Below are 57,199 nucleotides of genomic sequence, written 5' to 3' on the forward strand. Positions count from 1 at the left end.
CCGGAGGAGGCTGGCCGCCGCCAGACGGAGGCGGAGCTGGGATTTCTTCCGGAGGAGGCTGGCCGCCGCCAGACGGAGGCGGAGCTGGTGCATTGGGAGCACCGGCAGGGATGGTGAGCGTACCCACGCGGGCAACCGCACGCTGTAAGTCTAGCGGGCCTACCCCGCGTCTTTGGGTCACCGTTATCCCATTGACAGGCACCTGCAGCTCCAAACGGAACGTCTCGCCCCCCGCGAAGTGGAGTACGATGTGCACCGTGGACGACGGCTGCCCGGGATGGGTGTAGTTAAACCCTATAATATGGCCCCGTGGCCCACCCATGATTGAAGCTGCATGCACGACCATCTGTCCCATACCCTGAAAGCGATCCAAGATGTGCACCGCCTGCACCCCGATGACCTCCCTATTCAAGGCGTAAGTCAACGTGAGCGCCATATCAAAAGCCTTGTAGTCAGGTCTCCACCTATGCGTCAGGACGAACTCCCGGTCTCTCTCCACGGTTATAGTCCCAGCAAGCGTCTGCCAATGCCCCGATTGTGTCCAAACAGTCTCCGTCCTAGTGACAGCCGGAATAGTTATTGCGGGAGTAACCACTACATCCTCGTAGCGCCCCTCTGCCGGAACAGCAGGTGAAGTCTCCACCCAGCGCGTCGTCCTGCTCGGGTCAGGCGTAACAAGCTCCCAGAACCCCTGCGCGGGCCTTCCCTCTACCGCAGGCGACACCTCCACCAGCCGCCATTCCGTAACCGGCGGAACCCAGACATTTTCAAACCTCCCCGGCAGAGTTTCAGTTCTCTCCTCATATCTCGCCGGAACACCCGGGGATACCTGCACCGTCTCCGTCCGTGTCACCGGAGGCATCCAAACACTGTCCCACCTACCGGGTGTTATTACCGTCTCCCTAGTCTCGTATCTCGCTGGAACCCCGGGAACCAGCACAATAGTCTCAGTTCTAGTGACCGCCGGGACGACCACCGTCTCCGTCCTAGCCGGAGTTACAACCACCTCGCGCTCCTCGTAAATCGGAGGCCAAGCAGTCTGCACCAGAGTCCGCCGCACCTCATAGCCCCCGGGCACGAGGCGCCATTCGCCCTGCGCAGGTCGACCAGGCGACACCTGCACACGCTCAGTCCTTGTAACCGCCGGAATAGTCCTCGCCGGCGAAATGACTACCGTCTCCCAGTGTCCTTGCGCCGGACGGGCAGGTACGGCAGGCGAAGTCTCGACCCAACGCGTTTCGGTAACAGCGGGGATGGGCTCTGTCCAATAAACCCATCTGCCCGTACCAAGTGAGCCAAGCACGGGACAATCCCACGTCCAAACCCTGTGCGTCACTGTCGTAGCTGGCCTCACCACCACCGTCTCCCACCTGCCTTGTGCGGCACGTCCTGCCACCGCAGGAGACGTCTGCACCCACCTGCGATCGGTCACCGCCGGTATCGTCTGAGCGGGCGTTACCACCACAGTCCGGTACTCGTACACCGGAGGAATCGCCGGAGCATACTCAAACCACCGCCATACTGGAGGCAGGGGGAATCTCCAATCCTCCCAAATCTCCGGACGTCCGGGGTGAATCTGCACACGCTCGATGCGGGTGACCGCCGGAATCGTTATGACTTCCGTCCGCGCAGGCGTCACTATTACCTCCTGCGTCGAAACAACCGGCGGAACAGCGGGGGAGATTTGTACGGTCTCCGTCCGCGTGACAGGCGGTATCCAGACCTGCTCCCACCTGCCGGGCTGCACGGTTACCACTCGCGTCTCGTATGTTGGCGGTATGGCCGGAGCCACCTGCACCAGCCGCGTTTGCGTGGCCGGCGGCATCCAGACACTCTCCCATCTGCCCGGGACAACCTCTACGTTCCTCCACTCAAACAGCGCAGGCCGCGGGAGTATAGCGGGAGCTGTTTCCACCCACCTCCACTGCGCGGGCGGCGGTTCCGATCCTGTGGCTACCACCACATAGCGCCATTCGCCTTGCGCTGGAACCCCGGGAACGGTCTCCACCCAGCGCGTCTCGGTAACCGGCGGGACCCAGACACTCTCCCAGCTGCCGGGAGAAACCTCGACCGTCCGCCAGCCCCATTGGGCAGGCGCTATTTCGACCCACTGCTGTTGTGTAACCGGCGGAACCCAGACGCTGGTCCAATGCCCGGGCGACACGGTTACCGTTACCCACCCATACTGCGCGGGAACGGCAGGAGACGTCTCCACCCATTGTTGCTGCGTGACGGGCGGCACCCACCGAGAGACACGAACTATCCGTAGATACCCCGACCCCGGCGGATCCTCGATAGCCTCATACGTTGTCTCCCAAAAGCCGGGTGAGATTTCTACTGTCTGCCAGTGCCCCTGCGCAGGTATAGCAGGCGATATCTGCACCCACTGCTGTTGCGTAACCGGAGGCACCCAGACGCTCTCCCACCTGCCGGGAGAAATTTCGACTGTCCTCCAACCCCACTGCGAGGGCACTACTTCGACCCACTGCGACTGCGTAACCGGAGGAATCCAAACAGTCTCCCAGCGTCCCGGGGACACCTCAACCGCCCGCCAGCCCCATTGTGCGGGTACCGCAGGCACAGTCTCCACCCAGCGTCTTTCGGTCGTCTCCCAGTGCCCCTGCGCCGGGCGGGCAGGTGAGGTCTCCACCCACCGGCGTTCCGTGACCGCCGGAATAGTGCGTGCCGGTGACACCACTATCTCGCGTGTCACATAGCGCGAAGTATCTACCCAGAATTGCGGCGTTACTTGCCCCGGCCTAGCCCGAACCCACGTGCCTTCCGCAACATTGGGAAAGACGGTGCTCAACAAGAACACCACTGCGACCAACGCCCCAAAGAATCGCATTCTCCTAATAACTCTCACCTCCTAGAACTACTACCGAACCCTGCGCGGCGTAGCTACGCCCATGCCGGGTATTCCGCCGACCGTAGCCCTAACCACGACCTCTTCCCCCACCACATTAACGGTGAAAGAAGCACCCGTTATGCCAGACCGGGCGAAGGCATCTACGGCAATCGCGTGCGCCCTCGGCTCATCCACGACCAACGCACCTGCCTGCAGCGCGCTATCATCCAACCCCGCCCGGGCTACGTTCAGCGCTATTTCGTCGCATACCCGCGCTAGTTGGCTGCGGACAGCGACACCCACGGATATCTCGCCGGTCGCCGCCAGAAACAAAATGCCAACCCAGATAAGGAAGAGGAGAGACAAGAGCATTGCCTCCCCCCTCGTATCCCTGTATAGCCGTCTCATGGCGTGTCCACCAGCCAAATCGCGCTTGATGCCCTCGCCGTCTGCGTGCGGCCACTCAGGAGAGTGAAGGTGTACGATACCTCGACCGTCAGCACTTCCCCCTGAGCATCAACCGCCGCACTGGCCGTAAGCCTATCCCCGAGCCTCCACCCAGCGACACCCGCGCCAAACCGTGTTACCGCCGCCAGAGCGGCCTCCGCAGGGAGCGCCGAGCGCGAACCCACCCGTGCCCCCTGCAAAGCAGCCTCACTCACCCATGTTTGCATCGAGGTGGTGACCGAGACATCGGCCATCGCCCCAAGCAGCAACAAAATTACCGGGATGAGTGCGGCCATCGCGATCATCTGAGAGTTGGCGCGTGTGTCTTTTAGCAGTGCTATTCTACCGCACCGCATGATAAGCCTACGGCCCCCAGGTGCCCTGAAAGATGGTGCTGGCCGCAGCCAGAGCGCTATTGACCATGGACGACACCTGCGTACGCAGCTGCGGACCGACCAGCGCAATAATCCCCACGGTAATCGCGATAAGCCCGACCGCCGACAGCAGTTCGCTGCTTGCTCCCTTCCTGCAACTGAGCAACCGTCTGACCTGAGACAAACCTTGAACTAACATTGTTTTCCTCCTTCTGCGTTTAGAAAATCCGGAACATACCCCGAAGTGAGAAGATAAAGGGCAGCGAAAATAGGATAAGTATCGGTAGAAAGTACCCGAGGAAAATGGGGAAAAAGAGAATGTTGTTTATTCTCCCCGCACTCTCAATCCGTTCGTTACCCTTCACGTCGTTAATCTCCTCCAGCAACTGCTTAAGATAATGCTGCGTATCGCCTCCTCCCATCTCGCGCCCCGCCGCGACCAACGCCACGAACCGTTGGAAATAGACACTTAGACTTCTTTCGGCTGCCTTGGTCAGCGCGTCGTTCACAGACATGCCGTAGTCAATGTCATTTTGCGCCTCACCAAACAGCCTTCCAACCACCCCCTTTAAGTGTTTTGAGATATGCCAAAGCGTAGATTCTACGCTCATACCCGCCTCTAACCCGCCAATGACCATCTCAAGGGCTGCCGGCATCTCCCCATCCCGCAAAAAGCTGTCCTTGTACTCCTCGATAGGCCGTCTCCAACTAATGAAGAAGAGAACCCCAATTCCCCCTAGCAGAAACAAAGCCGCCACCGGATTAAAGCCGCCCGTCACAGCCCCGACTACCATCACAAAAAAGAAGAGCGCTCCTGCGCCCAATGCGACCGTTGCCAGCTCACCCACACTCTCGATACGCAACCCAAACAGGGTAATGCCGCCAACAGCCTTTAACTCTCGTTCCCACGTCCGGACTAACTCACTATTCCCCGCCGCCCTCTCTAGGCGCAACCCCCTAAGCGCGTTCATCGGGACATCTCCTGATCAATCTTCTTCAGAACATAGAGCGTGGTAACGGCAAACGACAGGATACCGCCGGTCGCCGCCACCCTCCCGAGCGGGGAAACATAGAACTCTACAAACTCCGGACTTGAAACTATCGTGGTCGCCATCATGACCAGCGTCACACCTCCCATGGCCAACATCAGGGACTTAGACTGCGCCGCCTGCGCCTCGACCCGTCTAGCCATTCGTATCTTCAGGATCAACCTCTCAGCCGCCCGTTTACACATAGCCGACAGGTCAGCCTTAACCCGCACCCCGAACACAGCCGAATCAACCCAAGCACCGACCAACGCGCTCGGGATCTGTCGCAATCCCTCAAGCGCATCCTCCGTGCTCTCACCAGTCTGCATGCCGATCACAACCCGATCAAGATACTGCTTAAGCGGCTGCTCCGCTTGACCCGCCGCCTTCATAAACGACGACTGAAACGCAGGTACAATCGTTAGGTGCAAACTCAACGCAACCAAGAAGTCCTTAAACTGGACCTCTAGTATTCTCACCCTCCGCGAAGTCAAGGTGTCCAAGAGGTACTTCCCCAGCATAACGGCCCCCGCCGGCGCAAGGACGGCCAGCAAAACGAAACCGTAATAGATGGCGACCGCGGCCAGTACCACCGTGCCCAGAGCGAACCACAAGAGAATATCTTCTGGATCGTTCACCCCGCCCGTATCCGCCATCCTCTCCTTCAGTCCGCTAACAGCCTTCTCGACCCCAAGCATTTTGCCGACCGAAAAGGCCCCCTCCCGTTTGTCTGTCCTCAACCTCCCTAGCCTGAGCCTAAGTCCCTCTTGCCGTTGCTCCAAGTGAGCAGCGACTAAGAAGAGCAGCGCGAATAGCGAGAGTCCACCTAGAACCGCGACTAACACAGGGGCACCTCCCTCAGCACATACTCCCCCTCCTCGACTCCGTTAACCTCCACCACTTCGGTCATCGCCCACCCGATCCTATTGCCTTCGGCGTCCTCCTTCACCTCAAGGAACACCAAGATGTCCACCGCCCGTGCAATCAACCGTCTTACAACGCCTGCATCTAGAGGCTGGTGCTCTTGGATTAGTATCTCCGTCCGCATTAGTGCGTCTAGACAGGTGTTGGCGTGTATCGTGGTCATAGACCCTCTGTGGCCGGAGTTAAGTACATGGATAAACCCATAAGCACTTAATGGAGTACGAATCTCGGTTAGAATAATCCGGTCTGGATCTGCCCTCAGACAGTCCCTGAGGATGGTTGAGTACGTGATCTCCTTGGCCTCCCCCTGCGCCTCTCTAGTCTTAAAGTAATAGACATAAGGCAGACCAAGCCTAATCTCCCGCGTATCTTCAAGTACCGCGACCACATGCTTCGGCTGAATCTCAAAGCCCAACGCATTAACAAACGTCGTCTTACCCGCACCAGTCGCACCTACGACCACTATGTTCTTGCGTTCTCTCACAGCCCGCCTAAAGTACTCGACCCTTAGCCCCAACCCATCCACATTTTCCGCCAGACCTTGTAGCGTATACGTAAGGCGGTTGTGCTTGCGGATGATTAGAATCGGCTGCTCAGACTGCGGGGGAATGACCAAGAGCGCTCTCGACCCCTCGTACAGCTCAGCATCTTGCGACGGTTGGCTGACAGTAAGCGCCTTATTAAGCGGCGCCAGAATACGATCCTGTAGAATCCGCACGGCCTTCGCGTCCGGAAAACATTCCTCCGCATCGATCTTCACCCCTCCCCGCTTAAACATTATCTGCGTGCCGACCACCGCAATGTCCGTGACCTCCGGGTCCTCCAAGTACCTCTCCAGTATCCCTAGGCCATACAGCCTTTGGTACAGCAACTCAACGTACTCATCCAGCTTCCCGAGCTCATGCGGATAGCGCAGCCCCAACAGCTCCTCAAGCTCCGTCCGCAAGGCATCCCTGATCCCCGGTGAACCGTGGTGTTTCACCATCAGGCCTCTCACCGTGCTGACTAAAAACTCTACATCAGGCGTAGGAGTTGGTAATTTTGCTAGATTCGCTCCCATACCCTACCTCCGAATGACCGCAAACGTCCGCCCCTGAAGATGCGGAACCAACTGAAGCAGCGTGCTAACATCCGCCTCAAGCGTCAGCCGCATATCGCGCTGATCTACCACCAAGCCGACAACCGTGAACCCCTCCAAAAGCTTCGGTCCACCAAAGTGGTCAAACACCGCAACCGACACCGTATCTCCAACGCTCGCGCCCGCAGCCCCGCCTAAGGGCACAGTGACCGTCACAAAGCCGTTTCCCTCCCCCGGCAGCTGTCTCGCTTCACCTAAAGCCGTGAGGGGAATGACATCTCCCGCCACCCTCTCCGCGACCACGGTCTTCCCGACTACCTCCGCAACATCACTCGCCAAGCCTCCTGTGACGAACGCAGTCACCGGCACCAGCTCAGTCCTCACCATATCCGCCGTAACGACTGTGCCCCTCGGAATCTCACGTGTAGTCACAACCACTTGCCTCATAACCGTCTGCTGCTGCATAAACACATACACCGTAACTGCAAAAAGGATAGCGGCTATCGCCGCTATCTTGATACTCTTATTCACTTGTCTGTTCGTCCTTTCTATCTGTCGCTCTTAAACATGCGTGTGGCTCCCCCGTCCCAAGCCGAGGGGAGGTGATCGTGTAGTTCCTTGTGTTTCATCACCAAATACACCGGTACGCGACCCTGCCTCTCTCGCATGGGATCTGCGTAGTCGATATAGTGTACACGCCACGCAACCTTTAAGGTAATGGGATCCTTTACTACGATCGGCACTCGGGTTCTGTCTATTGGCACCATTGTGAGGTCTACCCTGTCCCCCACGAAGAGCCTTGCCGCATCTGTAGTCGGCACCTCAAAAGGGAAAGCTATATAGCCCTGAGGGGTGACGTAGCTCTGTAGGCAAGGGATTGGAGGCGGTGGGGTTACGTCCGTGAGAACCCGGGGGGAAATAGGCTGGTCTTTGGTGACGCGCTCGCTTACGTATCGCCCCATAATCCCCTCTAGGCTGAACACCGCGCCCTCTGGTACCTCATCGCGCCTCCACATGCGCATAGCGACCATCCCGTCCCTGATTTGCATGCCGGGGCTAAGGTTGACCGCAGCAACGGCTATTGAGGTGAAGGTCTCGCGAAACATTGGGAGTCCGACCGTGATACCGGCCACAAGGCCCGCCAACAACAGCAACAGGACAACGCCTTTGATTACTCTGTTCACAACTATCACCTTTCTCTCTCCGGCATGTTTTGGTTTTGCAGCGTTGTAGCAGGTTATTGCGTGTTATGCGGCGAATACGTGGTAATTTACGGGGGTTCTCTGGGACATAGCTTCGCCACCCGGACCCTCTAGGCTCTGGCACTATCGCTGTATAACACGGGCACCTACCGACGGGGGAATACTCAACCCCTGGTGAAGCGGACCGATTTGTTAGCAGACACCGTCTTGTTCCGCCCATGTCGTGTTCCATCTAGCGAGGGTGCATGTGGGCGATGCTACGCCATCCAGACCCCATTCGGGCTCTGGCGCCTACAATCCTATGTCACGGTCATCCTGCCCGGGGGACGAATCAACCCCAGCAAGATGCGCCGATTTGTGGAACACCTAGTTGAACTGAGCTGAGAGTGTCAATGTGTGTTCTTTCCCCAGTACGCTGATGCACAGAGCTATCCGCCGCAATCGACGGTCGACAGACACAACCTTATGTTCAAGTCCAGCAAGTGGGCCCTCACGTACTTTCAGGCATGGCTCGGTCTCAATATCCAAAGGCAGAAGGGGCAGGTTATTCGGGGTTATACAGCGAATGAAGGCCAATTCATCCTCGTACAGTGGCACCGGCTGTCCTGGATCTAGCCAGCGAATCACTCCATCCACGCCCTTAATGCTGTGATACAGGTCATCGTGCATAGGGCTGTCGACGAAAACATAGCCCGGCATCAAAACCCTCAGCCTGTCCAGCCACCTACCGCCGCAACGCTCAATCCTTACAGCCGCAGGCACCCGCGCCGTGTAACCTTGAGAAAAGATTTCGCTCTGGACGTCTGCTTCCTTCCCTGAGATACATTGTAGCACGTACATATGTTCTCTTCTACCCCCCTGCTCTATCTCCTGCAATGGCTTTGTCTAATGCTGCCATTAACCTAGGTGTCGCGTCCCGGGCCTTGCGTTGCCCTCTCGCGTTTCTGCCTAGCTACCTCCTGCCGCCGCGAACGCCCTTTCAGCGTGACCTGCACGGGGCACATTTCCAGCACCCTGTCGTACACCCGTTGGTGCATCGTGTCTTTAGCCTCTCGCATGGCCGCCGGGTCTAGGTTGGTCGTCACCAGAACAGGTTTTCGAGTGCGTAGCCTGGCATCTATCACCTGAAACACTTGCTCCGCGGCATACGTCGTCTCGCGCTCTGTGCCGAGGTCGTCAATGACCAACAGATCGTATTCCTGCAACCTCTCCAGTACTCCACGCTTGCTAAAGTCGCGCATGTGGTACAGGATTTGCGGGAGACTGGTTACTCCGACACTCACCCCCTTCTCAAGCAAGGCATTGGCTACGCAACCCGCAAGAAACGACTTGCCTGTGCCCACGGGTCCGACAAAAAGCAGTCCGGTGTTCGTCTCTCGCATGGAGGCGAAGGAGGCAACGTATTCGCGGCAAAGGGTCGAGGCCTCGTGATTCCCCCAGTCATCCAGCGCGAACGCAGCCTGTTGCCACGCCGTATCATGGCCGAAGGTGCAGGCCTCACGGGCCAGAGCTTCTGTCCGCCGGCGCACGGCTTGCTGCTGGTAGTAGGCCTCCTCCGCCTCAACCGCCTCTCTCCGGCAGTCGCACATTATGTACACCGTACGCATTGCCCCAAAGATCTCCACGCGATGTTGCTTGCGCGAATTGCACTTGCCGCACATCATCAGTCCGTCTGTGCCCAAGTAGTCCTCGGTGAAGAGAGACAGCTTCTCGGCGCACTGGGCTTGGCTCATCCGTCATCACACCTTTCGCTTTTCAGCAATGCCCGGGACTACTCGAGGAATCGTGGGTTATCCCACATACGCTGGTCTATCCAGACAAACGGCCTTGCGATACATGCCCCGCCCGCGTATTTCCACCGCGAAGTCTCCTTGTGCTTTGCTAAGATACTCATCATATGGTCGCGCAGCTCCTTGCCTGGTCTCAGCTGCATCCACGCTTTCAGCGCATCTTCACGGTCCACTTTGTTCGGGTACCCTGCCCAGAACGCCTCAAAGCCTTCTAGCAGTGCCTCGGGACACGTTTCTTTGGGCGGCGGCGACCTGTCCCGGATCTCCCACTCGCTCGTGTACTTAGCGTCGATCATCTCCTGCGTTGTCTCCGGCTGCTGCTCCCAACGACGTTGGCTTAGCCAGTTCTCCGGTTTAGGGATATACCGACCATCCTCAGCCAGCCACTGCCGAGAGTCTTTGTCCCTCGCCAGACAGGCCATGATCCGTGTCTGCAATTCTGGGTCTGGGCTGATGCGACCCCACTCTGCTTGTGCGTACTGCTTCGCCACCTTCTTCGGATACGCAGTCCAAAACTCGTCGAACCCGGTGGGGGCTTTGGCGGGATGCTCGCGGACTTCGGCCTTCGCCGTTCTCCTCGGCTCCCTTGAAACCGTACTTACCACGTCCGGCTCCCCCTTGGATGGAATGGCGTGGGGTTGGTCGCCGTGGGGGGTCTCCCCGTGGTTATTAAATGGGTCTTGTTCAATGGGTATTGTTATGGGTGACTGTGAGTCACCACCCTGGTGACTGTGAGTCACCACCCTAGTGACTGTCTGACACCACCCTGGTGACTGTGAGTCACCACCCTGGTGACTATTAGGCACTAGTGACTGTCTGTCACCAACCCGGGCAGACAACGGATCGTGGAGGAGATAGAGATTTGAGGCGTTGAGAACCATCCCGTCCCTAGTGGTTGCGCGTCGCTCCACGCTCAAAAGACCAATCTCCTGTAGTTCTTCAATGGCCCTTATCGCCGTTCGCCGTGAAAAAGAACACCGCTTGCCAATAGTGCTGTAACTCGGGAAGGCCTGTCCTTCGCCATCGGCGCACCTGCACAAGAATAGGTAGGTGAACTTGGCGAACCAACTGATGTCAAGGTCGAAAATCGAGTTTTGACCGATAAAGAAGTCTCGCTTCGTAGAGCGCTTGATTTGATCAACGGGGGCCGTGCTTACACCGACGTCCCGTGGCGTGCTCATCGTTCGACGTCCCTTCGGGCCAGCGGCTGCGGATTGACGCTTTCGATGTGCATGAGTCGCGTGCTACCTATCGGACTAACTTTGATCTCACCCTCGTCAACTTTGTCCCAGAAGGCACGACCTGCACGGTGCCATACGATTCGCCGTTTCTGTGCGTAAGCCTCAATGCAGTCTATTGCGGGACAGCCAATGTACGCCTGTGCAAACGCAACTATCTCCGCATAGTCTCGTTTGATGTCTTGCTTGGGCATCTGGGCACCTCCTCTTACAGAAACAACGCGTCGCGGTCTATGCGGATGGTGCGGCCTATGCGCTTAGCCGGAAGCTCCTTGCGAGACACCATTTCATACACGGTGCTAACGTGCACACGAAGCAGCGCCGCCGCCTCGTCCACCGTGAGCCACAACGGCCAATCTGAGCGCTGGACGCTAGGCAGAGCGTCTACCCGAGTTACGACAGCCGTATCAGTAGCATGCAAGTTTGACATTTCATTACCTCCTTAGACCATTTCCTAACGCTTATCTGTCCGATGCTCGTGCGTCACATAAGGGCTTCTGCGGTTCGCTCTCCGAGAGCGGCGTAGGCTGTAGGAGATCAATGAGCTCTACATCAAGAGCGCGAGCGAGTTTTAGTGCAATGGAAACGGTGGGCTGCTTTTTGCAGGACTCTAACTCGCTGATAAATGTTTGTGATACTCCGGATGCGCCCGCCAACTGCTGTTGGGTCCAACCTCTCGCGTCTCGCATTTCCTTAAGTCGCTTCAATGTTATCGCCTCCGTGTTAAGTATAACGCCCGCGCGTTAGGATGTCAATGCTAATGCGTTAATTTGCACTCCAATTTTCGGGGTATAATTGCAGTAGCGTTAACCTCACTTTTATGGGGGGTAAATCCGATGAATATTGCGAAGAAGATTGCCGAGTTGAGAATCGCCGCCCACCTTAGCCAAAACGCATTAGCCAAAAAGGCGGGGCTTGGGCAAGCAACCATCAGAGAAATAGAGATGGGGGAGAAGAGCCCCAACATTATCACGCTAGAGAAAATCTGCACCGCCTTAGAAATTTCCCTCGCCGAATTCTTCGCTGAGGACGACTGCATCAAAGTAGCGGAGTCGCCTTGTGGCTACGGTGACTATGCCGATCTCCCTAAGGAGGCCGTCGAGCGAGTCGAAGAGCTGATCGCGCTGTATCGGCTGAAATACAAAACGGAGAAAGAAGCGAAGAAATAGTGTGTCGTCCCAACCGCGACGCCGCATCCCCCAACCCTTGAACGACCTTCGCTAATGGCCTAGCCGTCTTTACGCACCGTAAAGCTCACGGGCAAAAAAATACTGTCAGAGGAAACCTGAAGGATCTGCCCGATCGCCTCTGCAAGCTCTCGGGTGGCCGGACGCATCCCGCTTTCGATAAGATAATACCGACTGGCCCCGATATTCAGCTGCTTCGCCATGCCGGTCAAGCTCTCCCCTCTAGCTTCACGTAGTTTCCGAAGCTCCGTCACTTCTTTCACGCTACCACCACCTTTACGCCAAGTAAACCATTCACCCTAATTTTACTTTACATTGCGTCAATGTCAATACCCTTTTTGTTTTTTCGTAAAGAGTATTTTTATGTTTTACGATTCGTGATAGACTTCCACTAATAGGAGGTGCCTGTAATGGCTCACTCAATCGGTGCCCGGATTAGGGATCTACGACAAGCTAGAGAAAAAACTCAGGACGAGCTGGGAAAGGTGTTGGGAGTCGGGAACAGCACTATTTCCCTTTACGAAAGTGACAGCAGGCGTCCCGACGTCGACACCCTGCTGCGCCTTGCGAAGTTCTTCAGAGTCTCGACAGATTACCTTTTAGGGCGCACGGATTGCCCCACCGAGCCTCCGCCTCTCCCCACCAATGTCAAGGAGTCCTGCGTAGGATATCTTGATGAGAGCACCGCGGCGCGCCCCATTGAACGGAGCATCCAGCCAGGGGCGTCTCTCGGCGACACTCTGCGACGTGGCGTAGCCGTGCCCATCCTCGGTCGTATTAAGGCCGGCATCCCCCTGATGTCCGAAGCAAACTTTGAAGGCGAGATAGAAGTGCCCAAGGACATCAAGGCAGACTTTGCCCTGCGCGTCTCGGGAGACTCTATGTCATGGGCGGGGATCGCGGATGGCGACATCGCCATCCTAAAACAAGTAACCTCCCCTACTCATGGCGCTGTGGTCGCCGCGGTGGAGGAGGACACATGGGAGGCTACCCTCAAGTTCTACGTGAAAGCCAACAGCCACGCAGTGCTGAAGGCGGCGAATCCGGAGTATAAAGACATACCGATCACAGACAGGCATAGGATTATCGGCCAGCTGGTGAGCCTTTCAAAGAACCCGCCCGTCTTAAACGATTATCTCGCCCATCTCATGTACAAGGGCGTGGCAGATAAGAAGTGGGAGCTGGCGGTAGAGATAGCGCAACAGCACGGGCTGGACGGCGAGAAAGTCGCTAACATTATCTCGGCGTTTGGGCAGATTGGTAAGCACGTAAACTACCGTACGCCTTAAGGCGACGGCTTTGCTCTGGCGCGGCAGACGGCTCCGCCTCCGAGCAGTGCGGCCGGTTTACAGCGGCCCTGCCGCCAATGTTGACGGCAGCGATTACATCCGCGGGGCCAGCGAGCCCGCACGATGTGCAGACGAATAGGGATTGGGTTTTGCGGTTCTCTTTGCCGCAATGCCCGCAAGCGGGACAGGTGCGGGAGGTGTTACGGGGGTCAACCAAATGCACGGCAACTCCCCGCAGGCAGGCTTTGTACGTTAGAAAGCTCCGCAGTTGGGCGAAAGCCCACGAATGGAGTGTTGCGCGCTGAGACCGTCGAGCCTTCGTCCGCGTGCGGATGTGTGTTAGATCTTCCAACGCAATCGCCCGCTTCGTGCATTCGGCCTTCGCAACAATCCGTTTCGAGAGGCAGTGGTTGACGTGTTTGGCAAATCGCCGTTCTTGTCCTGACAGTTTGCGGAGTCGGCGGCGACTACCTAGTGTTCCGAGCTTCTGGAGCTTTTTGCGCAGGCGGCGATGTCGGCACCGCACGTTCTTGATGGCCTTGCCGGAGTAGATCTCCCCGTCGCTGTCGGCAGCAATGTTGGTGACTCCTAAGTCGACGCCCAGGGCGCTGTCGCGGGGGACCGGGATTGGTGTTTCAACCCGGCAGTTAACGAGGAGATACCACTCCCCCTTAACGCGCAGCACGTCGGATTCTCCCTGTCGTTGGGCAAGCAGGGTTCGCTGGTGTGGGCCACAGACAAATGGGATGGCCTGCCTTCCTTCCAGTGTCCAAATCGACACCCGCGAATCTTCTAGCGCGAAGGAAAGGATGCGATCGTCGTAAGCTACTGCCCCGTGTGGCCGAAACGAACGCTTCGCCTTTTTGTCTTTTTTGTAGGCGGCGGTGACCTTAGCTATGCAGCGAACAGCGAGTTGAGCGGATAGGCCGAAGGTGGCCCGCACTTCGCGGTAGGTTAGGCGATGGAGCGCAAACTGCCTAAAGGTTTGCGTGTCCCATGCCACCTGACCAATAAAGTTACAGGCGGCATTCGCCGTCTCAAGCGTGCGGCGCAGGGCTTCGGCCTGTTCGGGTGTAGGCAAGAGCTTTACTTGAGCGACGAGATTCATCTAGCTCCTCCTTTGCTGCTCGATGTAGCGTTGAATGGTTTCGGACGAGACGTTTCCGGCGCTACCGAGGTAGTACGACCGACTCCACAACTCGGCGCGCAAGATTCGGGAGGTGTATCCCTTGAGTTGATTGGCTATTTGTTGTGGGGCAAGCGTTGGCGGGCAATCAATAAACACATGTAGAATGCACGGGGCGACGGGGGCCGTTCTACGGCTGTTCCGCCTTCCCCAATTGCGAATACACGAGGGCCCGCTAACTAAACTAAAGAGTGATGTTTAGGTGCCCCTCGGGGGCGAGGGTGCGAGCAACTGAGGCACCTAGCTATGTTGTTTTACGAAAGATATAATGAGTTTGCGAAGGTAGCAATCAAGAGGGGGTGGGTTGCCATGGTTAGGGATTTTCCTCAACTCGATCAGGACGTAGTGTTTCCTCCGAGTGAAACGCTGCTTGAGACGCTAGAGCACTTAGGGATGACGCAGCTGGAACTGGCAAGACGAACCGGCACAACGCCTACGCACATTAACCTATTGGCTAAGGGCAATGCTCCACTCTCTCCCGAGATGGCAAGAGCATTGGAAAGGGCGACTGGCGTGCCGGCAAGCCTCTGGACAAACCTTGGGAAGAACTATCAGGAAGCAAGGGAGCGAGGGGTCAGCCTCGTGATAACAACAAAAAGATAAAGAGGGCTTCAGCAGCCCCCTTGATCCGACCGTATTAGTACGATCCCCGGTGCAGCGCGAGTATACTCACGCTCTGCGATATATCGTATATAATTGAATTGTATACCAGCTGTCGCGAATGTCAAGGGCGTCGATTTGTTTTGTGGGAGAGGAGAGACGAATATGTCCTACCCAACTATTTCGCTGTTTAGCGGGGCCATGGGGTTAGACTTGGGACTTCGGGAAGCGGGCTTGGACATTAGAGTTTCCCAAGATATTGACCCGTGGTGCGTGAAGACGGCGGACGCGAACAATCACAAGAGTATATTAGGAGATATTCGCAAGCTTCTGGGAGACGACCCGGAATGCCGCTTTTTGCTGGAGCCAGCTGGGCTTCAGACAGGAGAGGTTTTTGCGGTCGTCGGTGGCCCTCCCTGCCAGCCATTCAGCACAGCAGGGAACCGCCTAGGCACTAATGACCCCCGCGGCAGCCTGTTCATGGAGTTCATTCAAGCAATCCGGGCAATGCACCCGCGCTTCTTTGTCATGGAAAACGTCAAAGGGCTTTTGTCCGTTCCACTCAAACATAGGCCTCTGAAAGACAGGAAGGACGAACCTTTAGTGCCCGAAGAGACACCCGGTTCTGCTTTTGAGATCATCAGGCAGATGTTTAACGACCTAGGGTACAAAACAGTTTACGGCATTCTTGATGCAGCTCATTACGGCGTGCCGCAGTTCAGAGAGCGCCTAATTATCATTGGCTCAAGAGATAACGAGAATATTTTCCTGCCGAAGCCGACCCACTTCCAGATTCATCAGGACCCGGCACACAGATGGACTACGCTTAAGTCCGCAATCGAAGACCTAGAAAGCTCCCCGGGCCCCTGCGCCCGCTTTTCGGTTGACCGCATTAATCTCCTGCGCATGATCCCGATGGGAGGGAACTGGCGCAACCTGCCCAACGACTTGATTCCCATTGCCATGGGAGGAGCATTTGAGAGCGCCGGGGGAAAAGTAGGGTTTTATCGCCGATTGGACTATAATCAGCCCTCCCCCACACTTGTAACTAGCCCCGTACAGAAAGCAACAATGCTCTGCCACCCGACGCAAGACCGGCCCTTGTCTGTACGGGAATACGCCCGGATTCAGCAATTCCCCGACGACTGGCGGATTGAAGGGAACATAGCCGACTGCTATAGACAAATTGGCAACGCAGTCCCCATCGGGCTTGGCAAGGCCATCGGCCAAATGCTTATAGCCGTGGCAACCAACAGCGCTGAAATCAGAACCCGTCGGCTACGTGGGACATCTGTTCACCAGAGCCTTCACCAAGCCCAACAGATATCGGTTGAGCGGGTGGCCGGCGGAAAGAGTGGTGCGGCGAAGTGATTAACGATCTCGAAGCGAAAATCGGAGAGTTGCTGGACGATTTTTACTCACGCCGGATCCAAAAGGTAAAGACACTCAGGCTAGGGGATGCGCTCAAACGCAAGAACCCGTATCTATACCGTGCTATTGGCGTTCAAAAGGCATCAGAGATCGTTGAGGGGTTGCTGATGGCCTATATGTCCAGCAGCGACGAAGGCATATTCGGCGATGCGTTCTTTGAACCGCTTGCAAAGTTTGTATCCGGGGGTACCGTGTCTCCTTCCGAGGGAGTAGACGTCGCCATTGAAACTGAAACAACGTACAAGGCCATTGCCGTTAAAAGCGGCCCAAGCGTCTTTAACTCCCAAAGCAAGAGGCGTCAGGCCGACGACTTCAAAGCCGTAGGTAACCGTCTAAAGAAGCTACAGAAGATGTTCGACCCAATCGTCGGCTACGGCTACGGGAATAAACAGCAAAAAAAGACTAGCACCGCAGCGTTTAGAGAATTGGCCGGGCAAGCCTTCTGGGAAGAGATCACCGGCGACCCGGATTTTTACCTCAAAATTGTGCGCCTGATGAAGAACAAGCCCCAAGAACACCTGCCCACCTATCGCGAAGCTTGGGATGCCGCCGTGAACCGATTTACTCGCGACTTTACCCAAGACTTCTGTGCTGAAGACGGCAGTATCGATTGGGAGAAGCTCGTCCAATACAATAGCGGTAAACAAACGCTCCTTTTCACGCCGATCAAGAGCGTCGGGGCAAACCCTAAACAGCGAGGTGATTAGGTGCGCGGTATTGTTGTGAAGAAGGGAAAGGGTTGGTATGTCGTTCTCGAGATGAAGACCGAAGACGGCGAGAGGGACAGGAAATGGAGGTCTCCGCGCAAGGAACTTGGGCTCAAGAAACCCGCTACTAAGAAACAGGCCCAGGAGCTACTTATCAAGCTGTCCCACGACTTGCAGCAGGGCACCTATATCGCGCCAAACGATATGACCTTCGGCGAGTTACTGGATCGTTGGCTGGATATCCACGGCAAGCAGAATCTGGCGAAAACGACTTATGCCATCTACGCCTCGCATATCAGCAAACACATAAAACCCGAGCTTGGCGCGATACAGGTAACCAAGCTCAAAGCATTTCATCTGCAGCAGTTTTACAGTAAAAAACTCGAGGGTGGGCGCGCAGATAAGAAAGATGGGGGCCTCTCACCAGCCACGATAAACGACATGCATAAGGTAAGCAGCGCCGCCCTTGAGGCAGCGGTTACGTGGGAGATAGTTGCTAAGAATGTTGCCCAATCAATTTCCCCGCCTAAAGTATTGGAAAGACGTCAGCAAACATGGACTGTAGACCATGCCCAGACATTCCTTAGCTCCATATCAGGGCATAGACTGCACCCACTATATGTGTTGGCGATCGCCACAGGCATGCGGCGCGGCGAAATATTAGGCCTCCGTTGGCAAGACATAGACTGGGAAACAGGCGCCATACACATCGTACAGTCACTGGTAGCCACTCCCGACGGCCCGATCGTCACGAATACGAAGACCAGCTCGGGGAGGCGGGCCATAGTAATCTCAGAAGGTGTTCTGGAGATACTTAAAGATCACAGAGACAAGTGTTGTGAGGAATCGGCTATGCGGTCTCGTGGGGACGGAGGTGTCTTGGTGTTCACATCCGAGCGCGGCACTCCATTGCTCCCCCGAAATCTCCTGCGGCACTTCTATTCGGCTTGTGAGAGAGCCGGTGTGCCCAAAATACCTTTTCATGCCTTACGCCACACCCACGCCACCATCATGCTCAAACACGGAGTGCATCCCAAAGTTGTGTCGGAGAGATTGGGACACTCAAGGGTAGGGGTAACCTTAGACATCTACTCTCACGTGCTCCCTGGCCTGCAGGCCGAGGCCGCTAATTTGGCCGACCAAGCGGTGCTCCCGGACAAAAATAAAACCTCGCGGTAGAAGATTGGTAGAACTTTTGCGATTTGAGGGCAAAATGCTTCAAAAAACCAAACCGCCAAGGGCTTAAAACCCTTGGCGTTCCTAGTTCTTATGGTGGGAGCAACAGGGTTCGAACCTGTGACCTCTACCGTGTCAAGGTAGCGCTCATCCCAACTGAGCTATGCCCCCGCGGCGACTTTCATTATACAGGCGTAGCTAGACAGTGTCAACCTGTTGATCTGCCCGGCCTATCGCCACACTCACTCGCTGCGTGCCGCCGCGCTGCGACAGCAGCCATACCGTAAGTTCTGTGGCTGGCACTTCGTCTTTGACGCGGATATTCCACTTTACGCGCACCGTGCCTCGCTGCGGCGGAAACACGTAGTAGAACCAAGCTTTCTGCCCTGCTGAATACCCCTCAAGGTGGCCTACTTCATACTGATGTTCGCAGTTGACGAGCTCCATGCCTTTAGGTAAATCCAGCCGTACCAGGTCTGGCCTTACCGCCTTTTGTTTTATAGCTTGCTTTGTTATGTTCGTCGACAGGAACCCGTGGTTTGACACCACCGCATGCACGCTGTATAGATTTTCGCCAAGGGGCTTAACCGTAACTTCGTCAATGTGCACTTCTGGTAGGGCTAGGGCGTAGCTCAGGGCAAACGCAGTCATCCTGTGACACTCAGCGTGGAGGAGGTGGCGAGGTGGATTCTGGCGGTACTCCTTCACTTTCCATCCGCCCACCTCGACTTCGCCAAACTGCGGATGCGCGACCTTTTGCCACGGCACAAAGCCCTCGCCTGTAAGCTCGCGGTCGTTCCACTGCAGCAGCTTGAGCTCGAGCTTGCGACGGTCGATTTTTTCCGGGGCCTTGAGAAAATCTGCTTTCATCTCGGGAGCGGCGCGACCTACGGCGTCCCAAAGCTCGGGAGTAAAAGCGAGCAGGCCAAGCTGGTCAAAGCACCAATCGTCAAGCACGCCTGAGGAATCGTCGCCGTAACAGCAAATGACAGGATACCCGGTGGCGTTTTCGCCGAGCTTGCCTACAGCCTGATAAAGGGCAATGTCTTCCTCCGCAAAGTCTTTATCGGGAATGGTGCTGTGCGGCCTAAACAGCAGCCCTCCGGTGGTATGGTAGAGCAACACCCCAGCTATATTGGGGCGCTGGCTGATAAACTCCACCTGACACCTCGTTTCGGGTTCGGAGAGCGGATAAGGGCCGGCACCGGTTGTTTGAATGTTAAACCCAGAGGGGAAGTTGCGGTTAAGGTCAAGACCGTACTTGGTGGCCACATGCGCAAAGGGCGGCAGCACTTCCTCCACCCATTCGCCCTTGGCGTCCTTAAGCACGCCTTCGGTATACAGATGATAAAACGGCCCTACCATGTCTAGCGGCGAGCGCTCCGTCATCAGACGCGAGTCTTCCGGGTCTACCTTCCATGCACCGCGGGCATCGTCGCGAATGCGCATAGTTAGAATCAGGCCATTGCCGTCAAAATCCTCGGCGTGCAACCCAGGTGGGTCTTCGTACTTGCGAAAATCCGGGAAGGGACGGACGCTGCTGCGCAGCTGAGCCGGTGTAGCCAGATAGAGCTCGGCGCCATCTGGGTTAATGCGCGGCAAAACGTAAAATGTGCGTGAGTCCAACAGCTTCGTGACCACAGCATCTGTCCCGTAGCGCGAAAGCAGATAGTCAATTAAGTGCAGCGCGGCCATGGAACCGGTGACTTCTCCGGCGTGAATATTGCCGTCGATGTACATGCCGGGCTTCTCTAGCGGCGCGCCCGTGCGAGGGTTCGTGATAGTCACAGCCCAAATGTCGCGTCCCTCGTAGCTCTTACCCACAGACGTCAAAGTGACAAAGTCGGAGTACTGCGCCTGTAAGTTGTGTAGCGCAGCAGTAAGTTCCTGATAACGTAGATAGCTGTCAAACTTTAGTGCTGTGTTCCCCATACATACTCCCCTCTCGCGGCAAGATGTGGCCTTGTCTTATTCTAATTTCTGCTTGCCGCAGTCGAATTCCTGCCGTTGGGTCAATGTCGCAATCCTCCGTTCCCTCAAGGACACGCCTCGACACGCGAAAACAAAAAGAACCGTCCCTTTTGTTTCGGTTCTTTTACTTGGGAGTATGGTGCCGAAGGCCGGAATCGAACCGGCACGCCCCTCACGGAGCGAGGGATTTTAAGTCCCTTGCGTCTGCCTGTTTCGCCACTTCGGCAAAAATTGGAGGCGGCGCCCAGACTCGAACTGGGGAATAGAGGTTTTGCAGACCTCTGCCTTACCACTTGGCTACGCCGCCGGAAACAAAAACCCAACTTACGTGTGTAGCTGGGCGTGTAAACTATGGAGCGGAAGACGAGATTCGAACTCGCGACCCTCGCCTTGGCAAGGCGATGCTCTACCGCTGAGCTACTTCCGCATGCGTCACGTCAGGATATTAGCACACGTGTTTACGGAGTGCAAGAGGGGCTGCTAGATGCTGGCTCCTAGTAGAGGGATGTGCCCAGTGCCTAGTGCTCAGTGCCTAGTGCCTCAAGCTGATTGCTGAGTGCTGAGTGCCCTTCGTCTCAAAGCTCACAGCTCAAAGCTCACAGCTCAAAAGGCTGGTGCCGCAGGCCAGAATCGAACTGGCGACACGAGGATTTTCAGTCCTCTGCTCTACCGACTGAGCTACCGCGGCACTTTGTGAAGTGGCGGAGTCGACGGGAATCGAACCCGCGATCTCCGGCGTGACAGGCCGGCATGTTAACCGCTACACTACGACTCCAAAATGGTGGGAGCAATAGGGCTCGAACCTATGACCCCCTGCTTGTAAGGCAGGTGCTCTCCCAGCTGAGCTATGCTCCCGTGCATTTAGTAGTATACTTACTTGTTTAGCTCGCGTCAAGCAAAAAATGAATGTTTGTCGCTTGTCACCTGTGGCTCGTCGCTGGAGCCTGGAGGCTGGCGGCTGGCGGCTTGTGATTTGTGATTTGTGATTTGTGATTTGAAATGGCACGCCCGAGAGGAATCGAACCTCCGCACCCGGATCCGGAGTCCGGCGCTCTATCCACTGAGCTACGGGCGCATTTATCACTAAGACAGTATATACGTTTGCTTAGTGTAATGCAAGTGAAGCAAAAAGCTCCGTCCCTTTTGCTTCGTTAACGATTGCCTTAAATTGGCGGCCGCGGTCTTCAAAGTCGCGAAACATATCGAAGCTCGCGCAGGCTGGCGAGAGCATGATGTTTGTGCCGGGCACGGCCTGTGCCTGGCACCACTCTACTGCGGCGGCAAGCGAAGGTAGAATAGCCTGCTGCACGTGTTTGCCGCTCTGTTGTTCGGCCAAGAAAATTGCCTGGGAAATTTTTTGCGCGGTTTTGCCGATAAGCGCTACGGCGCGCACGCGTTCTACTATCACGCTGGCCAGGTCGTCAAAAGGCACCTGCTTGTCAGAGCCGCCAGCGATTAGCACGATGTCTCCCCCAATTGCCCGAATACCGGCGATGGTGCGCGTGGGGCTAGATGCGATAGAGTCGTTGTAGTACTTTACGCCGTTTAACTCGCGCACTAGCTCCAAGCGGTGTTCGACGCCCGCAAAGTCTGTCACTGCTCTCCCTATTACCGCAAGCGAAACACCTTGTACTAGGCAAGCGGCGGCCGCAGCCGCGACATTCTCTTGGTTGTGTGCGCCGCATAGCTTAAGGTCGGCCGCCGTGCAGATCTGTCCCTCGTTCCCTTGCCAGCGCGCCAGCAAGCGGCCGTTATGCCAGTACACGCCTTCCGTGAGCTCATGTGAGCGACTAAAGAAGACCGCACGGCCGCGGGCTGACTGTGCCATGCCGCGCGTAAGCGCATCGTCGTAATTTAGTATGACCCAATCGTCAGGCTGCTGAAAGCGCCAAATATTGGCCTTAGCGGCGATATACTCCTCGTAGCTCTTGTGCACGTCTAGGTGATTAGGAGAAATGTTTGTGATTACGGCGACATGTGGGCTCTGCCGCATCGGCATAAGCTGAAAGCTCGATAGTTCTAAGACTACCTTGTCATTGCGTTCGATTGTTTCAACCTGCTCGATAAGCGAGTTCCCAATATTGCCCCCCAAAAACATGTTGAAACCGGCTTCCCGTAGCACCGCAGCAATCAGCGAGGTAGTGGTAGTCTTACCGTCACTTCCGGTCACCGCGGTAATCGGGGCAGGGCACAACTCACAAAAAAGCTCGATTTCGCTTGTCAGCACCGCCCCTTCTGCTACCGCCGCTACAAGCTCAGGTAAATCCGGGCGCATTATCGGGGTCTTAAAAATATAGTCAAACCCTGTGAGGTGGGCAAGATAGTCCGCGCCAAGTGTAAGCCTAACATCTAGTCCGTCAAGTAAGGCGACGACGTCCGGCATTTCGTGCGCCTGCCGTCTGTCTAACGCCGTAACTTGGGCGCCATGCCGGCACAAAAAGCGCACCAAGGGCACGCCACTTCTTAGGCCGAGGCCCAAGACGGCGGCTTTCTTACCTTTAAGCCGACTAACTGCTGTAGACATGACTCAGCTCCTTATCAGGCTTGCAGACGTGCCAAGGCACATCCCTACGACATGGCAACCGCGGGCGATCACCGGTAGGTATGGAATCCCTTGCCGGTCTTGCGCCCTAGGTGACCGGCCTGTACTAGGCGCCGCAGCATAGGCGCCGGCCGGTATTTATCGCCAAGGCCCGCGTGCAGGATTTCCATTATAGAGAGGCAGACATCTAGGCCAATCAGGTCTGCTAAGGCCAGTGGCCCGAGCGGATGATTGGCGCCAAGTTTCATCACGGTATCGATAGCTTCTGCGGAAGCAACGCCCTCCTGCAGGCAGAAAGCCGCCTCGTTAAGCATAGGGACAAGCACTCTATTTATGACGAAGCCGGGGTAATCGTTAACCTCGACGCCCGTCTTTCCCATACGGGTAACTACTGACAGCGCGGCGCTAAAGGTTTCGTCACTTGTGCCTTGCGCGCGAATAACCTCCACTAGCTGCATCAGCGGCACAGGATTCATAAAGTGCATGCCTACTACCCTGTCGGGCCGCTTAGTAAAGGACGCAATTTGCGTTAAGGGGATACTCGACGTATTACTGGCGAGAATCGTGCTTGCCGCGCAAACCTTGTCAAGCTGCAGGAAGATTCCTTTCTTGACATCTACGTTTTCGGTGACGGCCTCAATCACAAGCTCTGCTTCGACGGCGCGGTCTAGTTCCGTAGTCGTCGCGATGCGGGCAAGGATTTCTGCGCGCAGTTCGGCAGAGATTTTCCCTTTCTCGACGGCTTTACTGAGCGCGCGGTCAATGCTTTGCACGGCGCGTCCTAGGTAGGTGGCCTCTAAGTCGCAAAGCAGCACATTGTACTTGGCTTCGGCGGCCACTTGGGCAATACCGCTGCCCATCTGTCCTGCGCCTACCACCATAATAGTCTTAATCTCCATCCTTCATCTTCCCCCTTTTCTCATCCTGCTATGCTTTCGTCGCAGCAATGTCTTTATCCTTTTACACTACAGGAGGCCCGTATATTTTTCCTGCGCGTGTTATAATGGCTTGTGTGGGAGAGTGATACTTTTGGACAAGCTTGGTGACCTGCGCCATATCACCCTATTCTTAAGTTTCGCTAAGGTAGGCGCCTTTACTTTTGGTGGTGGGATTGCCATGTTGCCGGTTATTCAGCGCGAAATCGTAGAAAACAGGCAGTGGCTAAACCATGAGGAGTTCGTCGATGTGCTGGCCGTAGCGCAATCGGGGCCCGGCGCGATAGCGATTAATACGGCTATCCTGACCGGCTACAAACTGCTCGGTGCGGGAGGAGTGTTATCTGCAACTGCCGGCGTTGTTGCCCCTTCGTTCTTGATCATTCTCCTTATTGCTGCTTTGTTGCCGGAATATGGCCAGTCCCCTATCCTAAGTAGTTTCTTTATGGGCGTTCGCCCGGCGGTGGTTGCGCTTATTCTCGCCGCGGCATTGAGTGTGGGCAAGAAAGCGTTGCTCGACCGGGCCAGCCTCGCATTGGCCGGTCTCGCTCTAATTGTAAGCTTGGCCCTAAACCCCCACCCTGCGGTGCTAATCCTCTCTGCCGCACTCGTCGGCCTCGGCCGCTTTCTCGCAGCCAAGCGCAAAGCTAGGACGGATAAATCATGATTCTTATTCAGCTTCTGGTCAGCTTCTTTACTGTCGGTTTCTTTAGCTACGGCGGCGGGTACGCCATGATTCCGCTGATTGAGCGCGAGATTGTGCAGCGCCAGGCCTGGCTTACCCCAAGCGAGTTTCTCGACATTTTAGCTGTTGCGGAGATTACACCCGGCCCAGTGGCCATTAACTCGGCTACGTTTGTAGGTTACCGCGTCGCCGGCATTTTGGGCTCTATTATGGCCACCTTCGGCGTCGTTTTGCCTTCTTTGCTCGTAATTCTGGCGCTTTCATACCTTTACGTCAAATATCAGGGCGCGCCGGCGCTAAAGGCCGCTTTCGCCATGGTGCGGCCGATTGTCGTAGTGCTTATCTTAATGGCCGCCGTGAACATCGGCTTCCTGACCATTAAGGACGCTCGTAGCGCTGTGCTAGCCATAGCCGTGCTGGTGCTTATGCACAAGACTCGCCTTAACCCTATCTTACTGCTGGTGCTCTCGGGCGTCGTCGGAGTGTTCATCTTCTAAGGAGGAAGCCACAGCATGAAACTAACCCCGCGCTCCGTACTCGCCCTGCGCCTGCTTTGCCTAAGCGTAGCCTTTATGGTCATCGGGATAGCGATTGACGTGTCCATCAAAGCTAACCTCGGCGTAGGCGCATGGACTGTCTTTCACTTAGGGATTGCAGCGCACACCGGGCTGACACAGGGGCAAGTCAGCCAAGCGGTTGGCCTAGGTATTATCGCGGCAAGCTACTTTCTCGGCATCAAACCCGCTGTCGGCACCGTCCTCAACATGCTGCTTATCGGCTGGTTTTTCGATGCGTCGGTCGCGTTACGGCTCATTCCGCCGGCGTTCTCTGTTACACAAGGCTTGTTCTACCTCATCGCGGCTACGCTGCTGATGGGTTTTGGCGGAGCCATGTATATGAGCGCGGGCCTCGGAGCGGGACCGCGCGACAGCCTGATGTTAGCCCTCATCAGGCGCACAACGTGGCCGGTCCGCGCCATACGCACCGGTATGGAACTGACTGTTTTGGCTTTAGGCTGGCTACTGGGCGGACCGGTAGGCGTAGGCACAGTGTTGCTCTCTGTCAGCCTTGGCCCTGCGGTAGAACTGTGTTTTGAGCTCTTTAGGGTACTAACTGCCCACAGCGAGCTTGCCGGCACGGTCATCGATGTGCCTGTCCCAAAAACAAGTGAAAGGAAGTCTGCAAATGCGTAAGACCAAAATCGTCTGCACTATCGGGCCCGCTAGCTCAGGCACAGAAATGTTACGGAGCCTAATTCGCGCCGGCATGGACGTAGCACGGCTTAACTTCTCGCACGGCACACATGAAGAGCATTTAGTAAGGCTCGGGGCCATCCGCGAAGCCGCAAGGCTTGAAGGTAAGCACGTCGCGATTATGCTCGACACGAAGGGGCCGGAAATCCGCATCGGCACGTTCGCTGACGGACCTATCACGCTCGCGGCGGGGGACTTGTTTACGCTGACCACTAAGCCTGTCGCCGGGGCTAGCGAGCAAGTGAGCGTTACTTACCCCGGGCTACCAAAAGACGTGCGCCCGGGAGACCGCCTGCTGCTCGATGACGGCTTGCTAGAGCTTAAAGTCGAGAGTGTTACCGAAAGCGACGTGCGCTGCCGCGTGGTTGTGGGCGGCCCGCTAAGCAACCGCAAGGGGCTCAATGTCCCCGGCAAGCGCATCAATTTGCCGGCGCTTTCACCACAGGATGAAGCAGACCTGCGCTTTGGCGTCACAAACGGAGTAGACCTAATCGCGGCTTCATTTATGCGCACTCCGACCGACGTTTTGGCTGTACGCAAGTTCTTGGAGTCATGCGGCGGCAGCATTCCCATTATCGCTAAAATCGAAAACAAAGAAGGCGTAGACAACCTAGACGCCATCCTAAAGGTCGCGGATGGGTTAATGGTGGCGCGAGGCGATATGGGCGTGGAGTTTCCTGCGGAGGAAGTCCCCCTCATTCAAAAGCAAATGATTCACAAAGGCAACGCCGCCGGCAAGCCCGTCATCACGGCTACGCAAATGCTGGACTCCATGATTCGCAACCCGCGCCCCACGCGGGCCGAGGCGAGCGACGTCGCTAACGCTGTCTTTGACGGCACCGACGCCATTATGCTCTCAGGCGAGACTGCCAGCGGCAAATACCCCTTAGAATCGGTCATGACTATGGCACGCATCGCTACACGTACTGAACAAGCGCTCGCCTATAAGCCGGAGCAAAGCAATGGCTACCAAGCTGTAGCAACAGTCACCGACGCCATCAGTCACGCCACGGTGCAAGCCGCGTCTCAACTAGAGGCAGCGGCCATTATCACCTCTACGCAGTCCGGTTGGACGGCGAGAATGGTGGCCAAGTACCGACCCAAGGCCCCGATTATTGCGGTCACCACCAAAGAGGTAACGGCGCGGCGCTTAAATCTTCTCTGGGGAGTGTACCCGGTTTTAGGTGAGACCATCGCCACCACAGACGAAATGATGGACGAGGCAGTCAAGCGTTCTCTGCAGGCTAGCCTAATTAAAAATGGCGATTTAGTAGTTATTACCGCCGGCGTTCCCGTGGGCGTACCGGGCACGACGAATTTAATTAAAGTCCATGTCGTCGGGGATGTTTTGGCCCGCGGCACCGGGATTGGCGCGCAGAACGCCGAAGGCAAAGTCTGCGTAGCTAAGAATGCAACAGAGGCGACAGCCAAGCTAAAGGAGGGGGATATCCTCGTTACCACAGCAACCGACCGCGAGTTCATGGATGTACTGCCTAAAGCGTCAGGCATTGTCGCAGAAGAAGGCGGCTTAACTTCACACGCGGCTATTGTCGGGCTCAATTTAAACAAATCTACCATCATCGGCGTCACCGGCGCGACAGAGATTCTAAAAGACGGGCAAGTCGTCACACTTGACGGCAGCCGCGGCCTTATCTACAAAGGACACGCACAGGTAAAATGACGCTTGCTCTACCTCTGCTTGCAGAACTCGCGCGCTAGCGACACCGCCTGTTCGCGACTGACAAGTTTACCCATGGCGGCCTGCTCGCTGAGGTGGTCGAGCGTTTCACCTAGCCACTTGCCGGGCGGCAGTTTAAGCTCCTGCATTAGCTCGGGCGCCGTAATAGGGAGCGGCGGGCTTATAATCTCCGCTTTCTTAAACAACCAAGCCTCCAAAAAGGCCTCGGTCGTGCGCACGATTTGGCTATAGTCTTCTTCTGTTTGCGCTTCGCCGCCTTTCCCCCGGAAATCTGCCAGCGCAAACAGCGCCAGCGGCACGCTCTGCTCGCCGTAGCGCCGGGCTATGCGATAGATATGCCCGTTATGGAGGCGCGGCAGCCGCGCGAGCTGTCCTAAGTACATATGCCAACGCACAAAGCGAGACAAGGCCTTGTGTTCGGCTTGCGACAACTTAAGCCGCCGCGAAACAGCAGAAACCATCTCCTGCCCCACCTGTTCGTGGCGATAAAACGTAACCCTGCCGTCCTCGCGCACAGCGCGCGTCGACGGCTTTCCCATGTCATGCAGAAGTGCACCTAGCTTACATACAGCCTGTTGGTGCAAATCGAGCTTGGAGAGCTCGGCTTGTACTGCAGGAGTGAGCTTTGGGGGGAGGAAATCCGGCGAGTGCCAGATTTGCACGTAGAACCGAAACACCTGCCGGGAATGCTCGTACACGCAGTGGCTATGGTAACGGTTCTGTGTAACGCCCTTTTCGCGGGTGAGCTCCGGTAAGAGCGTGTCCCACACGCGGCAGACATCTAGCCAATCTAGCACCTGCGGGGCGGAAGGGGCATTAAGTACGCGCGCTAACTCGGGCCAGATGCGCTCCCCCGCACACTCCGTTAACAAGTGACTTGCCTCTACCGCTTGTTGTGAGAGGAGAGCGCCAGGCGAAAAATCGTATTCGGCCATCAAGCGCGCCGCCCGCAGGATACGCACAGCGTCGTTTTGCAGGGCCAGCGGGTGTGTAGTGCATAACAGCTTCTGCTTAAGATGCGCTCTGCCGCCGTGGGGGTCATGTATTTTGTTTAGGCGACGCTCGAGGTAGTCGTCAAGCGAAAGGGCCATGGAGTTTACGGTAAAGTCGCGCTGGGCTAGGTTCGCCGTAAGCTCGCCGGTAAGGGGCGAAAGGTCGCAAGTTTCCTCCCCAACGACAAACCTGAAAAAGCCTCGTTCTCCGCTCAGCGGAAAGGGCGAACAACCGAAGACTTCTGCAACCTCGGCTAGCAGACCCTGAAAGTCGTGGGCAGGTAGCAACAGGTCGATATCGGGGCTTATTTGCGCGCGCCCTAAGCAGAGGTCGCGCACTGCCCCGCCGACGACGTAAATGTCCTGCCGGCGGACAAGCTGCCGTAGCTCTTCAATCACAGGAACACCCCATTCCGGTCTAAAGTTACTGCAATCTGGACAGACTCTTGCTAAGTGAAGTCACAGGGAGGGTCTGCCATTAAGTCATGCGCTAAAGGCTATACGCTAGTTGAGCTGTTAATCGTAGTCAGCATAATCGCCGTCATTTCGGCCCTCGTGGTGCTGCGTATACTGCCCGCGGCTGCGGGTACCGGCGACGTGGGCGCCGGCCTGATGGAGCGAGCGGCGTGGGAAGCGGCCGCATGTAGATTTAACCAGAACATTGTGCAGAATGCAACCGAGTACTTTGCCATTGTGTACGGGCATTACCCCGCGACACCGGCTGACTTGTTTCCGCGCTTTCTCGACCGCATCCCACGCTGCCCCGCCACCGGCGCGGAGTACCATTATGACGCGCATCACCTCGTAGTATGCCCTTATCACCCGTAAGGGGATTATGGCGCGATAACAAGTAGGAACGCCAAGGGTTTTTAGCCCTTGGCGTTTTGTTGCCCTGCAGCAGAGCGTACGCCCTGCCTAGGAGGGAATATGCATCGCGCGTGGCACCTGTATTCTGAAGAAGTTCCGCACCGAAGGCCAATACATCAGAGGCATCCTTAAGGCGTTCAAGATTACAAAATTCCCTAGCAAACGATTCTACCTGTGCCAGAGCAGCTTGGGGGTCGCGCAGGAGGCGGCACTTCTCTAGCGCCCATTGGCTTTTGAGTACATCCCATGTCTCCAGGCGGGCACCATCTGACTGTAACAGGTCGCCTAGCGTGGACTCAAGACACGCAGTGTCCTCTAGCGGAAGCACTTCCTTCGTGACCAGCAGCATTTCGCGATAGGCCTTGCATTTAGTGCTAATGGGCAATCCTGCAAGAGAAGAGACTTGTGCTAGCATCTGTTTAGCTTTTTCATATTCACCCATGCACACGCTACAAGCCATCGCGGCGATTAGCGCTTCGGCCTGCATCTCGAAAAAGTTGTGTTTTTCCGCCAACGCTACGGCTTTGCGCGAGAGGTTGAGCGCGGCTCGCCACTCGCCCTGACGAACTTTGCAGCTACATTCCCCTAACAAGGCACGCAGATTCGTCTCGGTTTCGTTGTCTTCTGAGCGCCCTAATCTCCGTCGGCATATCCTCGGTGCATGAACTCGTAACCATAGACAGGAGTTCTCGTGCCTCCGCGACCTTGCCTGTAGCCAGCAACCCTTTAGCTTGATTGAGAGTAGTTTCCACCCTTTGTCTAGCCTCGTCTATAGAATCGGGCAGGAAGTGGGACAGGGGTTCTCCTAGTCTCTCTGCTATTTGTCTCAGGTTTTCGGCTGATGGCTTTACTCTGCCGAGTTCTATAGCGGAATATAGGTGCGGGACGAAATGCCCTTGGCCAAGGTGGCCTGAGTCATGCCGCGCGCCTGCCGAGCTTCCCGAATACGTAAACCAATCATTGCCTCACCTCGTTGTGCCGTCTTCGCCCCGGTTCTCTTCGCCGTCAAAGGGCGCTTTCCCTGCACTTCTGCTGGAGATGCCCCTACTATTCCCGGAACAATGCCCGTCGTCGCGCCTGTATTTCGTGCGCAAAGTCTCGCTGCAGGGCCATCTAACCCAGCTCTCTTTGGAAACACAGCCTCATTCTGAAGGTGGGATGGCAAGTCTGGAACTTGACGTATGCGCATAAAATGCGTATTATTTGATTGTGAGGTGAGGAGATGAAGCGGCGCGATCTCATTAGGATACTAACCGCCAACGGTTGGTGGAAGGCTAGAGAGGGCTCGGATCACACGATATATACCAATGGCAAACGGTCTGAACCTATACCGCGACACCTCGAAATTAATGAAATTACGGCGGCGAAGATCCTTAGACGCGCTGGGCTGAAGCCTAAATAGAAAGGGGAGACTCACGGTGCAGCAAGTTTATCCTATCGTCTTAACCCCCACACAAAAAGGCGGCTATGCGGTATCTGTTCCTGACTTGAACATTGATACCCAAGGTGATAATTTAGCCGAAGCTATGTACATGGCTCGTGATGCTATCGGCATGTGGATCTGCTATGAACAAGATGCAGGTCGGTCTATCCCCAGTCCCAGCTGTTTGGACAGCATTACTGCAGAGCCAAATGAAATTAAGACACTGATCGATGTTGACACTGACGAATACCGTCGCACCCATGACAACCGAACCGTCCGCAAGAATTGCACCCTGCCTAGTTGGCTCAATGAACGTGCCGAAAAGGCTGGCGTAAACTTTTCGCTAGTTCTCCAAGAGGCATTGAAGGATCGCCTTGGTCTAAACGACAGTCCGCGAGTTGGCTAACGAGCTGCAAATGTGTTTTGAGGTGTTTCAGCTCCCGCATAATCGCGCCTACCGAAGTGCTCGCGCGAAGATGGCCATACTGATTATGGAGACCAGTGCTGTCACAGCAAGGCTTACGACCAAGGGCATGAGGATAGCCGAGAGCGTGAAAGGATCTTGGAGAAAGATAGTTCGCAGAAGGCCTGCCGCAGCATTGACGGGGTTCACGGACGCAATCACTCGGATCCAGAATGGAGCCGCTGCGAGTGGGTAGAACACGGATGAGGTGAACACAATGGGAAGAATGACCAAATTGCTTATAACATTAAAAGTCTCCTGGCTCACAATTAATGTACACAATGCGGAAAATGTCATGCTGATGAGTACGGTAAAGACGATGATCACTGCAAGTCCCAAGCAGACTCGGTACGGCGTGATCAATATCGAGAGCCCCATGACATGAGCAATAGCCAAGATTGTTCCACTGTATACGATCGTCTGAAAGCACATGGAGACAGCGTTGGCGACCAGTATTAACCCGCGAGGGATAGGCAAGCCAAACAGACTTTCCAGTTCCCCTGTCACTTTGTCGACGTAGATTGGTGTTCCCGCATGGACACCGCGCTGCCATGCTGCCATCGCTAGTATTCCCGGGAGCACGAAAGACAGGTAGTCCCAGTGCCGCCCAGCATATTGCACGGACGGTATGATCGTAGTCATGATTTGCCCGAAGATGAGTAGATACAGCGTCGGTTCGAGTATTGGCAGCATCAGGTTCTGCGGGGAACTAAGCATCAGACGCCATTGCCGATAAGCTAGCCCGATCATCGCCTTACTCACCACTGACATTGCCGCCGCGCCTCCTATCCTGCGCTTTAACTAGTGTCAAATAGACGTCCTCAAACCGCGGAGGTACCACGCGCATGGAACAGACCTGAACCCCATAATCTAGCAGCCTAAACAGCGCCCTTGGAATCGCTTCTTTTCCGTGCGCAAACGCTACGGACAGCGTGTGTCCATTGAGAGTCACTCTTTTCGCAGTCGGCCCAAAGTCAGGAACGCGTTCCAACTCTGCGGTGAGTTTAAACTCTACTTCCGTCGTCCCTAAGCTTTCGACTAGTTCTTGGACGCTCCCCGAGGTGATTACTTTTCCTTGGTCAATTAAAATCACGTCGTCACACAGTGCCTCAACCTCATCCATCGAATGAGTCGTCAGAAAGGTAGTTGCCCCTGCATGGCGCACCAATGCTGAGAGCTGCTTCCAAAAAGTTTGCTTGGCCCCTGGATCAAGACCAATGCTTGGTTCATCGAGAAAGTAGCACTGGGCCGAACATGCCAGTGCCCTAGCAACCATAGTGCGCCTGCGAAGTCCTCCCGAGAGTTCCTCGCTTCTTTTGGCAGTGTGCTGGCCAAGTTCGAAGGCATCGATTGCCCACTGTGTCCTCCTCTGTGCCTCAGTCCACGTGAGGCCGCGCAGGAGGAGGTAGGTAAGTATGTTATCCCGTAGGGAAAGATAGTGGTTTAGCCAGGTGCTTTGCGAGACAATCGCAATCGCCTTTCTGACAGAGAGGCTTTCGCGCAAGATATCCCGACCGCACACCGTGGCCGTTCCAGCGTCCGGCTTGATAACAGTTGTTAGCATTCGTAGCGTGGTGGTCTTTCCCGCGCCGTTAGGGCCAAGGAGCGCTACCACTCGCCCCTTGGGGACAGAGAAGGACACTCCCTCTACTGCGAGTGTATTCCGGAACGCCTTCGCCAGTCCGCCACAGCTAATTGCGTCCATGCTCTTCCTCCTCATGCAACCTAGATTCCCGCCAACTCATAACGAGGTCGGCGGTTCTACACCAAGAGCAACAAATAGCTCCTTCTGCTTCTCAAGGATTTCTCCAACCCTTAGGGCTTGGCCCGGCGCGGCAAAGCACTCTATTACGTCGAGCTTGTCCAAAGCGCTTTGAAGGGTATAGTGTCGGAACAATCCAGTGTCCTGCATGCGCTTTTTGATGTAGGAGAGGTAGATTAAAGCCACGAACTCGACAAAGAGCTTACCTTCAAGGCTTTGTTCTGAAGAGACAAGGGTGCGCCTTAGATTGAGTCTCTCTTTGAGATTGCCAAAAGCCTTCTCTACTAAGTCCTTGTTGCGATAAAGCTTAAGCGCAGTGAGCGCATCCATGGTTTCGTTGGTGATTAGCACGAAATAGCCGAAGTAGCGCTTGGCCTTGCGGGCAGCTTCGTCCTTGACGACAACTTTTGTGCCGCGCTTTGGCGTCGTATGCACATCGAAGTATTTCTTGTACTGGCCCTCATGCTCGGGAATGCGTTTCTCAGACTCTAGTTCGTGACGTAATTCCATCAGCTTTCGGTCAAAGGCCTTTTCCTGCTCCGCTGCTTTGTCGATGTTGTAGTAGTAATGTAGGTAGACACGGCGGGATTCCGTTATGGTGTCCCCTTTATACGGCCGTTTCAGGGTGTATTGCCACGTGGTCTGAACAGTCCGGCAGTAGAGCTGGTATGTATCGTTGTAAGCTTCAAAGCTGCGGAAGTCTGTGTAAATGTCTTCTAGTTTTTCGCGGATCCAAGCCAAGCTCATCTTGCCGGCAATAAGAAACTTGAGATGCTCTTTGAACAGGGCATTAAGGTTGTCTTCGCTGTAGAAACCCCGATCCATCACCAGCTTCGCTTTGGTAAATCCGAGCGTATCTAGGTCGGCTAAGAGATGTTTGACCGTTTTCACGTCTGGGATATTGCCAGCTAGCTTCCGGTAATAAAACGGGAGATTAGACGTCTCACCGAAAACTAGCGCCAGATTGAACTGGGGGAGATGGTCGCCTTCCTTGTTGTTGCCGTATTGAACGTGGCGTAAGGCTCCCGAATAGCTAGAAAACGAGGTGATATCGTAAGCCCAGTACTCCTTCTCGCTGCGGCGCTTGCCTTGAAGCCGGAAGAACTGCTGTTTTACTTCCTCGGTAATTGAGGCAAACAGATCGCTGCTTCTCTGCGAAGTAATTGTCTTGCCGTAGGGATGCCTGTGCAACAGCCCCCACTTTTCAAACCGATACAGAGGATTGTGATCCTCTAAGACTAGGTAGTAGACGATGGACAGAACCTGCCGATAGGTGCGGGGGAAGCATAGTTTTAAGTCATCGGTTATGCCCAGCTTTTCGCCAACGGCGTCTAAGAGGTAAGTAGCGCCGTAGAAGGTTCGCGTGGTCTTTTCGCTTGGCACGGGTCCTCGCCTCGCAGGAGACGCGGGTTGTTCCTTTTTTCCTCGTCCGTCTGTCGGCACAACCTCCCCGGTTTCTGCATTTAACCTGCCAAGCAATCTACGTTTAGAACGGGACTGCTGTTTCTCCTTGTCCCAGTAAGAGACGGACTCGTAGACGTAGGTGATCCCCGAGCGCGCGTCTTTCTGACGAATGATTGCCACCATGCCCGCACCCCCTCGTTATGTGTATTGTAACACATAACGAGGACACATACAAGCATGAGAAGCTCAATACGCAGGCATTCTGACGACTTTCAGGCTTCCCTATAAACCGCTCGTTAGGTGTCGGCGGGAATGCAGGATGCAAGTGCGCCAACTCGTGCGCGACAGTCCCCGCGAAGGTTGCTGTGTCGGTTGGATCCAAATGACCGCACCAGACTTCAACGCTATAGTCCCTTAAGAAGGCTTGTCCTCCAACTCGGGCTCCCGGCCCTTGAACAGGGTACACATTCGCTGTCAGCATAGGTTCTTGAGCAGCAATGAAAGCCTTTTGCAGTAGTTCTCTAGGACGCGAATCTCATTCAATCGCGCATACCTCCTCTTTAACATCATTACACAGTTCATAACAGTCAACAAGCGTTCTAGCGCTCATGTCGTTTTAGGGAAGCCTACCTTGCCTCCGAGGCTGTGACGCGCCAGTCAGCTTTATAGACGCTGGCAGCAAGGCCTATGACTCCAAAGAGTGTAATGATAGCGACGCTAGACCAATACGGCAGGCGTTCCATTCGACCTGTGCTGACTACTAGGGACATAGAACATTTAAGGCAGAACTACTGAAAGAGGAGGAAGATACTGTAATGACAAAACGGAGAAGAACGATTCTCGTTGTCGCGACCGTGCTCTTGCTGAGCGTAGTAGTCTACTCTGCGGTAACAGTGTTTTTCCCCACGCGCAGGTTGGCCCTGACGGCGTTCCACGGCCCACGGGGAAATGCAGTATTCGGTTTGCCACTTGTGGAGCCAACTTTTGAGAACCACGTGATTTGGTTATCCTCGAATATTATCATCGGCACTATTTTACCGACACCGCCGGAAAGAGCCAGCGTTGGTTTCTACGACGTGAGGGTAGAAGAGAAAATACTTTCTCGCACTGAGGGGAACACAATTAAGGTGTCTGCGGGGAACCATCTGTTCGAAGTGGGCGAAACTTATCTAATGTTACTTTCGAGATTCGCTGTCACCGAGTACCCCTTTGATTTTTACGTAGCCGACCTTGAGTTTACATTTCGGGTAGACGCCCCGAAGGATCAAGTTCAGCGCCTTGTTAGGGTCTCCGAGAATCCGGAGGAGCGTGTGTTTATTGCCCCATTTCAGGAACCGCAATACAACTCGCTTGCGCGGCTGCGAGAGTACATTCGCAGTCTTGCCCCGGCCAATCACGTCCGCTCCTTCAGGTTCCAGAGGAACAGAGATGCCCGCGTGATAGAAGAAGCTCCGAGTCAGGCAGCTCTCATCAGCATGGCCGATCACATTTTGTTGATTGAGATTACCTCAGCAAGACTGAACAGGAATCAGATGATAGCGGAGGTCAAATTTAAAACTCTCAATGAGTTTAAGGGCCAAGAGAAATATGACAAGACCGGATTGCTTCTGCCTGCCGGTGTGGAGATCAACCAGCGCTACCTTGTTTTCTTGATCGAATCAGGAGAGGAAGCTGGCCATCTAACCTTGGCCACACGAAGAGGAAGTGTCGTGGCCGAAACTGATCCAGAGTTTAGCGCCCTGCTCGAAGAACTCACAGCATCAAGGCGTTAGTCCAAGGCGCAGTTCGTCTAAGGAGCCTAGGAGCATTGCTATTGCTGTGCCTTATCCTTCGTCTTGCGGCTCCCTCCTCGTTCGTGTTATCGTGGCAGCTCTTGCATTGACTTTACCTGTGACCAACTGCCGGAGGCACAAAGTTTTCCGTCGACGATCAGCAGTACCTCGTCGAAGCTGTCTAGGTGGTCGGTCAAGTCATGAGTGACTTTAATGATGGTCTTATCGGTTAGGTTGCTTAGGTAGAGCTTCATTAACTGAGCTACCTGCGAGTCCATGGCGGAAAGGGGTTCATCTAGCAGCAGTATGTCTTTGTCCGCGAGCATCATTCTAAACAGCCCGATAATCTGTTTTTCGCCGCCGCTCAGTAATCTGCAGTTTTCCTGCTTACTGATAGAGCTCAGTTTGGCGTCACCTATTAGACGAGAGAACACGGGCAGTGCTTTTTCATAAGGAACGGTGTTAAACACGGTTATGTTTGAGAGGAAGTCCGACAGGAAAATGTGCTCGTGCTGATCTACGCACCACATTATAGGAGTGGCGTCTATGGCCTGCAGGTCTTTCCCGTCAATGTAAATCTTGCCGGCGTCTAAGTCTACATATTTCATCAAGGCACGCACTATGGTGGATTTGCCCGAACCGTTAGGCCCGATGATGGCGTACTTTTTACCTTTAAGGAACGTAAAACTAAAGTTTTCTAGGCTGAAGTCCTGGTACCGCACGGTTACACCCTGAAATACAATTGCTTTGTTAAACGCGGTAGCGACGGGCATATCGCTTTCAGGGTGCCAATCAAGCATGGCCAGCACCTTCTCTTTAATGCCTCTTGTCCCCCTAATTGTTGCCATGTCCGTGATGATTGACTGGATCGGCGCGATGAAGCTCTCGATGAAGCCTAACGTAGCTGCGGCGGTTCCTAGCGTGATTTGCCCAATCAATAGAAACCACCCTACTAACGAGAAGGACACAATATTTAACAGGTACAAGAAGAATCCTCGCACTACGCCAAGCAGGCTCTTGATTTTCCCATACTGGTATCGTCGCTCGGCAGTTTTACCTAGAACTAGCTCGTGTTCGTGGAAGATACTACTCCTAGTGTCAGGCCTGATTAGCTTAAAGCCTTCCAACAAGTCCTTCATCTTGGCCATGTACTCGCCCCGGGTATCCAGATAGACTTTGTGGCGATGCGAAATCGTCTTGGCACCAATTGTAGGGACTAAAATGGCTGAGAAAAAGGACAATGCGATAATGACGATGCCAATTCTTAGGTCCACCAGGAGAAGCAATACTGCGCCAAACACCACAATGGAGTTGGCCATCTTAAAGATGTTTAGCAGAGGGTTCAGATAGTCCATTTCTAGTTGCGTTATCTCACTTGCCTGAATCGAGATGTACTCCCCTACATCTTTGGAGACAAACTTCTGGTACCTGTATCTGGCTATGGACTTGAAGAAGTCGCGCTTCATTGCTACTTCAAAGGCCACGCCGCCTTTCCAGCTGACAAGCATGTGCAGATACGTGGCCACCAAAGATACCAAGACACACAGGGCATACAGAGCAGCGAGCGTAACTAATAGCCGCAGACTCAGCTGATCAGCGGAATCAAACAACAGCTTGACGAGGTACGGCATAAAGGCCAGTGCGGCGCTAGAGATCAAGTCGAGCGCAATCTCTAACGCAATGTATTTTCTTATAGCTAAAAGGTACTTCTTCATTTTCCACACTCACAAACTCATTCTACCCAGATTATAGCTCTGTTGGCAACACTATCGCGTGACCTCACGCACTAAGAGGGCAGAGACGGCGGCAGCCGCCAATAGCCCTGCGCTTGCCAAAAAGGCGACCCTGATCCCGAGCGGAACCGTAATTACCCCTACAGCAAGAATGCTTAAGGGAGTGGCCAGTCGTGACAAAGCCGCATCTAACGCAAAGGCTTGGGCAGAAGAGCCGGGATCCGCATGTTGCTGGATAATCGTCTCTGAAGCCATCGATGCTAACGCGTCATTCCCGCCGGAAAGAAAGAGGACAGCAGATGCCACCGAGGTGGAAATGACAAATGTGCCCAAGAACAAGAAGGCTACTGCGTCCAGCATTAGCGCTAGGCCATACCCCAAAAAGGGCTTGATGCGACTCACGGGCAAAAGTAGCAAGGGGAGGCTCATGAGACCGCCTGTTCCGAGGGCGGAGAGCAGTGCCCCGTATGCCGCCTCACCCCCGAGAAGTACGTCATTGGCATACACAACCAAATGATGCAATACCCCATATCCCAGACCGGACAGAAGTGCGGTGGTGAAATACCGACGTAGCTGTGGCTGGCGCAACGTCACGGCAATGCTTTCTCGCAGCGATATCCGCTTGGGGCTACTGCCCGCAGTGGTCACGCCATACTCTACTGCTCTCCCGAACACCGCTATGTACACCATAGTTCCCGCGCTAACTAGGAAGGTCAATCCATTAACTAGCATGGAGGATTGAACCCCTATCGTCCTTAGAGTCATGGCCGCAACGAAGGGGCCAAGTGCCGTCAGACTATGGCCGAGAGCGGTTCTAAGGACATTTACTTCTATAAGTCGGTCACTTTCCACTAGCGTCGGGATGGCGCTGCGGTATGCAACGTTATATATGGCACTGACGCCAGAGAGAAAAACTGCGGCCACAAAGAGGATGGCCGCATTAGGCCTAAGGCTGACTGCGAACATACACAGTGCAGAGATTAAATCTAGGCAACCCATCAGCGCCCATCTGTTTGCCCGCTGAATGTATGGAGCCACTGCCGGGCCAATGAACACGGTTGGAACCAGACGGGCGACGGCGAGCAACCCGATTAGCACCGCAGACTGTGATTCTGCATACACTGTTTGCCCGGCTGCAATCAGCAATATCCACGAACCAAACAGTGCTATGGAATGCCCAATTATTGGGATTGTTACTCGATACAGGCTGACTCCCCCTTTGCAGCAAACTTTCCCGGCCTACGTCGGCAGATAGCTACTGGCTTGGCGCGTGAACATCGTATAATATACACCCCTTGCGGACATCAGCTCTGTGTGTGAGCCTTGCTCAACGATGCGGCCATGCTTAAGAACAAGTATCCTATCGGCGCTGCGTGCTAGGGGCATGCGGTGCGTCACTATCAGGGCCATCTTATCCCGGGCTAAGTGGCGTAGCGTCGCTAGCACTTCGTGTTCGCTTTGGGGGTCGATAGCTGCCGTTGGTTCATCTAGGATCATCAGTTGAGCTTTGGGCTGGCGAAGCAGCGCGCGTGCTAGGGCGAGGCGTTGCCACTGTCCGGAAGAAAGATCGGTGCCTCCCTCAAGTATTGTCCCAAGCGGCGTGTCGAGACTATCAGGAAGTGCTTCCACCAGTCTGTCCAGACCCACTTCTCCGGCCACAGCTAGTAGCGTGGCGTCATGGTGCATCTGCGATAGGTCGCCAAACCCAATATTTTCGCGCACTGTAACCGGGAAGTGCGCATAGTCCTGGCAGACCACCGCAATTCGTTTGCGTAGCTCACCGATGTCAAGTGAGCGAATGTTCTCGCCATCCCAAGTGATCTCACCTTGGTTCGGGTCGTAGAGGCGACACAGCAGCTTGGTTAACGTCGTCTTCCCGGCGCCATTCTCGCCGACAAGCACTACTGTTTCCCCTGGGCTTATGGACAGATTAATGTCTTCTAGAGCAGTCCGGTCGCTAGTAGGATAGCTAAATGAAACATGCGAAAAGCGAACGCCATATGCTTGAGATCCTGAGCTACCCTGCGGGACGGGCTCTCTAGCTAATGCGGATTCCATGTCCAGAACGTCAAATAAAGGGCCAGCACCTTGCGCTGCCTGATATAGATCCCCGCCCTCAAAGATCATCAGCTCAAGACTTCGCCGCACTTGGAAAATTAGGCCCGCGAACAGAGCCAAATCGCCGAGGGTGTACGCGCCGCGAAGCGCTCCGTCAACAACGAAAACATAAGGGATAGCTGCTCCAAGCGTGCCGACTACGGACCAGGCGACAAGCATCCATGTGCCGCGGGAACGTGCTGCCTTCATAGCCGAGAACATGGCACTAAAGCGCACGTTCCAGTGTCCAAGAAAGAAGGCGGGCAGATTAAACAGCCGCACCTCCTTAGCATAAATCTCGGTTAGGAGAATGCGCTCGTATAGCTTCATATACCGCACATTCTCAGCTTGTGATTCCTCTACGTCCCAACTAAAATCCTCAACCCTTGATACAACGAATACCGTAGGCAACGCGGTAAGAAAGAGCACAGGTGGCACCCACCAAGCGATGGTAGCCGTAAGCAGGAACGCGGGCACAAACGCAAAAAGGCCAATGAGCATACGTCCAATGGCAGTGACAAGTCGCCAAAGATGGTCTGCCCCTTTTTCCGCAAGCTGCAGTGTATTTAGGGCTTCTGGGTTCTCGAACATAGAAAGGTCGTCGAACCCGGCCACCTTAGCTAAGAGCTGTCGGCGGGCCTCCCCGCCGACGCGGTCACGAAAGTTGTCAATCTCTAGTCCGCGCACTGTCTCCACAGTGTCCATAATGAAGATACACGCGACAAACGCTAGTATGGCCTGCGGGAGGAGCGACCCTAAGTGGGCAAAAAGCCCCTGCCTACCCGCCAACTGCGTTACTTCGTCGATTACTATTTTGCTTGTGTAAAGTATTATTATGGGGGTAACGCCCAATAGCAGATTAAGTACTAACAGAAGCCGAACTTCACCCGGGGCGGCACGACACCCCAGCAACAACGCCCGCTTAATGGTCTTTATTTTTTGCTTTAAGAGGACCACAGTGCCACTCTCCCACGTCTACCTACCTGGCAAAACCGCCATTCTGGTTACAACTAAGTGAAAAGCCAGAAGCCAGGGATCAAGACATTGAGGCACGTGATCCCCTGTGATGACCTGTAATCGACGGAGTAATAAATGCAAGGAGTGCCTTCCTTTCAGCTGCAACAAAGCAATCGTAAGTTGACCGAGGATTGCCGTGACGCATAGCCGAAACTGCTATTCGGATAACTGCAGCTATTGATGAGGTTGGCGCACCGGGGTGCAGCGCGTATGTATGAGCGGCCAGTCGGTGACTGATACGGGGGGGGCAGTATCCCACCGCTTTCAAGATTCCTCGTGAAACAATAAGACTAAGAAACGCGGCCGATAATCGTAGACTCGCGACCATGCCAACCTCACTTCTTTGGCTTACGGGGGGGAGGAGGGTCGTACTACGGATTTCACAAAAACACTTCCAATCCAGTTATTCCATCATGCCATATTATTGTTATATTGGCAACAGTATCACATGCCAATGATAGTGTCGCGCGACACTAAAAGGCCCCTCCTTAAGGAGAGGCTTATACGTAGGATGCACACCTACTGCTGATTGTGTTTGCCCTGCAGCAGAGCGTACGCCCTGCCGCACAGTAATGTCGTCCGCCGCAAAGGCAAACCAGTTGCTCGGGTACTTCATAAAGCACCTTGCCCTTCTTTAGGATTTCTTCCTGAAAAAACAAACTGTCCTTTGCAAGCTCAAGCTCTTCCGGCGTATAAACCAAAATATCTGCCCCTCTTCTGGACATGACGAGCAAGCCGACCTCTTTCAACCTCTCATAAAATCCCTTTTGAGAATTCTTTATGACTATCAGGTCAATGTCGCTGTATTCATGGATATTGCCGGTGGCAAGAGAACCAAATAGCACGATCTTTAACGGGTCATACTCCTTGATCAAAACCGATACTATTCTTGCCAATTCCCTTTCCAAAACTAACTTTCTGGCTGCGATTTTGTCCTCATATTGGGATTGATGAAGAGCCACTATGTTATCTTCCTCCCCAAACAGCGCATCATGCCACTATGATACAAAAGCACCCTTAAATAGTCAAACGAGTGAGTAAGCCGCGCATGTCAGGGGCTGCTCGGGTAACGAAAGAAGGCCCAACAGTCGCGCTTTGGTTCATGGCGTGAGGCGGCTGCATCCCACGCTGCCCCGCCACCGGCGCGGAGTACCATTATGACGCACATCACCTCGTAGTATGCCCTTATCACCCGCAAGGGGCTTACGACGCGATAAAAACTAGTAACGCCAAGGGTTTTAAGCCCTTGGCATTTTGTTGCCCTGCAGCAGAGCGTACGCCCTGCCTAGGAGGGAATATGCATCGCGCGTGGCACCTGTATTCTGAAGAAGTTCCGCACCGAAGGCCAATGATTCTACCTGTGCCAGAGCAGCTTGGGGGTCGCACTGGAGATGGCCCTACTATTCCCGGAACAATGCCCGTCGGCGCGCCTGTATTTCGTGCGCAAAGTCTCGCTGCAGGTTTACATGAGTGGCCAAGAACTCCTGCCACCCCTGATTCTCGTCCAGGGACTCCTCTTGCGTGATTTGAGCCAGTATCGCAGCTTTTTCGGCAGTTGTTTGCCCGAACGCGTCAGCTAACTTGCGCGCTAGAGTCTCGATGCGCAGGTTCTTATCTTCCGCACTCCAAGCCACCCAGATGTCTTGCATCTTTACTTCGCGTCTAAAACCCTCGCGGAAGCGTTCCTTCCAGCTGCTATATGCGGGTGCCACTGCGTAGGCATCCCAAAACTGCTCAAGACGGTCAACATAGGCTCTTCGTATCGCTAAGTAACGGCTGTGCTGGGCGGGTGTCCATGCATGGAAGGGGTGATGAATGTAAGGGTCGTGCAGTGAGAGGAAGCCGCCTACACCGCCTCTGCTGTATGCCTGCAACCAACTTCTACCCGCTGTCCAATGGCCAAAGATTTTTAGGGCATCCGCTTCCAAAAGGTCTAGCCGTTCCTGCGTCAAAATCTCTCCAGGTAACAAGCTTGCGCCAACACCACCGGCAGGCAAGATATGCATGGTTACGCCAATCCTGCGGACTTCAATATCGTGCCCTATGTAGAAGTAGTCGACGGTCACAAAGGAACTTGTGTTGCGTGGGCGAGGGATGGCCTGTAGTACACTGCGCGGTACATGCCCCTGCACTCGCCGCACCAAATCGGACGTCCACACATCAAGGCCACCCGCCAGACGGTCGAGCGCAGTGTCTTTAGCGAGATGCTTCGGATAGTAGACCATTACTTCAGCCCATTCGCCTTGCATGGCTAGAACCCGTACATTCTCTCCCGTGCCCAGCTCGCCAAGAGCTTCGCCCGCTCTGCTCGGAGTGCGGTAAAGCGGGGTATCTTCTAACAAGTAGGCGATGTCGCGACCGTCGTTACGTCCCCACACTGGCAGACGAAGGGGTTTGTCTAGTCCCTCAGCCTGTGTAACTAGGGCTTGTGGAGAGGGCCAACTAGTAGAGAGCCAAACGAAATTATCGTTCTGCAGGCGTGAGCCGTCTACGGCGCGCAGTTCAGCCGGCAAGACCACGGTGACGAGAAAATTCGGCAAGCTACTCCCAGCGACATGATGCAATGACAGTGTTTTACCTTCAATGCGGTAGTAGAAATACTTCTGCTTTGGGGTTGCCACAGAAGGATACGCTACCACTGCCGATCCTCCGCTGAACAACAAAATTTCACAGCTGTTGTTTGGGTCTAACTCTTTGTTGAAAGTAAAGGTGATGGCGATGTCTTCGCTTGGCTGGAGCAAGTTGCGATGGAGGACTTCGACTCCCTCTGGTACTTCCACTATACCGTACCCCGAAATCTCTAACCTTGTGACGGCGAGCCCCTTTTGGGAGGGCGCCTGTCGGCACCCTCCCGCAACGAGCGCTGCTACTGCGACGATTGTTACGATGAAAAGAACACCAAATCTCTTAGTTAAGGCCATTCTATTCGCCCCCAATAGTTCTATTCTTCGCGCTTAATGGACAGCAGGCTTAGTGTTATCGTGGCAAAGTCTTGCATTGACTTTACCTGTGACCAGGTTCCGGAGGCATAATTAACGCCGCTCCAAAAGCTAGGGCATCATCGGCCTGCAGCCCTTGCGCTAGCTAGCTAAGGGGTCCCGCCATATAGGGTAGTCATCTGCTGTTTGAACCACTCCACCGCTTCCTTAAAGATGATATTCATCTCTCTATTGCTGGTGTTGAGACCAGCATGCATGCCGTAGTCGGTTGGCACCCAACCAGTGCTGACCTTAAATCCGTAGACAACTAGGCGTGCGCCGCTACTTGCCGTGCCCAATGCTATCGCAAACACTTCTGGGGGCTCTCCTAGCTCCTTTTTCGCTTTATCTAGGATCTCTTGCTGTAATCTGCCTACTTCCTCGTCACTTATGCCGGACTGAGTATGGCGCAGCATCAAGGCAATGCGGCCTGATCTGAGAGTGTATCTGTCGCCGCCTCCCGTCACTGTCACAAGGGAAGAAGTTCCTTCCCAAGCTCGGACCAAGTCATTGATCTTTGCGGAAACTGAACTGTCGATCCCACCTCTCATGGCGCCGACACCTAGACGATTAACTGCGATGAAGGAAATCAGTAGCACTGCCAAAATGGCCCCTAGTCCCAATAGGGACAGCCTTACATTCCATCGCCGCGCTGAATACGTTTCTATTATTGTCGCCTCCTCCTAATGTCGTATAAGCAGTATGAGCATTACGAGCCTACCTAGCGTCAAGCCGCAAGGGAACGGACACAGTGTTCGGGTTATCGCCCTCTACTGGAGAATACGCATAAACAGCTAGAACCAACTCCGAGCCGTCCGCCACGTGTGTCGGCACTTCTATGTCAAAGGTGAAATACAACCAATACGTTGCTCCTACTAGATGCTCCTCCGTTAGCACCGGGTTCCTGGTAAAACCAGGAGCAGTATGTCCGGCCATTAAGCTTCCTCCGTCCAAAGAATTGCGACCAACCTCACCCAACCCATAGAAAATGGTAGCTTCAAAGGTATTGGCAACTCCAGATACGGTGAATCTACGACCTACCGCCTCAGTCGGGGCCGGCGCAAAGAGCTTTATTGACCGGGAGTGAGCAACAATATCCGGAAGAAAATGGATTCCGACAATAGTTCCGATAAAAATTTCTTCATCGGCTCGGGTGATGGGCACAAACCTGACCGGTAGTCCCGTTGCCTTGATGTAAACCACATCATAAAGGGCAGCTGGCGATAGTTGCTCCGCTGGCGAAGGCTTGGAGAAGCTAGCTCGAACCACTACTTCTTCTGCCATAACAAGCACATCAACTATTCGTACCACGCGCTCGAACGGCTCGGGGCCATCTCGACTACTAATTCCACTCCTAACAAAAAGATATTGCTTGCCATCAAATTCCTTAGTATTAGCAAAATCGGTCATATCAAACTTTAGGGAACTCTTAACCCAGTTCCGGACCTCTTCTGGGGTTGCGGCAGCTGAGTGCACTGTAACCGGCCAAAAGCTCACCTTTCTGCCGGTGATAATCTCAATCCGAAGAGGATCGGCGTAGATCCGTAGGGGGTCAGCAAGGTTTTTATCTAGTCTAAGCTCAGCCCAGAATACCAGCCTGTATCTGCCCGGCTGGTCTAAGGCGAAGGAGTAGTGTCCAAACCACGACTCTTGATGATTAACCTCGCCCGGCCTAAAATTCCAGTCGTCCAGTCGCAATTTAAGACTCTGCGAAACAACCATTCTGTTTTCCTCATCGTAAACCCTAAAGAACAGAGCCGGATCAACACCCCGCAAAGTTAACGGTTCAGCACTGAAGTTCATATTGTTTAGAGTTACACTTCCCCGGATTCTCTCGCCAACATGGTAGTGGGTCTTTAATAGCTCCCCCACTAATTCTAGCTTCTCCGCTTCAACAGCAGCTTCCTGTTGGTCAGTCGCATCTACAGCCGGTACGGTTCGCTGTACTAATGCGATCCCGGCAATGGTGATTAGCGACAGTAGCGCAAGAAGCAGGATCGCCGAAAGCAGCACCGCGTTCCTCATGAGGCCACCTCCAAAATGCCGTTAATTCATTCTACCCAGATTATAGCTCTGTTGGCAACACTATCACGTGCCAATGATAGTGTCGCGTGACACTAAAAGGCCTCTCCATCCTGCCTATCATCTCAGGCATCCCCATAATCCGAGGGAATTGGCCTCATCTCAGTTGCTTTGGATTTTGCGGTGACGTATACTGAGTGTATCAACTAAATACGCTGTGGGGTGCCCCTAGCTGTAGGGGTTAAAAGGGAATCAGGTGAGAATCCTGAGCGGTCCCGCCACTGTAACGGGTAGTGCCTATACTTAACCACTGTTCGCGCGCGAATGGGAAGGAACTAGGCGCGTCACTCCCGTAGTCAGGAAACCTGCCCCAGAGCCAAGACTCCGTCCTTCGGTCGAAAGGACTAGGTCAAAGCTTGTACTTAGCTTTGCATCGAACCCTCAACCGTTGGTTGAGGGCTTTACTTTGTGCGACAAGGGGGTTACCTGTGGTCTAGTTGAGAGCATTGCTCACCGGTGACAGACGACTGTTATCAAACCTACATGTAAGGAGAGGATACACTCATGAAACGCATTGCTGTATTGTCGCTCGTACTCGTTCTCGCTGTGGCCTTATCCGGTTGCGCCGTACTTAACGTACTGCGGCCGAGCATTGTCGTAACGGATGACCTAGACCGCGAAGTACGCCTAGAGCGCGCGGCGCAGCGCATTGTCTCACTTGCCCCGAGTAACACGGAAATGCTCTTTGCCTTAGGCCTAGCAGAAGAAACCGTCGGTGTGTCCGAGCTCTGCGACTACCCACCGCAAGCTGCCACGAAGGAACGCGTCGGCTCATTTGCCACCCCTTCCATCGAAAAAATAGTTAGCCTCAAACCCGACCTCGTCTTAGCCGCCAGCCTACACAAAACTGTCGGCGAGCAATTAGTTGAGCTAGGGATTCCGGTAATTGTCCTGCATCCCGAAAGCATTCAGGGAGTGCTAGATAACGCCGACCTCCTCGGGCGGGTCACCGGTCAGGCGCGCGGCGCGGCGGAGCTTAAGCGGCAAATCACGGCGGAGCTCAATGCCGTTGACGAGCGCGTCAAAACACTAACACAGGCACAGCGGCCGCTAGTGTACTACGAGGTATGGTCTAACCCCATCATGACGGCCGGGCCCAACACGTTTATCAATGAACTTATTACCCGCGCGGGCGGCGTGAACTTAGGGGCGACCGCAACGACTGCCTGGCCGACGCTCTCGCTGGAGGAGCTTTTGTCTAGGCAGCCACAGGTCATGTTCTACGGCCATGCCACCGAGACGGTAGAGCAAGTCAGGCAGCGCGCCGATTGGGGCAGCATCCCTGCCCTGCGTGACGGACGGGTGTACCTGGTAGACGAAAACCTTATCCTGCGGGCCGGGCCCCGCATCGGGCAAGCGCTGCGGCTTCTCTCCACCCAGTTACACCCCGACCTATGGCGGTGAACAAATTAGCCGCCATGCGCGCGTGGTCGGCTAACGCCCTCTTAGGCATCGTCTTAGCCCTAAGCATAGTCCTAAGCCTCGTGGTGGGGGCGGTCGACATCGCTCCCACCCGCCTGTTGGCGGCTTTGCAGGAATTAGTGACTGCACCTGCGAACACTTGGTCAGTAGATGCTGTGATAGCCTGGCGACTGAGATTGCCACGCGCTCTTCTAGCGGCGGCTGTAGGCGCCTCCTTGGCGACGGCAGGTGCCATTATGCAGGGCCTCTTGCACAACAGCTTGGCCGACTCCTTTGTGCTTGGTGTATCCTCGGGCGCAAGCCTTGGCGCGGCGATTGCCCTGTTACTTGGCCTAAACTTTGCCTTCTTTGGCCTCGGAGCTGTAACTCCGCTGGCGTTTGGGGGGGCAATGCTCGCGCTCTTAGCTGTGCTCATCATCTCGCGGCGAGTGGCCGGCCAATCGACTTTAGGTTTGCTCTTGGCAGGCATCGCGATGAATAGCGCGCTTTCTGCGGTGGTGTCGTTCCTAGTGCTGCTAAGCCGCGAGCGAATCAACCCCCTGCTCTTCTGGCTGATGGGAGGGTTCGCCGGACGCGGCTGGAGTCACCTCGTCCTGATGCTCCCCTACTTACTTGTCGGCTTGGCAATCGCCTACGCCTACCACCGCCACCTCACCGCCATCAGTCTCGGTGATGCGACTGCGCACCATTTAGGGGTAGATGTAAGCCGTGTGCGCCTCTTGCTTTTGGGGACGGCAGCGTTACTTACGGCGGCAGCCGTATCAGTAAGCGGCATGATTGGCTTTGTAGGCTTGATGACACCGCATTTCGCGCGCATGCTTGTCGGGCATCACTACCGTCGCCTTTTACCCACTGCGGCCTTATGCGGGGCAATTTTCCTGACTTGCGCCGATCTCTTGGCACGCGTTGCTATGCGCCCGCAGGAACTCCCGGTCGGGATTATAACTGCTTTGTGCGGCGGGCCGTTTTTCCTCTGGCTCTTGTCGCGCCAACGGCGGGAGGTGGCCTAATGCCTGCCATTAGTGTCGAGAAGGTTTCCTATCGTTTTGGGCAGCCGGTACTCCGTGAAGTCTCGGCGAGTTTTAGTCAAGGCACTTTTACGGGGATTCTGGGCGCTAACGGTGTGGGCAAGTCAACCCTAGTCAAGCTTATCAGCCGGTGGCTGCCCCTGCAGGAAGGGTCAATCCGCATCTACGACCGCCCACTCCAAGCGTTCACACAGCGTGAATTGGCCCGCCATATCGCTGTCGTGGCGCAAGAACAGGCGGAGCTTACGGAACTTACGGTGCGGGAAATGGTGGAACTAGGCCGCATCCCACACCAAGGGCTACTAGACTCCCCTTCTCAGGCTGACCACAACGCGGTGGAATCCGCACTAGCACAGACAGGGCTACAGGCACTGGCCACGCGGCGCTTCGGCACGCTGAGCGGCGGAGAGCGACAACGCGTAAGGGTTGCTATGGCCCTAGCGCAAGCGGCCGACATTTTAATCCTCGATGAGCCTACCACACACCTTGACATCAGGTACCAACTAGAACTCCTGACACTGCTCGCCGAACTCGTCGCCAAGGGCTACACGGTAATTGCGGTGCTACACGACATTAACTTAGCGGCACTTTTTTGCGACCACCTGCTGCTTCTCGCTGACGGTCGAGTGCTTAGCGCCGGAACCCCGGCTGAGGTTATTACGCGTGAGGCCATCTTAGAGGCATACCAGTGCGATGTCACTGTGCTCCTACACCCTACGTCCGAGGCACCACAGATTGCGCTGCGGCGAAGTTACCAGGATGCTTAGCGGGAGTGATGTATGTGTTTGATGTCTGTGTGGTAGGTGGAGGGGCAGCCGGCTTGCCTGCGGCAATTGCCGCCGCACGCGCGGGCGCAAAAGTTATGCTGCTTGAGAAGCGTCCTCACCTTGGCAAGAAAATCCTGGCCAGCGGCAACGGCCGCTGCAATCTCAGTAACGCTGACATTTCCCCCGCGCATTATGTAAGCCAGGACTCGGCGCTACTTGGTCCCCTACTTGACAAACTCACTGTCGGCGATACCCGCGCCTATTGGCAAAAGCTTGGCCTCGAACTCACGCCCGAGGATGGACGCCTCTACCCGCGCACCATGCAGGCGAAGAGCGTCCTGGAAGTGCTGCTGCATGAGCTGACACGCCTTAAGGTCGGTGTTACCCAGAATGCCCACGTCGCAGCAATCGACTCGACCGAGCGCGACGGCGCCCTAGAAGTAGTGACCCAGGACGGGCAAAGACTCGCGGCACGCTCGGTTATTCTCGCTACCGGAGGCAAAGCCGCCCCACAGCTAGGCTGTAGCGGAGACGGGTACAACTTTGCCGCTAGGTTCGGGCACACAATTTTGCCCCCGGCACCAGCACTCGTAGGCCTTAGGCTTTCTAGCCCCCACCTTAAGCGGCTGTCAGGGTTGCGCTTGCAAGCACGGGTGTCTATACCTGAGCTTGCCAAAGAGGAAGTGGGAGAAGTCCTCTTTACCGACTACGGCATCTCCGGCATACCCGTTTTTGACTTAACTGCACATATCGGACACCGCGCCGGACTCACACTGCACCTGTGCCTAGCAGACCAAGCGTCTCTTCCCGCACTGGAAAGCTATCTGCGCGACCGCCTGCGACTCCTCGGCCACAAGTCTATGCACGACGCGCTACAAGGCTACCTCCCAACTCAACTGATTGCGCCCCTCTTGCAGGAGGCCTCTCTACCACTTGACCTGCCGTCACGCAAACTGCGCAACAGCGAGCTTACAGCACTCGCCGCTCTGCAGTGGAACTGGATGTTCCCCATCCTTGGACTTAACACTTGGGAACAGGCACAGACAACATGGGGCGGCGTGCCCCTCTGCGAAGTGGATATCCCTTCCTTTAGGTCAAAGAAACACCCCGGCCTATTTTTAGCCGGGGAGGTACTTGATGTGCACGGCAGATGCGGCGGCTACAACCTGCACTGGGCTTTCGGGAGCGGCAGGTTAGCCGGAGAGAGCGCGGCGGCGAGCGCGACCTAGCTTAAGGTAACAGCCTGCCTCCACTCGGCGCTAGGACTTTTATGCCTCCCGGCACAACCCTTGCTGCCACCGGCGTGCTACCATAAACGGTGCCGTCAAACATTTTGGTCATGGTGCGTTCGGCCGAAATCTTTATCGTCTTACAGGTAAAAAACTCTACCGCGGGGTGTCCTACGTGTCCGCCCGAGTAGACCTTAGGCAACAAGCCAAGCAAAGCCGTGCGGCTTAGTTCGTTGACAAGGCATACATGCAGCAGTCCGTCATTGAGTTTCGCTCGCGGGGTTACATACATGCCGCCGCCTGTCCAACAGGAGTTCATGATAAATACCGCGACGGTTTTGCGCCGCATAATTTTGCCATCTAATTCAATTGCCATCTCATCGGGAGTAAGCTCATGAATGACTTTGACGACCGCCGCAGCAATAGCTAACGGGCCGCGCAAGAAGTCCTTGTACCTGTTGACGTGCGTCATAACTTGCGTAGTAAAGCCAAGGCCTAAGATTACGCCAAAGGCGGCGTCAGTGTCTACCCCGTAATCAATGGCGCGCGTAGGGGCGCCTGACAACGCCTGCACCGCCGCGTTAATCTCGAGGGGAACGTTTAAACCGCGCGCTAGGTCGTTCCCTGTGCCGGTAGGTATAACCGCTAGCGTCGCTTCCGTGCCGATGAGCCCATTGAGCACCTCATGCGCGGTGCCATCTCCCCCCATCGCGCCTACGACCACTGCCCCGGTCTGCGCTAGTTCGCGCGCCAACAGCGTCGCATGGCCGGGCTCTTTAGTGCGATGCAGCCGGTAGGGGATTTGCTTTGCCTGTAGTGCGCTTTCCAACCGGGGAAGCGCTTTTTGCGTGCGGCCACGCCCGGCGATGGGGTTAACTATGATATCCCACACTTGCCTTGCCTCCTTGTTCGCGCGCTAATCGCGCGTGTCTTCTTCCACGCGGATAATAACGCGGTTTGGCATGCACACGATGACTTCGCCTGGACGGCTTTTCTTCCCCATGCCGATACACACTTTATCCGGGCAATCTGCCTCCACGACACGAATGTACTCCCCGTCTACTTCAATCAGCAGGTCTCCGCGCGTCCCGCGCACCGTAAAGCGGCGCAGCGCGTCTCCTTGGCGGAGCGGCACTTGCTCTACTTCACGGTTATCCACGGCAATTATCGCCACCCCGCCGGGCCTCACCGTAAAGTGGCGGTAAAGGACCCAGGTGCCTGCCATAAGCATTACGGCAATTATGGCAAGCAAAATCTTCTTGTCTAGCGCGGTCAACGACGCACCTCGCTTTTCTTACCTTAGGACTCTGATTCCAACTACATACAAGACCACCAGCACCCCAAGCATCACCCCGGCTACCACCAGTGACCCCAACGTGACGTTCTGTGGGTTCCAGACTACCGGTTGATGTTCGCCGGTTTCGTTTTCGCTAGCCGCCTCATTGCGCATGCGTCGTGTTGTTTGCACCGCCGCATGCCCTACGTGAGTGAAGCTCTCCTCAAGCCCCTGCTCGAGCCCGCGCGCTTGCTCTATTACTAGGTTTGTCGCGCGGCCCGCCACCTCATAGCCTTCGTCGAGCATGTCGTCTAACTTCTTGACGCGGCGGAGAACACTATGGGACACACTGCCGCTCCTGTCGTAGAGGTCGCAGATGCCGCCCTCCACACGCGTAACATAGCTACAGCAAAGCCTAAGGAAACCTTGATACACAGGGCGATAGAACACCGCCTCGACAGACAGCCACCAAGGCACAGCGCCCTCGCCAAACCGATAGTGGCGCGCCGCTAGGAAAATTAGTACCCCAAGGGCTACAGGAATAGCCACCGCAACATACGAGCTCGTAGTCCACAGCTTTACGCCAGATAGCTGCTGCATCATTACGCCAAAGTCGACTACGGTGCTCGCCGCACTCCTGGCCATTAGGCCAATGAAACGCTCCGGGAACAAACCTATCGCCACGATACTAGCCGCAGTAAGGCCGAGCACCGCCGGGATAGCTACGCCTTCCTTGGTTCCCTGCGTTATTTGCCCTCGGTTCGCGCCTAGGAACACTCCGTAGTAGAGCTTAACGAAGTACGCGGCCGTCAAAGCTGAGCCCAGTATAAACAGCCATACAGCCCAAGTCAGGAGCCCTTCGCCGTGGTACGAAGCAGCCTTCTCGATGCCGTACTGAATAAGTTTCTTGCTGCCAAACCCGCTAAAACCGGGGACTCCAAGGACGGCTAGGGAGGCAATCAAAGTCGTAACAGCCGTAAAGGGCAATACCTTTGCCATGCCCCCAAGTTTGCCTAGGTCGAGTGACTGGGCGCGCAGGTACACCGACCCCATCATCATAAATAGCCCCGCCTTAAACACAGCATGATTAAAGGCGTGAAACACGGCGGCGGTGTAGGGTAGGCCACCCTTGGCGCCTAAGTATGCGGCACAGCCGACGGCGAGCATCACATAGCCCATCTGACTGATACTGGAATAGGCCAAGAGGCGCTTGACGTTCCTCTGCAACAAAGCCATAATCGCGCCGCAAAGAATCGTGAGCAGGGCTACCCAGATAAGTACGAAGCCAATCTGCTGTGGGATGGCGGCGGTTGCCTTCGCCGGAACCGGCAATGACAATGTAACGGTAAGAACGCTCAGGATGCCGTAGAAGCCGGTCTTGCCCATCACGCCCGAAAGCAACGCCGTGCCGGGGGCAGGCGCCACAGGGTAGGCGTGCGGTATCCATACGTGCAGAGGAACCAACCCTGCCTTGACCCCAAACCCAATGAGAAACACTAGCGCTACCACATACGGACTGATTGTTCCACCCTGCAGTATGTCAAGCACCGGCACAATGTCTGCCGTACCTGTCGTCCAAACCAAGAGCAGAATGCCAAGCAGTAACACCAGCCCTCCGGCCACACCCATGTAGAGATAGCTATCGCCTGCGCGCATAGCTTCGTCGTCTTCGTCGTGAATGACAAGCGGATAAGCGGCGAAAGTCATGATTTCAAAGAACAGGAACAACGTAAAGTAGTCTCCGGCCAGAAACACACCCAAGCAACCGCTGAGGCTCACCAAGAGGAAGCTCGAAAAGCGCGTCTGCGAGTGACTGCTCTGCATATAGCTCACGGCATACACCGTGATTAACGCCCATAGCCCTGCTGACAGTAGGGCAAAAAGTGTACCTAGGTCTGTCGGGCGAAAGCTAAGCCCGTAATCGACAAGGCGGAAGAAGACGAGCTCTAAGCGGTGCGGGGGATTTAGGACATAGACTGCTCCGGCAGCAGCCACTGCCGCCAAAGCAGAGGCAATCGTTATCGCGTCGCGCAGTCGCTGATTTCGGCGGCAAAGAAAGACCAGAACTGCACCAAGGAGGGGCAGCAGTATGGGCGCGAGGAGCAAGAGGTCTAGCGAACGCACATCTCTGTCCTCCCTATTTAGCTAAGAAAAGGGCGTCTGCCGCTCTCTCGGCGAGTTCTAGGGCGATGTTATAGGGCAGTAGGTCGATGACGAGAATAACGAGGCCGAGGACGACCATAGGCACGAGCATAGCCCAAGGCACTTCTGGCCGCTTAGCTCGCGCCTGTTCTGCGTGCGCTAATCCTTCACCAAAGAAGGCATTTTGAATAAGTGGAAAATAGTAAATGAAGTTCATTAGTGAGCTAAGCAAGAGCAGCATGACAAACGCAATGCTGCCTGCATCAAGCGCGCCGAGTGCTAACTCCCACTTAGAAACAAACCCGACTAGCGGGGGCACACCGACCATCGAGAGAGCGGCTACCGTGAAGACCGACATGGTGACGAGCATACTTCTTCCCATGCCTACCCACTCTGATACCCTGCGCTTGCCAGTGCGATAGATTACAGACCCTGCCGCTAAGAACAGGCTCGACTTCATAAAGGCATGGGCAAAGATATGAAATATCGCTCCAATTAAAGCCCTTTCCTGCAGCAACCCTATACCTAGGAGGATATATCCCATCTGCCCGACGCTTGAGTACGCAAGCCGGCGCTTGATTTCATCTTGGGTGATAGCCACAGCCGACCCAAGGAAAACCGTTATAGCCGCCAACCAGACCAGTAGATCGTTCCACCCCGTGCGTTGCACCATGTCTAGACCAAAAATCTGGTACACGACGCGGATAAGCCCAAACGCACCGGTCTTAAGCATCAAGCCCGAAAGCAAGGCGCTAGCAGGACTAGGTGCTACCGGATGCGCTTCCGGCAGCCACACATGCAAGGGCACCATACCCGCCTTAATGCCAAAACCGACGAGAAAGCCAAGGAAGGCCAAGGTAGTGAGGCCGGTTACCTCAAGCGGCAGGCCGCCGGAAGTAAAGGCAACTGTGCCTGCACCCTGAAAGATGGCCATAATCGCAAACAGCAAGGCCAGTCCGCCGATAATAGTGAGAATAAGATACCTGTAGCCCGCGCGCATTGCTTCCGCGGTCTCTTCGTGGATTACCAGCACATAGGCCGAAAGCGACATCACTTCAAAGAACAAGAAGAACGTGAACAGGTCGCCGCTTAGGACAACGCCCATAGCGCCCGCTAATGTCAGCACGGAGAAAGGGTAGTACCTGTTTTTGGCATGCTCCTTGACCATATACGCGGTAGAGTAAATCGTGACTGCCAACCAGACAAAGGAAACTACCGCCGCCACCAGAAACGCTAAATAGTCCAAGCGAAACGAAATGCCAAGCGGAGGCAGTAGCTCCGGAAACTCGGCAATTAACGTTGTATCGGCCATAATTACATGATAGTGCTGTGCCACGAGCAGAAAAGAAGCTAGGGCCGCCAATACAGAAAGGCCGTTACGCAGCTGCCAAGAGCGGCGTTCCACGGCGTAGATAACTATAGCCAGGAAAAGCGGCACGAGTATAGGCAAAGTTAACGACCATGAGGTAGGTTGCATAGATTGGCCTCCAATTTATCTCACGAAGAGATGAGCTGTCTGGCGTACCAGAGGAACCATCAGTGAAGGGAACAAACCAAAGAAAAAGACCATGCCCACCAGCACGGCGATAGGTGCCAACACACTCATAGCCGGTTCTTTAACTTGCACCTCGCTATCGCTACCAAAGAAGGCGGAGATGATTATGGGAAAGTAGTAGGCTGCGTTAAGCAGGCTGCTGATGAGGATAAACACGGCGAAGATCATCATATCCGCGTCAAGTGCCCCAAGCGCCAAGTACAGCTTTGAAATGAACCCAGCCGTACCCGGGATGCCCACCATGGACATTGCGCCGACAGCGAAAGCCGCGAAAGTAAGCGGCATCCTGCGTCCTAGGCCATTAAACTGCGACAGCTTCTTGATTCCGGTCTGGTGGATTATTACCCCGGCGGTTAAGAACAAAAGAGACTTCATTACGGCGTGGTTAAGGATGTGTAGCACACCGCCTTCAATAGCGCGCTGACTGAACAAGCCAAACCCTAGGAAGATATATCCCACTTGCGCTACCGTGGAAAAGGCCAGTAAACGCTTGACGTTATCCTGTACCATGGCAAAAACCGAGCCTACCATCAGCGCGCCTGTCGAAAGCGCCAAGAAAAGGTGTCGTATCGGCAACAGCGCAAAGATTTCAAGCCCTAACGCTAAGTAGGCAATCCGCATAAGCGCAATGATGTAAACCTTTACGACTAGACCGCTGAGCAAAGCGCTAGAGGCGGTAGGGGCGTTAGAATGCGCGTCGGGCAGCCACACATGCATAGGGAAGAGGGCGGCTTTCACGCCGAATCCTACTACCATTAGGCCTATGGCAGTCAGTAGATTTAAGGGGTACTGTGTTGCTGTTATGGTCAGCGTAGCGCGAATGTAGTCCATATTGAGATGTCCGGTGATCATAAAGATTAAGGCTATAGAAAAGAGCAGTCCTCCGGAACCTAGGGCGCTTAGGACTAGGTAGCGGAAGCTCGCTTCCACGCTCTCTTTAGTGCCCTTGATGGCGATAATGGCGATAGCCGCGAGCGAGCTAATCTCGATGAAAACAAAGAGGTTAAACAAGTCCCCAGCCATTACCATGCCCTGCATCGCCGCAGTAAGGAGAAGGATGAGAGTGAAATATGCACTGTTGTTGCGCACCTCGCGCGGGCCACAGACGGCAAACCAAGAAATAATGAGAGATACGGTGGCAATAACGAGGGAGGAAAAGGCCGCGAAAACGTCCACCCACACCACAATTCCATATGGCGCCGGCCAGCCGCCCACGGGATACCTGAGTGTGCCCTGCGCTAAGACCTGCATCGTCATACGTAGGGCTAGGGCAAAGGCCAACAGGCCTGCGCCCAAGAAGACCGCATTTACGGCAGACTCGCGCTTACCAAAGAGCGGAGTAACAAAGGCGGCAAGGAGCAAGACAGCGACAATAAGTACAGGCGCATGTGTCACACTAGGCATGTCGTTTACTCCTTAGGGCGATAATCTTGTCTGCGTCAATTGTGCCATACTGCTTATGCAGGAGCACAACCAGAGCTAAAGCGAAAGCAGTGAAACTTACGGAAATAACTATACCTGTAAGAATAAGTGCTGAAGGTACGGGGTTGACGTACAGCGTGACGCCTTCTTTGAGAATAGGCGCCTGCCCGCCGCGAAT

56 protein-coding genes, 8 tRNA genes, 1 pseudogene and 1 riboswitch (1 of these 66 cut by a window edge) are annotated in these 57,199 nt (G+C 55.0%); of the genes and pseudogenes, 19 read left to right on the plus strand and 46 right to left on the minus strand.

Features of this window, described 5'->3' with window-relative positions; translation table 11 throughout:
- The 15 genes from KGZ66_08725 to KGZ66_08795 all read right to left on the minus strand — a co-directional run.
- Positions 1-2,866, minus strand: a 2,866-nt coding sequence (locus KGZ66_08725) for a hypothetical protein (protein ID MBS3985676.1), incomplete at its 3' end; no start/stop codon positions are given.
- Positions 2,867-2,878: 12 nt separating this feature from the next.
- Positions 2,879-3,220: a hypothetical protein gene (locus KGZ66_08730; protein MBS3985677.1), complete on the minus strand. Its 342-nt coding sequence runs from the start codon at positions 3,218-3,220 to the stop codon at positions 2,879-2,881.
- A gap of 32 nt (positions 3,221-3,252) precedes the next feature.
- Positions 3,253-3,651 carry a pilus assembly protein gene (locus KGZ66_08735; GenBank protein MBS3985678.1) on the minus strand — a complete coding sequence of 133 codons (399 nt, stop codon included), beginning with the start codon at positions 3,649-3,651 and terminating at the stop codon, positions 3,253-3,255.
- A gap of 7 nt (positions 3,652-3,658) precedes the next feature.
- Positions 3,659-3,868, minus strand: a complete 210-nt coding sequence (locus KGZ66_08740) for a hypothetical protein (GenBank protein MBS3985679.1) — start codon at positions 3,866-3,868, stop codon at positions 3,659-3,661.
- Positions 3,869-3,887: 19 nt separating this feature from the next.
- Positions 3,888-4,640 carry a type II secretion system F family protein gene (locus KGZ66_08745; GenBank protein MBS3985680.1) on the minus strand — a complete coding sequence of 251 codons (753 nt, stop codon included), beginning with the start codon at positions 4,638-4,640 and terminating at the stop codon, positions 3,888-3,890.
- Positions 4,637-5,542 carry a type II secretion system F family protein gene (locus KGZ66_08750; GenBank protein MBS3985681.1) on the minus strand — a complete coding sequence of 302 codons (906 nt, stop codon included), beginning with the start codon at positions 5,540-5,542 and terminating at the stop codon, positions 4,637-4,639. Before KGZ66_08750 ends, KGZ66_08745 begins: the two co-directional genes overlap by 4 nt.
- Complete coding sequence (locus tag KGZ66_08755) at positions 5,536-6,681, minus strand: CpaF family protein (GenBank protein ID MBS3985682.1); 1,146 nt, start codon at positions 6,679-6,681, stop codon at positions 5,536-5,538. The genes KGZ66_08750 and KGZ66_08755 overlap by 7 nt, the downstream gene beginning before the upstream one ends.
- Positions 6,682-6,684: 3 nt before the next feature.
- Positions 6,685-7,230, minus strand: coding sequence for an SAF domain-containing protein (locus tag KGZ66_08760; GenBank protein MBS3985683.1), 546 nt, complete (start codon positions 7,228-7,230; stop codon positions 6,685-6,687).
- Positions 7,231-7,247: 17 nt separating this feature from the next.
- A complete protein-coding gene (locus KGZ66_08765) occupies positions 7,248-7,892 on the minus strand; it encodes a hypothetical protein (GenBank protein MBS3985684.1) in 645 nt (214 codons plus the stop codon).
- Positions 7,893-8,267: 375 nt separating this feature from the next.
- Complete coding sequence (locus KGZ66_08770; protein MBS3985685.1) at positions 8,268-8,741, minus strand: hypothetical protein; 474 nt, start codon at positions 8,739-8,741, stop codon at positions 8,268-8,270.
- Positions 8,742-8,803: 62 nt separating this feature from the next.
- On the minus strand, positions 8,804-9,634 hold the full coding sequence (locus KGZ66_08775; GenBank protein ID MBS3985686.1) for an ATP-binding protein: 831 nt from the start codon (positions 9,632-9,634) through the stop codon (positions 8,804-8,806).
- Positions 9,635-9,672: 38 nt separating this feature from the next.
- Positions 9,673-10,872, minus strand: a complete 1,200-nt coding sequence (locus tag KGZ66_08780; protein ID MBS3985687.1) for a helix-turn-helix domain-containing protein — start codon at positions 10,870-10,872, stop codon at positions 9,673-9,675.
- Entirely contained in the window at positions 10,869-11,123 is a 255-nt protein-coding gene (locus KGZ66_08785; protein ID MBS3985688.1) for a hypothetical protein, read from the minus strand. Before KGZ66_08785 ends, KGZ66_08780 begins: the two co-directional genes overlap by 4 nt.
- 14 nt (positions 11,124-11,137) lie before the next feature.
- Entirely contained in the window at positions 11,138-11,359 is a 222-nt protein-coding gene (locus KGZ66_08790) for a helix-turn-helix domain-containing protein (GenBank protein ID MBS3985689.1), read from the minus strand.
- Between the two features lie 31 nt (positions 11,360-11,390).
- Entirely contained in the window at positions 11,391-11,636 is a 246-nt protein-coding gene (locus KGZ66_08795; protein ID MBS3985690.1) for a helix-turn-helix transcriptional regulator, read from the minus strand.
- Between the two features lie 129 nt (positions 11,637-11,765).
- Between KGZ66_08795 and KGZ66_08800 the strand changes: the two genes are divergently transcribed.
- Positions 11,766-12,098: a helix-turn-helix transcriptional regulator gene (locus KGZ66_08800; protein ID MBS3985691.1), complete on the plus strand. Its 333-nt coding sequence runs from the start codon at positions 11,766-11,768 to the stop codon at positions 12,096-12,098.
- A gap of 59 nt (positions 12,099-12,157) precedes the next feature.
- Here the strand turns inward: KGZ66_08800 and KGZ66_08805 are convergent, their stop codons facing one another.
- Positions 12,158-12,379, minus strand: a complete 222-nt coding sequence (locus tag KGZ66_08805) for a helix-turn-helix transcriptional regulator (protein ID MBS3985692.1) — start codon at positions 12,377-12,379, stop codon at positions 12,158-12,160.
- A 147-nt stretch (positions 12,380-12,526) separates the two neighbouring features.
- On the opposite strand from KGZ66_08805, the gene KGZ66_08810 reads away from it, so the two are divergent.
- On the plus strand, positions 12,527-13,405 hold the full coding sequence (locus KGZ66_08810; protein MBS3985693.1) for a helix-turn-helix domain-containing protein: 879 nt from the start codon (positions 12,527-12,529) through the stop codon (positions 13,403-13,405).
- Here KGZ66_08810 and KGZ66_08815 read toward each other — a convergent pair.
- Entirely contained in the window at positions 13,353-14,513 is a 1,161-nt protein-coding gene (locus tag KGZ66_08815) for a transposase (GenBank protein MBS3985694.1), read from the minus strand. The two genes, KGZ66_08810 and KGZ66_08815, sit on opposite strands and share 53 nt — an antisense overlap.
- The gene (locus KGZ66_08820; protein ID MBS3985695.1) at positions 14,514-14,690 is read right to left on the minus strand and encodes a transposase; all 177 of its coding nucleotides are present in this window, start codon (positions 14,688-14,690) and stop codon (positions 14,514-14,516) included. It lies immediately after the preceding gene.
- Between the two features lie 11 nt (positions 14,691-14,701).
- On the opposite strand from KGZ66_08820, the pseudogene KGZ66_08825 reads away from it, so the two are divergent.
- From KGZ66_08825 to KGZ66_08845, 5 genes and pseudogenes are all read left to right on the plus strand, one after another.
- Positions 14,702-14,770 (plus strand): annotated as a pseudogene (locus tag KGZ66_08825) (topoisomerase DNA-binding C4 zinc finger domain-containing protein).
- 67 nt (positions 14,771-14,837) lie between these two features.
- Positions 14,838-15,194, plus strand: a complete 357-nt coding sequence (locus KGZ66_08830; protein ID MBS3985696.1) for a helix-turn-helix domain-containing protein — start codon at positions 14,838-14,840, stop codon at positions 15,192-15,194.
- Between the two features lie 162 nt (positions 15,195-15,356).
- Positions 15,357-16,562 (plus strand): DNA cytosine methyltransferase, encoded by a 1,206-nt coding sequence (locus tag KGZ66_08835; protein MBS3985697.1) that lies wholly within the window; start codon positions 15,357-15,359, stop codon positions 16,560-16,562.
- Positions 16,559-17,329, plus strand: coding sequence for a hypothetical protein (locus KGZ66_08840; GenBank protein MBS3985698.1), 771 nt, complete (start codon positions 16,559-16,561; stop codon positions 17,327-17,329). Before KGZ66_08835 ends, KGZ66_08840 begins: the two co-directional genes overlap by 4 nt.
- On the plus strand, positions 17,330-18,508 hold the full coding sequence (locus tag KGZ66_08845; protein ID MBS3985699.1) for a site-specific integrase: 1,179 nt from the start codon (positions 17,330-17,332) through the stop codon (positions 18,506-18,508).
- Positions 18,509-18,599: 91 nt separating this feature from the next.
- Here KGZ66_08845 and KGZ66_08850 read toward each other — a convergent pair.
- From KGZ66_08850 to KGZ66_08900, 11 genes are all read right to left on the minus strand, one after another.
- Positions 18,600-18,676, minus strand: a tRNA-Val gene (locus tag KGZ66_08850).
- A 27-nt stretch (positions 18,677-18,703) separates the two neighbouring features.
- Positions 18,704-20,437, minus strand: a complete 1,734-nt coding sequence (locus KGZ66_08855; protein ID MBS3985700.1) for a hypothetical protein — start codon at positions 20,435-20,437, stop codon at positions 18,704-18,706.
- Positions 20,438-20,613: 176 nt separating this feature from the next.
- Positions 20,614-20,702: transfer RNA gene (locus tag KGZ66_08860), tRNA-Leu, on the minus strand.
- Between the two features lie 6 nt (positions 20,703-20,708).
- Positions 20,709-20,783 (minus strand) — tRNA-Cys (locus tag KGZ66_08865).
- A 45-nt stretch (positions 20,784-20,828) separates the two neighbouring features.
- Positions 20,829-20,903 (minus strand) — tRNA-Gly (locus KGZ66_08870).
- Between the two features lie 185 nt (positions 20,904-21,088).
- Positions 21,089-21,164: transfer RNA gene (locus tag KGZ66_08875), tRNA-Phe, on the minus strand.
- An 11-nt stretch (positions 21,165-21,175) separates the two neighbouring features.
- Positions 21,176-21,251, minus strand: a tRNA-Asp gene (locus KGZ66_08880).
- 4 nt (positions 21,252-21,255) lie between these two features.
- Positions 21,256-21,331, minus strand: a tRNA-Val gene (locus KGZ66_08885).
- Between the two features lie 145 nt (positions 21,332-21,476).
- A tRNA-Arg gene (locus tag KGZ66_08890) sits at positions 21,477-21,551 on the minus strand.
- 30 nt (positions 21,552-21,581) lie between these two features.
- Positions 21,582-23,000: a UDP-N-acetylmuramoyl-L-alanine--D-glutamate ligase gene (locus tag KGZ66_08895; GenBank protein ID MBS3985701.1), complete on the minus strand. Its 1,419-nt coding sequence runs from the start codon at positions 22,998-23,000 to the stop codon at positions 21,582-21,584.
- Between the two features lie 68 nt (positions 23,001-23,068).
- Positions 23,069-23,917: a 3-hydroxybutyryl-CoA dehydrogenase gene (locus KGZ66_08900; GenBank protein ID MBS3985702.1), complete on the minus strand. Its 849-nt coding sequence runs from the start codon at positions 23,915-23,917 to the stop codon at positions 23,069-23,071.
- Between the two features lie 130 nt (positions 23,918-24,047).
- On the opposite strand from KGZ66_08900, the gene KGZ66_08905 reads away from it, so the two are divergent.
- From KGZ66_08905 to pyk, 4 genes are read left to right on the plus strand one after another with little or no spacing between them, the layout of a single operon-like run.
- Entirely contained in the window at positions 24,048-24,620 is a 573-nt protein-coding gene (locus KGZ66_08905; GenBank protein ID MBS3985703.1) for a chromate transporter, read from the plus strand.
- On the plus strand, positions 24,617-25,135 hold the full coding sequence (locus KGZ66_08910; GenBank protein ID MBS3985704.1) for a chromate transporter: 519 nt from the start codon (positions 24,617-24,619) through the stop codon (positions 25,133-25,135). The genes KGZ66_08905 and KGZ66_08910 overlap by 4 nt, the downstream gene beginning before the upstream one ends.
- Before the next feature lie 15 nt (positions 25,136-25,150).
- Complete coding sequence (locus KGZ66_08915; protein ID MBS3985705.1) at positions 25,151-25,831, plus strand: membrane protein; 681 nt, start codon at positions 25,151-25,153, stop codon at positions 25,829-25,831.
- The gene (gene pyk, locus KGZ66_08920) at positions 25,824-27,572 is read left to right on the plus strand and encodes a pyruvate kinase (GenBank protein ID MBS3985706.1); all 1,749 of its coding nucleotides are present in this window, start codon (positions 25,824-25,826) and stop codon (positions 27,570-27,572) included. Before KGZ66_08915 ends, pyk begins: the two co-directional genes overlap by 8 nt.
- An 8-nt stretch (positions 27,573-27,580) precedes the next feature.
- Here pyk and KGZ66_08925 read toward each other — a convergent pair whose 3' ends face one another.
- On the minus strand, positions 27,581-28,981 hold the full coding sequence (locus tag KGZ66_08925) for an HD domain-containing protein (protein MBS3985707.1): 1,401 nt from the start codon (positions 28,979-28,981) through the stop codon (positions 27,581-27,583).
- Positions 28,982-29,035: 54 nt separating this feature from the next.
- On the opposite strand from KGZ66_08925, the gene KGZ66_08930 reads away from it, so the two are divergent.
- From KGZ66_08930 to KGZ66_08940, 3 genes are all read left to right on the plus strand, one after another.
- Positions 29,036-29,410, plus strand: a complete 375-nt coding sequence (locus KGZ66_08930; protein ID MBS3985708.1) for a prepilin-type N-terminal cleavage/methylation domain-containing protein — start codon at positions 29,036-29,038, stop codon at positions 29,408-29,410.
- Positions 29,411-30,671: 1,261 nt separating this feature from the next.
- The gene (locus KGZ66_08935) at positions 30,672-30,851 is read left to right on the plus strand and encodes a type II toxin-antitoxin system HicA family toxin (protein ID MBS3985709.1); all 180 of its coding nucleotides are present in this window, start codon (positions 30,672-30,674) and stop codon (positions 30,849-30,851) included.
- A 16-nt stretch (positions 30,852-30,867) separates the two neighbouring features.
- The gene (locus tag KGZ66_08940; GenBank protein MBS3985710.1) at positions 30,868-31,278 is read left to right on the plus strand and encodes a type II toxin-antitoxin system HicB family antitoxin; all 411 of its coding nucleotides are present in this window, start codon (positions 30,868-30,870) and stop codon (positions 31,276-31,278) included.
- Positions 31,279-31,326: 48 nt separating this feature from the next.
- Here the strand turns inward: KGZ66_08940 and KGZ66_08945 are convergent, their stop codons facing one another.
- Genes KGZ66_08945 through KGZ66_08955 form a run of 3 tightly spaced genes read right to left on the minus strand, consistent with a single transcriptional unit; the run spans position 31,327 to position 34,684 of the window.
- Positions 31,327-32,106, minus strand: a complete 780-nt coding sequence (locus tag KGZ66_08945) for an ABC transporter permease (protein MBS3985711.1) — start codon at positions 32,104-32,106, stop codon at positions 31,327-31,329.
- A complete protein-coding gene (locus KGZ66_08950; GenBank protein ID MBS3985712.1) occupies positions 32,090-33,040 on the minus strand; it encodes an ABC transporter ATP-binding protein in 951 nt (316 codons plus the stop codon). Before KGZ66_08950 ends, KGZ66_08945 begins: the two co-directional genes overlap by 17 nt.
- Before the next feature lie 36 nt (positions 33,041-33,076).
- Entirely contained in the window at positions 33,077-34,684 is a 1,608-nt protein-coding gene (locus tag KGZ66_08955) for an IS1634 family transposase (protein MBS3985713.1), read from the minus strand.
- A 632-nt stretch (positions 34,685-35,316) separates the two neighbouring features.
- Here KGZ66_08955 and KGZ66_08960 point away from each other — a divergent pair.
- Entirely contained in the window at positions 35,317-36,273 is a 957-nt protein-coding gene (locus KGZ66_08960) for a hypothetical protein (GenBank protein ID MBS3985714.1), read from the plus strand.
- Between the two features lie 86 nt (positions 36,274-36,359).
- Here KGZ66_08960 and KGZ66_08965 read toward each other — a convergent pair whose 3' ends face one another.
- The 7 genes from KGZ66_08965 to KGZ66_08995 form a co-directional block, all read right to left on the minus strand.
- Positions 36,360-37,988 (minus strand): ABC transporter ATP-binding protein, encoded by a 1,629-nt coding sequence (locus tag KGZ66_08965; GenBank protein MBS3985715.1) that lies wholly within the window; start codon positions 37,986-37,988, stop codon positions 36,360-36,362.
- 51 nt (positions 37,989-38,039) lie between these two features.
- The gene (locus KGZ66_08970) at positions 38,040-39,152 is read right to left on the minus strand and encodes an MFS transporter (GenBank protein ID MBS3985716.1); all 1,113 of its coding nucleotides are present in this window, start codon (positions 39,150-39,152) and stop codon (positions 38,040-38,042) included.
- Between the two features lie 93 nt (positions 39,153-39,245).
- Positions 39,246-41,060, minus strand: coding sequence for an ABC transporter ATP-binding protein (locus tag KGZ66_08975; protein MBS3985717.1), 1,815 nt, complete (start codon positions 41,058-41,060; stop codon positions 39,246-39,248).
- A 560-nt stretch (positions 41,061-41,620) separates the two neighbouring features.
- Positions 41,621-42,082, minus strand: coding sequence for a nucleotidyltransferase domain-containing protein (locus KGZ66_08980; GenBank protein MBS3985718.1), 462 nt, complete (start codon positions 42,080-42,082; stop codon positions 41,621-41,623).
- Between the two features lie 438 nt (positions 42,083-42,520).
- Positions 42,521-44,041, minus strand: coding sequence for a hypothetical protein (locus KGZ66_08985; GenBank protein MBS3985719.1), 1,521 nt, complete (start codon positions 44,039-44,041; stop codon positions 42,521-42,523).
- Between the two features lie 167 nt (positions 44,042-44,208).
- Complete coding sequence (locus KGZ66_08990; protein MBS3985720.1) at positions 44,209-44,571, minus strand: hypothetical protein; 363 nt, start codon at positions 44,569-44,571, stop codon at positions 44,209-44,211.
- A 244-nt stretch (positions 44,572-44,815) separates the two neighbouring features.
- A complete protein-coding gene (locus tag KGZ66_08995) occupies positions 44,816-46,123 on the minus strand; it encodes a hypothetical protein (GenBank protein ID MBS3985721.1) in 1,308 nt (435 codons plus the stop codon).
- 200 nt (positions 46,124-46,323) lie between these two features.
- A riboswitch (cobalamin riboswitch) is annotated at positions 46,324-46,508 on the plus strand.
- A 176-nt stretch (positions 46,509-46,684) separates the two neighbouring features.
- On the opposite strand from KGZ66_08995, the gene KGZ66_09000 reads away from it, so the two are divergent.
- From KGZ66_09000 to KGZ66_09015, 4 genes are read left to right on the plus strand one after another with little or no spacing between them, the layout of a single operon-like run.
- On the plus strand, positions 46,685-47,584 hold the full coding sequence (locus tag KGZ66_09000; GenBank protein MBS3985722.1) for a cobalamin-binding protein: 900 nt from the start codon (positions 46,685-46,687) through the stop codon (positions 47,582-47,584).
- Positions 47,581-48,612 (plus strand): iron ABC transporter permease, encoded by a 1,032-nt coding sequence (locus KGZ66_09005; GenBank protein MBS3985723.1) that lies wholly within the window; start codon positions 47,581-47,583, stop codon positions 48,610-48,612. The genes KGZ66_09000 and KGZ66_09005 overlap by 4 nt, the downstream gene beginning before the upstream one ends.
- Positions 48,612-49,397 (plus strand): ABC transporter ATP-binding protein, encoded by a 786-nt coding sequence (locus KGZ66_09010; protein ID MBS3985724.1) that lies wholly within the window; start codon positions 48,612-48,614, stop codon positions 49,395-49,397. Before KGZ66_09005 ends, KGZ66_09010 begins: the two co-directional genes overlap by 1 nt.
- A gap of 14 nt (positions 49,398-49,411) precedes the next feature.
- On the plus strand, positions 49,412-50,626 hold the full coding sequence (locus KGZ66_09015; GenBank protein MBS3985725.1) for an aminoacetone oxidase family FAD-binding enzyme: 1,215 nt from the start codon (positions 49,412-49,414) through the stop codon (positions 50,624-50,626).
- A 1-nt stretch (position 50,627) separates the two neighbouring features.
- On the opposite strand, the gene KGZ66_09020 is transcribed toward KGZ66_09015, so the two are convergent.
- The 6 genes in view from KGZ66_09020 to KGZ66_09045 are tightly spaced (at most 24 nt apart) and all read right to left on the minus strand, a layout consistent with a single transcriptional unit that may run on beyond the window.
- Positions 50,628-51,518 (minus strand): diacylglycerol kinase family lipid kinase, encoded by an 891-nt coding sequence (locus KGZ66_09020; protein ID MBS3985726.1) that lies wholly within the window; start codon positions 51,516-51,518, stop codon positions 50,628-50,630.
- 24 nt (positions 51,519-51,542) lie between these two features.
- Positions 51,543-51,902, minus strand: a complete 360-nt coding sequence (locus tag KGZ66_09025) for a NusG domain II-containing protein (GenBank protein ID MBS3985727.1) — start codon at positions 51,900-51,902, stop codon at positions 51,543-51,545.
- Positions 51,903-51,920: 18 nt separating this feature from the next.
- A complete protein-coding gene (locus KGZ66_09030; protein MBS3985728.1) occupies positions 51,921-54,026 on the minus strand; it encodes an NADH dehydrogenase in 2,106 nt (701 codons plus the stop codon).
- Positions 54,027-54,039: 13 nt separating this feature from the next.
- On the minus strand, positions 54,040-55,521 hold the full coding sequence (locus tag KGZ66_09035; GenBank protein MBS3985729.1) for a hypothetical protein: 1,482 nt from the start codon (positions 55,519-55,521) through the stop codon (positions 54,040-54,042).
- A 15-nt stretch (positions 55,522-55,536) separates the two neighbouring features.
- Entirely contained in the window at positions 55,537-57,003 is a 1,467-nt protein-coding gene (locus tag KGZ66_09040) for a monovalent cation/H+ antiporter subunit D family protein (GenBank protein ID MBS3985730.1), read from the minus strand.
- Positions 56,996-57,199, minus strand: partial view of a cation:proton antiporter subunit C gene (locus tag KGZ66_09045; GenBank protein MBS3985731.1) — the 3' portion only. The gene runs 144 nt beyond the window's last position; 204 of the gene's 348 nt are visible here — the last part of the coding sequence; its start codon lies beyond the right edge, outside the window — the gene reads right to left on this strand; the stop codon is at positions 56,996-56,998. The genes KGZ66_09040 and KGZ66_09045 overlap by 8 nt, the downstream gene beginning before the upstream one ends.

The sequence above is a fragment of the Selenomonadales bacterium genome, from assembly GCA_018335585.1.
In the GTDB taxonomy this organism is placed as follows: Bacteria; Bacillota; UBA994; order UBA994; family UBA994; genus UBA994.

What these genes read in the sequence shown, in the direction of transcription:
- KGZ66_08730 (MBS3985677.1), bottom strand. Translation starts at nt 3,220, where the DNA reads ATGCTCTTGTCTCTCCTCTTCCTTATCTGGGTTGGCATTTTGTTTCTG.
- KGZ66_08735 (MBS3985678.1), bottom strand. Translation starts at nt 3,651, where the DNA reads ATGCGGTGCGGTAGAATAGCACTGCTAAAAGACACACGCGCCAACTCT.
- KGZ66_08740 (MBS3985679.1), bottom strand. Translation starts at nt 3,868, where the DNA reads ATGTTAGTTCAAGGTTTGTCTCAGGTCAGACGGTTGCTCAGTTGCAGG.
- KGZ66_08745 (MBS3985680.1), bottom strand. Translation starts at nt 4,640, where the DNA reads ATGAACGCGCTTAGGGGGTTGCGCCTAGAGAGGGCGGCGGGGAATAGT.
- KGZ66_08755 (MBS3985682.1), bottom strand. Translation starts at nt 6,681, where the DNA reads ATGGGAGCGAATCTAGCAAAATTACCAACTCCTACGCCTGATGTAGAG.
- KGZ66_08770 (MBS3985685.1), bottom strand. Translation starts at nt 8,741, where the DNA reads ATGTACGTGCTACAATGTATCTCAGGGAAGGAAGCAGACGTCCAGAGC.
- KGZ66_08775 (MBS3985686.1), bottom strand. Translation starts at nt 9,634, where the DNA reads ATGAGCCAAGCCCAGTGCGCCGAGAAGCTGTCTCTCTTCACCGAGGAC.
- KGZ66_08780 (MBS3985687.1), bottom strand. Translation starts at nt 10,872, where the DNA reads ATGAGCACGCCACGGGACGTCGGTGTAAGCACGGCCCCCGTTGATCAA.
- KGZ66_08785 (MBS3985688.1), bottom strand. Translation starts at nt 11,123, where the DNA reads ATGCCCAAGCAAGACATCAAACGAGACTATGCGGAGATAGTTGCGTTT.
- KGZ66_08790 (MBS3985689.1), bottom strand. Translation starts at nt 11,359, where the DNA reads ATGTCAAACTTGCATGCTACTGATACGGCTGTCGTAACTCGGGTAGAC.
- KGZ66_08800 (MBS3985691.1), top strand. Translation starts at nt 11,766, where the DNA reads ATGAATATTGCGAAGAAGATTGCCGAGTTGAGAATCGCCGCCCACCTT.
- KGZ66_08810 (MBS3985693.1), top strand. Translation starts at nt 12,527, where the DNA reads ATGGCTCACTCAATCGGTGCCCGGATTAGGGATCTACGACAAGCTAGA.
- KGZ66_08815 (MBS3985694.1), bottom strand. Translation starts at nt 14,513, where the DNA reads ATGAATCTCGTCGCTCAAGTAAAGCTCTTGCCTACACCCGAACAGGCC.
- KGZ66_08830 (MBS3985696.1), top strand. Translation starts at nt 14,838, where the DNA reads ATGTTGTTTTACGAAAGATATAATGAGTTTGCGAAGGTAGCAATCAAG.
- KGZ66_08835 (MBS3985697.1), top strand. Translation starts at nt 15,357, where the DNA reads ATGTCCTACCCAACTATTTCGCTGTTTAGCGGGGCCATGGGGTTAGAC.
- KGZ66_08855 (MBS3985700.1), bottom strand. Translation starts at nt 20,437, where the DNA reads ATGGGGAACACAGCACTAAAGTTTGACAGCTATCTACGTTATCAGGAA.
- KGZ66_08895 (MBS3985701.1), bottom strand. Translation starts at nt 23,000, where the DNA reads ATGTCTACAGCAGTTAGTCGGCTTAAAGGTAAGAAAGCCGCCGTCTTG.
- KGZ66_08900 (MBS3985702.1), bottom strand. Translation starts at nt 23,917, where the DNA reads ATGGAGATTAAGACTATTATGGTGGTAGGCGCAGGACAGATGGGCAGC.
- KGZ66_08910 (MBS3985704.1), top strand. Translation starts at nt 24,617, where the DNA reads ATGATTCTTATTCAGCTTCTGGTCAGCTTCTTTACTGTCGGTTTCTTT.
- KGZ66_08915 (MBS3985705.1), top strand. Translation starts at nt 25,151, where the DNA reads ATGAAACTAACCCCGCGCTCCGTACTCGCCCTGCGCCTGCTTTGCCTA.
- pyk (MBS3985706.1), top strand. Translation starts at nt 25,824, where the DNA reads ATGCGTAAGACCAAAATCGTCTGCACTATCGGGCCCGCTAGCTCAGGC.
- KGZ66_08935 (MBS3985709.1), top strand. Translation starts at nt 30,672, where the DNA reads ATGAAGCGGCGCGATCTCATTAGGATACTAACCGCCAACGGTTGGTGG.
- KGZ66_08945 (MBS3985711.1), bottom strand. Translation starts at nt 32,106, where the DNA reads ATGTCAGTGGTGAGTAAGGCGATGATCGGGCTAGCTTATCGGCAATGG.
- KGZ66_08950 (MBS3985712.1), bottom strand. Translation starts at nt 33,040, where the DNA reads ATGGACGCAATTAGCTGTGGCGGACTGGCGAAGGCGTTCCGGAATACA.
- KGZ66_08955 (MBS3985713.1), bottom strand. Translation starts at nt 34,684, where the DNA reads ATGGTGGCAATCATTCGTCAGAAAGACGCGCGCTCGGGGATCACCTAC.
- KGZ66_08960 (MBS3985714.1), top strand. Translation starts at nt 35,317, where the DNA reads ATGACAAAACGGAGAAGAACGATTCTCGTTGTCGCGACCGTGCTCTTG.
- KGZ66_08965 (MBS3985715.1), bottom strand. Translation starts at nt 37,988, where the DNA reads ATGAAGAAGTACCTTTTAGCTATAAGAAAATACATTGCGTTAGAGATT.
- KGZ66_08985 (MBS3985719.1), bottom strand. Translation starts at nt 44,041, where the DNA reads ATGGCCTTAACTAAGAGATTTGGTGTTCTTTTCATCGTAACAATCGTC.
- KGZ66_08995 (MBS3985721.1), bottom strand. Translation starts at nt 46,123, where the DNA reads ATGAGGAACGCGGTGCTGCTTTCGGCGATCCTGCTTCTTGCGCTACTG.
- KGZ66_09000 (MBS3985722.1), top strand. Translation starts at nt 46,685, where the DNA reads ATGAAACGCATTGCTGTATTGTCGCTCGTACTCGTTCTCGCTGTGGCC.
- KGZ66_09010 (MBS3985724.1), top strand. Translation starts at nt 48,612, where the DNA reads ATGCCTGCCATTAGTGTCGAGAAGGTTTCCTATCGTTTTGGGCAGCCG.
- KGZ66_09035 (MBS3985729.1), bottom strand. Translation starts at nt 55,521, where the DNA reads ATGCAACCTACCTCATGGTCGTTAACTTTGCCTATACTCGTGCCGCTT.
- KGZ66_09040 (MBS3985730.1), bottom strand. Translation starts at nt 57,003, where the DNA reads ATGCCTAGTGTGACACATGCGCCTGTACTTATTGTCGCTGTCTTGCTC.